45 protein-coding genes and 1 pseudogene are annotated in these 43,104 nt (G+C 37.3%); 17 read left to right on the top strand and 29 right to left on the bottom strand.

Going from position 1 to position 43,104, the window contains the following annotated elements:
* Nucleotides 1-436 precede the first annotated feature (436 nt).
* On the bottom strand, nucleotides 437-1,249 hold the full coding sequence (gene surE / locus ATH1_RS0111110) for a 5'/3'-nucleotidase SurE (RefSeq protein ID WP_010421576.1): 813 nt from the start codon (nucleotides 1,247-1,249) through the stop codon (nucleotides 437-439).
* 764 nt (nucleotides 1,250-2,013) lie between these two features.
* Here surE and pheT point away from each other — a divergent pair.
* The 5 genes from pheT to ATH1_RS0111080 all read left to right on the top strand — a co-directional run bounded on the left by pheT (nucleotide 2,014) and on the right by ATH1_RS0111080 (nucleotide 8,482).
* The gene (gene pheT, locus ATH1_RS0111105; protein ID WP_010421573.1) at nucleotides 2,014-4,473 is read left to right on the top strand and encodes a phenylalanine--tRNA ligase subunit beta; all 2,460 of its coding nucleotides are present in this window, start codon (nucleotides 2,014-2,016) and stop codon (nucleotides 4,471-4,473) included.
* Between the two features lie 364 nt (nucleotides 4,474-4,837).
* Nucleotides 4,838-5,560, top strand: coding sequence for an SIMPL domain-containing protein (locus ATH1_RS0111095; RefSeq protein ID WP_245531772.1), 723 nt, complete (start codon nucleotides 4,838-4,840; stop codon nucleotides 5,558-5,560).
* 262 nt (nucleotides 5,561-5,822) lie between these two features.
* On the top strand, nucleotides 5,823-6,269 hold the full coding sequence (locus ATH1_RS0111090) for a very short patch repair endonuclease (protein ID WP_010421568.1): 447 nt from the start codon (nucleotides 5,823-5,825) through the stop codon (nucleotides 6,267-6,269).
* Nucleotides 6,269-6,508, top strand: coding sequence for a hypothetical protein (locus tag ATH1_RS0111085; RefSeq protein WP_010421565.1), 240 nt, complete (start codon nucleotides 6,269-6,271; stop codon nucleotides 6,506-6,508). The genes ATH1_RS0111090 and ATH1_RS0111085 overlap by 1 nt, the downstream gene beginning before the upstream one ends.
* Before the next feature lie 69 nt (nucleotides 6,509-6,577).
* The gene (locus ATH1_RS0111080; protein ID WP_211208080.1) at nucleotides 6,578-8,482 is read left to right on the top strand and encodes a DUF2075 domain-containing protein; all 1,905 of its coding nucleotides are present in this window, start codon (nucleotides 6,578-6,580) and stop codon (nucleotides 8,480-8,482) included.
* A gap of 590 nt (nucleotides 8,483-9,072) precedes the next feature.
* On the opposite strand, the gene ATH1_RS0111065 is transcribed toward ATH1_RS0111080, so the two are convergent.
* Both ATH1_RS0111065 and ATH1_RS0111060 read right to left on the bottom strand, forming a co-directional pair.
* Nucleotides 9,073-9,492 (bottom strand): 2TM domain-containing protein, encoded by a 420-nt coding sequence (locus tag ATH1_RS0111065; RefSeq protein ID WP_010421555.1) that lies wholly within the window; start codon nucleotides 9,490-9,492, stop codon nucleotides 9,073-9,075.
* A complete protein-coding gene (locus tag ATH1_RS0111060) occupies nucleotides 9,489-9,866 on the bottom strand; it encodes a PadR family transcriptional regulator (protein WP_010421554.1) in 378 nt (125 codons plus the stop codon). Before ATH1_RS0111060 ends, ATH1_RS0111065 begins: the two co-directional genes overlap by 4 nt.
* A 931-nt stretch (nucleotides 9,867-10,797) precedes the next feature.
* On the opposite strand from ATH1_RS0111060, the gene ATH1_RS22465 reads away from it, so the two are divergent.
* From ATH1_RS22465 to ATH1_RS0111030, 4 genes are all read left to right on the top strand, one after another.
* A complete protein-coding gene (locus ATH1_RS22465) occupies nucleotides 10,798-10,932 on the top strand; it encodes a hypothetical protein (protein ID WP_280959765.1) in 135 nt (44 codons plus the stop codon).
* 9 nt (nucleotides 10,933-10,941) lie between these two features.
* A complete protein-coding gene (locus tag ATH1_RS21460; RefSeq protein ID WP_029164090.1) occupies nucleotides 10,942-11,307 on the top strand; it encodes a hypothetical protein in 366 nt (121 codons plus the stop codon).
* A gap of 496 nt (nucleotides 11,308-11,803) precedes the next feature.
* Nucleotides 11,804-12,502 (top strand): hypothetical protein, encoded by a 699-nt coding sequence (locus ATH1_RS0111035; protein ID WP_245531771.1) that lies wholly within the window; start codon nucleotides 11,804-11,806, stop codon nucleotides 12,500-12,502.
* A 146-nt stretch (nucleotides 12,503-12,648) separates the two neighbouring features.
* A complete protein-coding gene (locus ATH1_RS0111030; RefSeq protein ID WP_010421529.1) occupies nucleotides 12,649-13,866 on the top strand; it encodes a M24 family metallopeptidase in 1,218 nt (405 codons plus the stop codon).
* A gap of 132 nt (nucleotides 13,867-13,998) precedes the next feature.
* On the opposite strand, the gene ATH1_RS21630 is transcribed toward ATH1_RS0111030, so the two are convergent.
* Nucleotides 13,999-14,274: a hypothetical protein gene (locus ATH1_RS21630; protein ID WP_162096786.1), complete on the bottom strand. Its 276-nt coding sequence runs from the start codon at nucleotides 14,272-14,274 to the stop codon at nucleotides 13,999-14,001.
* A gap of 76 nt (nucleotides 14,275-14,350) precedes the next feature.
* Here ATH1_RS21630 and ATH1_RS0111020 point away from each other — a divergent pair, with 76 nt between their 5' ends.
* From ATH1_RS0111020 to ATH1_RS0111010, 3 genes are read left to right on the top strand one after another with little or no spacing between them, the layout of a single operon-like run.
* Nucleotides 14,351-16,162, top strand: coding sequence for a DAK2 domain-containing protein (locus tag ATH1_RS0111020; protein WP_010421526.1), 1,812 nt, complete (start codon nucleotides 14,351-14,353; stop codon nucleotides 16,160-16,162).
* Between the two features lie 11 nt (nucleotides 16,163-16,173).
* Nucleotides 16,174-17,046, top strand: a complete 873-nt coding sequence (locus ATH1_RS0111015; RefSeq protein ID WP_010421524.1) for a DegV family protein — start codon at nucleotides 16,174-16,176, stop codon at nucleotides 17,044-17,046.
* Between the two features lie 3 nt (nucleotides 17,047-17,049).
* Complete coding sequence (locus tag ATH1_RS0111010; protein WP_010421521.1) at nucleotides 17,050-17,664, top strand: glycerol-3-phosphate acyltransferase; 615 nt, start codon at nucleotides 17,050-17,052, stop codon at nucleotides 17,662-17,664.
* A gap of 44 nt (nucleotides 17,665-17,708) precedes the next feature.
* On the opposite strand, the gene ATH1_RS0111005 is transcribed toward ATH1_RS0111010, so the two are convergent.
* The 9 genes from ATH1_RS0111005 to ATH1_RS0110955 form a co-directional block, all read right to left on the bottom strand.
* Nucleotides 17,709-18,428, bottom strand: coding sequence for a hypothetical protein (locus tag ATH1_RS0111005; RefSeq protein ID WP_010421519.1), 720 nt, complete (start codon nucleotides 18,426-18,428; stop codon nucleotides 17,709-17,711).
* 464 nt (nucleotides 18,429-18,892) lie between these two features.
* Complete coding sequence (locus tag ATH1_RS0110995) at nucleotides 18,893-20,017, bottom strand: hypothetical protein (RefSeq protein ID WP_010421515.1); 1,125 nt, start codon at nucleotides 20,015-20,017, stop codon at nucleotides 18,893-18,895.
* A 17-nt stretch (nucleotides 20,018-20,034) separates the two neighbouring features.
* Complete coding sequence (locus tag ATH1_RS0110990) at nucleotides 20,035-20,829, bottom strand: SDR family oxidoreductase (RefSeq protein WP_010421513.1); 795 nt, start codon at nucleotides 20,827-20,829, stop codon at nucleotides 20,035-20,037.
* A gap of 181 nt (nucleotides 20,830-21,010) precedes the next feature.
* On the bottom strand, nucleotides 21,011-22,216 hold the full coding sequence (gene spt, locus ATH1_RS0110985; RefSeq protein ID WP_010421511.1) for a serine palmitoyltransferase: 1,206 nt from the start codon (nucleotides 22,214-22,216) through the stop codon (nucleotides 21,011-21,013).
* 11 nt (nucleotides 22,217-22,227) lie between these two features.
* On the bottom strand, nucleotides 22,228-22,686 hold the full coding sequence (locus tag ATH1_RS0110980; RefSeq protein ID WP_010421509.1) for a GtrA family protein: 459 nt from the start codon (nucleotides 22,684-22,686) through the stop codon (nucleotides 22,228-22,230).
* A 10-nt stretch (nucleotides 22,687-22,696) separates the two neighbouring features.
* Nucleotides 22,697-23,383, bottom strand: coding sequence for a CDP-alcohol phosphatidyltransferase family protein (locus ATH1_RS0110975; protein WP_010421507.1), 687 nt, complete (start codon nucleotides 23,381-23,383; stop codon nucleotides 22,697-22,699).
* A gap of 44 nt (nucleotides 23,384-23,427) precedes the next feature.
* Nucleotides 23,428-24,270 carry a patatin-like phospholipase family protein gene (locus ATH1_RS21170; RefSeq protein WP_010421504.1) on the bottom strand — a complete coding sequence of 281 codons (843 nt, stop codon included), beginning with the start codon at nucleotides 24,268-24,270 and terminating at the stop codon, nucleotides 23,428-23,430.
* A gap of 3 nt (nucleotides 24,271-24,273) precedes the next feature.
* Nucleotides 24,274-24,975, bottom strand: a complete 702-nt coding sequence (locus ATH1_RS22235) for a 1-acyl-sn-glycerol-3-phosphate acyltransferase (protein ID WP_245531770.1) — start codon at nucleotides 24,973-24,975, stop codon at nucleotides 24,274-24,276.
* Nucleotides 24,976-25,571: 596 nt separating this feature from the next.
* Nucleotides 25,572-25,901: a TetR/AcrR family transcriptional regulator gene (locus ATH1_RS0110955; protein WP_010421495.1), complete on the bottom strand. Its 330-nt coding sequence runs from the start codon at nucleotides 25,899-25,901 to the stop codon at nucleotides 25,572-25,574.
* A gap of 378 nt (nucleotides 25,902-26,279) precedes the next feature.
* Here ATH1_RS0110955 and ATH1_RS22230 point away from each other — a divergent pair, with 378 nt between their 5' ends.
* Complete coding sequence (locus tag ATH1_RS22230) at nucleotides 26,280-26,804, top strand: SDR family NAD(P)-dependent oxidoreductase (protein WP_010421493.1); 525 nt, start codon at nucleotides 26,280-26,282, stop codon at nucleotides 26,802-26,804.
* Nucleotides 26,805-27,131: 327 nt separating this feature from the next.
* Here ATH1_RS22230 and ATH1_RS0110940 read toward each other — a convergent pair whose 3' ends face one another.
* From ATH1_RS0110940 to ATH1_RS0110905, 9 genes are all read right to left on the bottom strand, one after another.
* A complete protein-coding gene (locus ATH1_RS0110940; RefSeq protein ID WP_010421486.1) occupies nucleotides 27,132-27,590 on the bottom strand; it encodes a MarR family winged helix-turn-helix transcriptional regulator in 459 nt (152 codons plus the stop codon).
* 2 nt (nucleotides 27,591-27,592) lie between these two features.
* A complete protein-coding gene (locus ATH1_RS0110935) occupies nucleotides 27,593-27,949 on the bottom strand; it encodes a DoxX family protein (RefSeq protein ID WP_010421483.1) in 357 nt (118 codons plus the stop codon).
* Nucleotides 27,950-27,980: 31 nt separating this feature from the next.
* Complete coding sequence (locus ATH1_RS21455) at nucleotides 27,981-28,124, bottom strand: hypothetical protein (protein WP_156062761.1); 144 nt, start codon at nucleotides 28,122-28,124, stop codon at nucleotides 27,981-27,983.
* A gap of 18 nt (nucleotides 28,125-28,142) precedes the next feature.
* Nucleotides 28,143-28,700 carry an NADPH-dependent FMN reductase gene (locus tag ATH1_RS0110930; RefSeq protein ID WP_010421479.1) on the bottom strand — a complete coding sequence of 186 codons (558 nt, stop codon included), beginning with the start codon at nucleotides 28,698-28,700 and terminating at the stop codon, nucleotides 28,143-28,145.
* A 13-nt stretch (nucleotides 28,701-28,713) separates the two neighbouring features.
* Entirely contained in the window at nucleotides 28,714-28,947 is a 234-nt protein-coding gene (locus tag ATH1_RS0110925) for a hypothetical protein (RefSeq protein ID WP_010421476.1), read from the bottom strand.
* Nucleotides 28,948-28,958: 11 nt separating this feature from the next.
* On the bottom strand, nucleotides 28,959-29,237 hold the full coding sequence (locus tag ATH1_RS0110920; RefSeq protein ID WP_010421473.1) for a thioredoxin family protein: 279 nt from the start codon (nucleotides 29,235-29,237) through the stop codon (nucleotides 28,959-28,961).
* Nucleotides 29,238-30,350: 1,113 nt separating this feature from the next.
* Complete coding sequence (locus tag ATH1_RS0110915) at nucleotides 30,351-31,562, bottom strand: C1 family peptidase (RefSeq protein ID WP_010421471.1); 1,212 nt, start codon at nucleotides 31,560-31,562, stop codon at nucleotides 30,351-30,353.
* Nucleotides 31,563-31,903: 341 nt separating this feature from the next.
* Complete coding sequence (locus ATH1_RS0110910) at nucleotides 31,904-32,497, bottom strand: acyltransferase (protein WP_010421468.1); 594 nt, start codon at nucleotides 32,495-32,497, stop codon at nucleotides 31,904-31,906.
* A 247-nt stretch (nucleotides 32,498-32,744) separates the two neighbouring features.
* Entirely contained in the window at nucleotides 32,745-33,926 is a 1,182-nt protein-coding gene (locus ATH1_RS0110905) for a lipopolysaccharide biosynthesis protein (RefSeq protein WP_010421465.1), read from the bottom strand.
* Nucleotides 33,927-34,117: 191 nt separating this feature from the next.
* On the opposite strand from ATH1_RS0110905, the gene ATH1_RS22615 reads away from it, so the two are divergent.
* Entirely contained in the window at nucleotides 34,118-34,309 is a 192-nt protein-coding gene (locus tag ATH1_RS22615) for a hypothetical protein (RefSeq protein WP_081467443.1), read from the top strand.
* Nucleotides 34,310-34,880: 571 nt separating this feature from the next.
* Entirely contained in the window at nucleotides 34,881-35,750 is an 870-nt protein-coding gene (locus ATH1_RS0110895) for an O-methyltransferase (protein WP_010421462.1), read from the top strand.
* Nucleotides 35,751-36,115: 365 nt separating this feature from the next.
* Here the strand turns inward: ATH1_RS0110895 and ATH1_RS0110885 are convergent, their stop codons facing one another.
* From ATH1_RS0110885 to ATH1_RS0110875, 3 genes are all read right to left on the bottom strand, one after another.
* Nucleotides 36,116-37,351 carry an ammonium transporter gene (locus tag ATH1_RS0110885; RefSeq protein WP_010421456.1) on the bottom strand — a complete coding sequence of 412 codons (1,236 nt, stop codon included), beginning with the start codon at nucleotides 37,349-37,351 and terminating at the stop codon, nucleotides 36,116-36,118.
* Between the two features lie 33 nt (nucleotides 37,352-37,384).
* Nucleotides 37,385-37,741 carry a P-II family nitrogen regulator gene (locus ATH1_RS0110880; protein ID WP_010421452.1) on the bottom strand — a complete coding sequence of 119 codons (357 nt, stop codon included), beginning with the start codon at nucleotides 37,739-37,741 and terminating at the stop codon, nucleotides 37,385-37,387.
* 67 nt (nucleotides 37,742-37,808) lie between these two features.
* Nucleotides 37,809-38,471 carry a TorF family putative porin gene (locus tag ATH1_RS0110875; RefSeq protein WP_010421449.1) on the bottom strand — a complete coding sequence of 221 codons (663 nt, stop codon included), beginning with the start codon at nucleotides 38,469-38,471 and terminating at the stop codon, nucleotides 37,809-37,811.
* 511 nt (nucleotides 38,472-38,982) lie between these two features.
* Here ATH1_RS0110875 and ATH1_RS0110870 point away from each other — a divergent pair.
* Together ATH1_RS0110870 and ATH1_RS0110865 are read left to right on the top strand one after the other, a co-directional pair.
* Nucleotides 38,983-39,459, top strand: a complete 477-nt coding sequence (locus tag ATH1_RS0110870) for a hypothetical protein (protein WP_010421446.1) — start codon at nucleotides 38,983-38,985, stop codon at nucleotides 39,457-39,459.
* Between the two features lie 98 nt (nucleotides 39,460-39,557).
* Nucleotides 39,558-39,812 (top strand): hypothetical protein, encoded by a 255-nt coding sequence (locus ATH1_RS0110865; RefSeq protein WP_010421443.1) that lies wholly within the window; start codon nucleotides 39,558-39,560, stop codon nucleotides 39,810-39,812.
* Between the two features lie 178 nt (nucleotides 39,813-39,990).
* Here the strand turns inward: ATH1_RS0110865 and ATH1_RS0110855 are convergent, their stop codons facing one another.
* From ATH1_RS0110855 to ATH1_RS0110845, 4 genes and pseudogenes are all read right to left on the bottom strand, one after another.
* Complete coding sequence (locus tag ATH1_RS0110855) at nucleotides 39,991-41,298, bottom strand: carboxypeptidase-like regulatory domain-containing protein (protein ID WP_010421441.1); 1,308 nt, start codon at nucleotides 41,296-41,298, stop codon at nucleotides 39,991-39,993.
* Nucleotides 41,299-41,632: 334 nt separating this feature from the next.
* A pseudogene (locus ATH1_RS22610) lies at nucleotides 41,633-41,826 on the bottom strand (hypothetical protein).
* The gene (locus ATH1_RS0110850) at nucleotides 41,802-42,026 is read right to left on the bottom strand and encodes a DUF3820 family protein (RefSeq protein WP_010421439.1); all 225 of its coding nucleotides are present in this window, start codon (nucleotides 42,024-42,026) and stop codon (nucleotides 41,802-41,804) included. Before ATH1_RS0110850 ends, ATH1_RS22610 begins: the two are co-directional and overlap by 25 nt.
* Before the next feature lie 18 nt (nucleotides 42,027-42,044).
* Nucleotides 42,045-42,869: an aldo/keto reductase gene (locus ATH1_RS0110845; protein WP_010421436.1), complete on the bottom strand. Its 825-nt coding sequence runs from the start codon at nucleotides 42,867-42,869 to the stop codon at nucleotides 42,045-42,047.
* Between the last annotated feature and the right edge of the window lie 235 nt (nucleotides 42,870-43,104).

Here is a 43,104-nt window from a genome sequence, read left to right as displayed (position 1 = left end):
TCGACAACACCTTAAAAAATCAATTATGATGTTGTCAATGACACGAATGACACGAATGATTGTCGCATCAAAGATGCGACTAAATTCGCGTTAATTCGCGCAAATTCGGTGATCCAAACAACAAATGGCGCAGCCATTTTTATAAATATTTTGCCAAAAAATACAATACAACAAAATTAGAGATAAGATACTAATTCTCATTCATTTTTTTGGCAAACCTTTCCATCCTCGTTTCATCTTACATCTTATGACCCCGGTCTGAAACGCCTTGATTTTGACAAAAATATACTTTTTATACCGCACTCATCTTATATCTAAATATCTAAAAATCTGTCATCTCAACCTCAACCTCTATCTCAACCTCAGCCTCAATCTCAACCTCAGCCTCAATCTCAACCTCAACCTCTGCCTCTGCCTCAACCTCTGCCTTCTCCCGTCAATCCTTCTCAAACACCCCGTTAACGCTCATCTCATACGATTGATCGCGCAGTTGTCCGATGGCCGAATAATCGGTGATGTCGAGGTTGCATGGGACCACCGACACGTATCCGTTTTTAAGGGCATATTCGTCGGTATCGGTGGCATTGGGCTCCAGGTTCTGGAAAAAGCCGGTCAGCCAGTAATATTTTTGTTTCCTCGGGTCTTCCCTTTCCACAAACTCTTCCACCCATCTTCCTTTGGCCTGACGGCAAATTTTAATGCCTTTTATGTTATTTCCTGCGGGAATGTTAACATTCAGAAAGGTTTCGACCGGCAATCCAAATTGCAAAACCTGCCGGATTATTTGTCTGACGAAAGGACGTGCAGCGGAAAAATCCGCATCATGGCTGTGATCGAGTAATGAAAAACCTGCCGATGTTAACTGGTTCATCACGCCTTCGCGCGCTCCGCCTAAAGTACCGCTGTAATGGACATTGGATGAGCTGTTGCTGCCATGGTTAATTCCGGAAAGTACCAGGTCGGGTCTCCGGGGCAAAATGGAATTCAATGCCAGCTTTACACAGTCAACCGGTGTTCCGTTGCTTTTAAACACAAAGAGTCCTTTTTCCTCTTTTACCTGGCTGACAAAAAGGGGAACCTTTACTGTAATGGCACTGGACATCCCCGAGCGGGCTTCATCGGGAGCTACAACAACAACATTGCCAAACTCCCCGGCAATCTCGCTTAAAACACTAATTCCTCCTGCATCAAAACCATCGTCATTGGTAACCAATATAAGCGGACGGTGATTTCCTTCAAATTCTACCATATTTGTGTTACTTATCAAATTTTTACGTTTTTCCTGTCAAAGATATTGAAATAAGGTGAAATGGCAATAATAGTGGAAGATTCTGTTTTCCCATCAGAAGAAGCATGTGGCAAAATCTTAGTGTCGTGTCATGTATAATCAATCATGCGAGTTTCATTCGACCTTTATAAATAAATTTTATACGAATCAATCCTCATTAACAATGAGTTAACTCCGGTACAAAATTTCAAAGCGCCTTGATATAGACAAAAATATGCTTTTTATGCCGCACTCATTAGTTGTTTGGAACATATTTATTTATTTTTGCTGGTCATTTGATTTTGCGTGTTTAATACAGGGCTTGATAAAACGAGCATGGCAAAGATTCTTATAATAGATCATTAGATCATTAGATTGTTAGATTGTTAGATCATTAGATTGTTAGGATTGTTAGCTAATGTAATAAAACTTATAACATTCTAACAACTTTAACAATTCTGACAGCCGTAACAATTGATTAAATGTAAGATGAAACGAGCATGGCAAAGATAGCCTTAATAGATTATCAGATTTTTAGATATAAGATTTAAGATGAAATGAACATAGATAGGTTTTCCACAATAAGAATATGTATAAATCTTGCATGCGAGTTCCATCAGACCAATAACTTAGACTTAATTTTATACGGATGAAACGAGCATGACAAAGATTGTCTCAAAAGAACATGTATAAAACTCAATCATGCGAGTTCCATCAGACCAATGACTTAGATAAATTTTATACGAATGAATATCTCATACAACTGGCTGAAAAATTACATTAAGACCGATTTACCGGCAAACGAAATTGCTAAAATTCTTACCGACCTGGGGCTGGAAGTTGGCTCGGTAGAGACTGTAGATACTGTAAAAGGCGGACTTCGCGGACTTGTGGTAGGAGAGGTGTTAACTTGCAAAAAACATCCTAATGCCGATAAATTAAGTGTTACTACCGTCGATGTTGGTGAGGAAAAACCGCTTTCAATTGTTTGCGGTGCTCCTAATGTTGCTGAAGGACAGAAAGTTGTGGTGGCTACCGTGGGAGCCGTCCTTTATCCGGTAGACAGTGATAAAGGGTTTGAAATAAAGAAAGCTAAAATACGTGGTGAGGTTTCTGAAGGAATGATTTGTGCTGAAGACGAAATCGGCCTGGGTAACAATCACGAGGGCATCATGGTTTTGGACCCCGCTGCCAAAACAGGAACTCCGGCATCAGAATATTTTAATATCGAATCGGATGTTCTTATTGAGATTGACCTTACTCCCAACCGGATTGATGGTGCATCGCATATAGGTGTGGCACGCGATCTGGCTGCTTATCTGAAACAATCCGATCCTTCGATCAAGGTCGAATGGCCACGGGTTGACGAGTATAAAACAGATAACCACGACTGGCCGGTGAGTGTTAAAGTAGAAAATCCCGAGGCATGTATACGCTATTCAGGTGTTACCATTACCGGCCTGGAGATAAAAGAATCTCCCGCCTGGCTCAAAAACCGTTTGCTTGCCATCGGTCAGGCACCAATCAATAATGTAGTGGACGTGACCAATTTTATCCTGCACGAACTCGGACAACCGCTGCATGCTTTCGATGGAGACAAAATAACGGGCAATAAAGTGATCGTTAAAACTTTGCCCGACGGAACAAAGTTTACGACACTTGACGGAAAGGAAAGGGTGCTCGGCAATCAGGACCTGATGATTTGTAATGAGCGGGAAGGCATGTGTATTGCCGGCGTTTTTGGTGGAATTGACAGCGGCGTAACAAAAAAAACCAATAAAATATTTCTTGAAAGTGCCTGCTTTAATCCGGTTTTTGTACGGAAAACTGCCCGTCGGCATACGCTCAATACCGATGCATCGTTCAGATTTGAACGCGGAACCGACCCGAATATTACCATTTATGCACTGAAAAGAGCTGCCTTACTGATTAAGGAAGTTGCCGGCGGAACGATTTCTTCAGATATCGTGGATATCTATCCCGAACCCGTAAAACCGCACGATGTGGCCCTGTCGTTGAAACATGTGGAACGACTGGTTGGTAAGAAAATCGAAAGCCGGCAGATCAGAACCATTCTGCAGGCCCTTGATATTGAGATATTGGCTGAGGCCGATGGTGTATGGGAACTTGCTGTGCCGCCTTATCGTGTTGATGTTCAGCGCGAAGCCGATGTCATTGAAGAAATACTGCGTGTTTACGGATATAACAACGTGGAAGCCCCCGGTAAATTGAACGCTACAATCGTTTACCGTGAAAAACCGGATGTGGGAGAGCTAAGAAATACCATCTCCGCACAGCTTGTGGGGGCCGGTTTTGTCGAGATAATAAACAACTCACTGACCAGGGCTGCCTATTATGAACAATCGGAAACTTATCCCCGCAACCAGGTGGTGGAGCTGGCCAACCCACTCAGTTCCGACCTGAATGGTATGCGTCAGACCTTGCTGCTCGGCGGACTCGAAACCATCCGGCATAACAGGAACCGGCAGAATGCAAATCTCCGGCTGTTTGAATTTGGAAATTGTTACAGCCTGAAAGCCGGAAAACCAAAAACCGAATTGAACAGCTATCGCGAGGAAGAAAAACTGGCCCTCTTTGTTACCGGTAACAAGACAGAAGGCGACTGGAATACTCCCGATACAAAAGTCTCTTTTTTCGACCTTAAAACCTGGTCGCTGAATATTTTGGAACGCTTGGGAATTGATACCGCCAACTGTAAAGAGTATGACTGCAATAACGATCTGATGTCCGAAGGATTGCAATATGCCACCGCCGATGGTATGGAATTGTTTCAGATGGGAATGGTGAAACCCAAATTGCTTAAGGAATTTGATATTGACGAGCCGGTTTATTTTTCGGAGATGAACTGGCCTGCTTTGATTAAACTCTCCGCTAAAAAGGAAGTAACTTTCAGCGAATTGCCCAAATTTCCCGAAGTGAAGCGCGATCTTGCTCTTCTGCTGGATAAGAAAGTTATGTTTAAAGACATCAGAGAACTGGCCTTCAAAACCGAAAAAAAATTGCTCAGGGAAGTTTCACTCTTCGATGTGTTTGAAGGAGAAAAACTTGGTGCCGGCAAAAAATCTTATGCCATTACTTTTACCTTGCAGGACAATACAAAAACACTTAAGGATAAACAAATCGATAAAACCATGAATAACCTTACCAGAGTTTTTGAAAAGGAATTGGGTGCGAAACTCCGGTAAATGGTATTGCCTGACTCTACACCGGCCGCCATAAAACATATTTTTATTAATAATTATCTGGCTTTTCCAAATGTAAATTATTAATTTTGATACCAATGATGAATTAATAATTTAAAAAATGAAACGAGCATGATAAGGTTTAGCTCAAAAGAATTATGTATATAATCAATCATGCGAGTTCCACCCGTCCTTAATAAATAAATTTTATACGGATGAAAATAGTTTACATAGAGGTGCACAATATATCCCGATAGGGGTTTATTGTGCACCTTTTTTTATGACGTAATATAACAGTGATTGTTGGTAGGGGATGTTGGGCGTCATTAAAACGGACATAAGCGACAGAACGATAAAATTTACCATTATGAAAAGTAGAATACTAACCATCATTTTTTTATTGACTGCTGTCAGTTCATTTTCTCAATTGCAAGATAATCATTTACGAGTTCAAGGTAACGCAATTATCAGTGAGATTCCAGAATTGATGTTAGTTGATATAACTATTAACTCGAAAGATACCGTTTATTCAAAATGTTCAGATTTACTAGTTACCTATTACAACCAACTTGAAAAGGCATTTGCCAGAAATGGAATTTCAAAAGAAAATTTAAAATCTAGTGGACTGAATATTACGGAGAGTTATTCATGGTCTCAAAAAACAAGAACACGAGAACAAGATGGATATTCAGGAAGCCTCACAGTGATTCTTGAACTTCCATATAATTCAAATTCTTTGAATACAGTAATGAAAACCTTGAAAAATACAGGATTTCCAACAGCATATTATTTATCTTTCAAACTAAGTAACCAGCAAAAAAACGAGTTACTGAAACAATCAATTGAATTGGCAATTGATGATGCAAAAAAGAAAGCGAGTTACATAGCTGAGTCGCTGAATATCAGACTATCTAAAATTAAAGATATAAATTTTGGATTTTCAAACTATCAAGATGATATACTCACAAACGAACCAACGATATTTTACATAGTCGAAGAAGAAGAGGAAAGTCAGCAAGACTTAAATCTAAATCCAAATAAAATAGAAATAAAAAAGACCATTGGAGTTATTTGGAATATTGAAGAATAACGACGCCACAACAATCTGTATACACCAGCCATGGCTTCACAGCATATTGCAAGCTTCGTTTTTCCTTGTTACCCGGTCACGGCTTGAAACAATCGTTGCCGGGTTGAAACCCCCGGCCTGACACATGCAGCCGAGCGTTATTGCTGAATGATAAAAAGATGATATACATACTAACTGATAAACTGAAAGATAAGTGATATGAGAATCCATCCCACAAAAACTCAAAAGAGCTATTTTTTGCCAACGCTCGAAAATGCATATTATGGCTGATGTACATGATAAAAAGACAAGAAGTTATAATATGTCAAGGATTAAAGGGAAGAATACGAAACCGGAAATCCTTGTCAGACAATTTTTACATAAGCATGGATTCCGTTATAGATTGAATTATAAAAAGCTACCAGGAAAACCTGATATAGTTTTACCAAAATATAAAACAGTAATTTTTGTTAATGGTTGTTTCTGGCATGGACATCAGAATTGTAAGTATTTTGTTGTTCCAAAAACAAAAACAGAATGGTGGCTTGACAAAATTAATGAAACAAAACATCGTGATGAATTGAAAATAAAAGAGCTTGAAGCACTTGACTGGTGTGTAAAAGTGATCTGGGAATGTGAATTAAAAAAAGGCAAGAGAGACTTGGTTTTAAATGATTTAATTGTATTTATGAATAAAATATTTATAACGCGTAACAAAAACATAGCATGATGATATATATAATTACTAAATCAATCTTTCCTGAAGATAAAGAACGACTAAAAAATGACTTAACCTTCAAATCTGGAAAATACAAATATCCTTTCCGGTTGTTTGATGCAGATAATAAATTGTATTATGAAGGATTAAGTGCTAAAAATTATTCATTTGACCCATTAGATGATGAAATGGATAATTCTGGCTGTACAGACATTAAATATTATAACAATGGGGTTTGGGAGACGTTGTAAATGAATTATTACTATCGGAATTCAATTCAAAGATTTCTTAAATCATCAGTAAATGAGATAATTGGCTCAATGACAAGGTCAAATGAGTTTGATGCTACATTTTTGCAAAATAAGTCATGGGAATTACAAATTCCTATATTGAAAGCGGCTTTAAACGAGTTTAATGGTGAAGTTTTTTTTGAATTCTCTATTCCTCGAATGGGGAAAAGGGTTGATACACTTTTAATTATAGAAAATGTTGTTTTCGTTATTGAATTTAAAGTTGGTGAAAGGCATTTTCTAAGGCATAATGTTGAACAGGTGTGGGATTATGCTTTAGATTTAAAGAATTTTCATAAAACAAGTCATAATGTTGTTTTAGTACCTGTTTTAATTGCAACAGAAGCAAAAAAGAACTATGCAGAAATACAGCTTACTTCCCATAATGACAAATTAACTCTACCTGTAAAAATTGGCAGTGAAGGATTACTTGAAGTAATACAAAATGCTTTATATTTCTTTTCAAATGAACGACAAATAAATATATCTGAATACATAAACGGTGGTTATATGCCAACTCCAACAATTATTGAAGCCGCCGTTGCTCTTTATACAACACACAGTGTTGAAAATATTACTCGTAGCGATGCAGATGCAAAAAACCTAACAGTTACGACAAGTAAAATATCTGAAATAATTGAAAGTGCCAAGAGAAACAATAATAAAATTATCTGTTTTGTAACTGGTGTGCCTGGTGCTGGGAAAACACTTGTTGGACTCAATGTTGCTACATCTCACCTTGATAATGAAAATGGTAATGCAAGTGTTTATTTATCAGGGAACAAGCCATTAGTTGATATTCTGCAAGAAGCCTTAGCAAGAGATAAAGTTCAAAGAGAACGAGAAAAAGGGAACAAAATAACTAAAATAGCTGCAAAACAGGCTGTAAAAGCATTTATACAAATTGTTCATCATTATAGAGATGAATATCTCAAAAATTCAGACGCACCATACGACCATGTAGCAATATTCGACGAAGCCCAAAGAGCTTGGAATAAACAACAAACGATTAAGTTCATGAAACAGAAAAAAGGAATTCATGACTTTGATTATTCTGAGCCTGAGTTTCTTATTTCGTGTTTGGATAGACACAAAAACTGGGCTGTAATTGTTTGCTTAGTTGGTAGTGGTCAAGAAATAAACACTGGTGAAGCAGGTATTTCTGAGTGGTTAGATGCAATAGACAAGACTTTCCCGGATTGGAAAGTTTATATATCACCAAATCTTGCAGATTCAGAATATTCGGCAATCGATGTCATTGATAAATTGAATTTACTAGGTCGGGCTTATTTTGACAAAGATTTGCATTTAGCTGTATCATTGCGTTCATTCAGAGCGGAAATGTTATCATCTTTTGTTAAAAACCTTTTAGACCTAAATATAGAAAAAGCAAAAGATGATTTTTTGCAGTTTTCAAATAGATACCCAATTGTTTTAACACGGGATATAATAAAAGCTAAAAAATGGCTGAAAGAAAAGGCTAGAGGTAGTGAACGATATGGAATTGTTGTATCTTCACAAGCACTGAGATTAAAGCCATTTGCTATTGATGTAAAGTCTCCAATGAATTATGTGAATTGGTTTTTGGATGATAAAGACGATGTTCGTTCATCATTTTATATGGAAGATGTTGTTACTGAATTTCATATTCAAGGATTAGAGTTAGATTGGAGCTGTGTTGTCTGGGATGGTGATTTGCGGTATTCAAAAAATGAGTGGCAAACATATTCATTTAGAGGGAAAAAATGGCAAAATATTAATAAAATTGAGCGAAAAAAATATCTTATAAATGCATATCGTGTGTTACTTACAAGAGCTAGGCAGGGTATGGTTATTGTAGTTCCAGAAGGAAGCGATAATGACCACACGCGAAGAAAGGAATATTATGACCCAACATTTAATTATTTAAAAGACATAGGAATACCTTTAATCTAATGTTTGATAATAAATATCTACAATCCACAAATCCACACCTTTTTTTAAGCAAAAAAGCATGTCATTCCGGCGGATGCTGACCCCCATCAAGTCTAAAATACGGAAAATCCGGAGCATGTTGACCCCTTTCCGTAGCTAATATAGCTTAGGTGTTGGTTATTTAGAGGTTTTATTCAAAAACCTTTAAAGAAATTGGAGAAGAGACGATTGCAGATGCTATTTTAGATAGATTAGTCCATACCTTCTCATAGAATCGAATTAAGAGGTGAAAGTTTAAGAAAAAAACGGTAATATTGTCAGTCCATCTTGTTCTTTGAATCATTACTGAGCAAGGGTCAATATCACAGGAATGCGGGCAGCATCACCGGAATACCCACCCAAAACAGCAAAATCAACAAAGTTAACCCTGATATTGAAAATGTTGGCTCCCCCGGTATTTTTAGTGAAAGTCTTACATTTTCTAAATTCCCGATCAAAATTCGGTAGTGGCTGTTGAGCGGAATTGATTCGCCCGACCCTGCCGCTTGCTTGCGAGAATTCGGGTATTATAGGGGTTTGCAGTCTAAAGTGGAATCGAAGATTCGGATGTTTTATTCAAATATTTCAGACTTTTTGATTCCTTTAATTGCGTTTTTTCGGGTAATCAGGTAAATAATAAAATGGAATAATAGACCTAATCCCCAAAAAACAGCAGTTAAATGTACAGTTCTGACATTCTCATATTCTGATTGTAAGCCAATTAAAAACCAAAGTTCACCAATTAGATTACAAAATATGTATGTGACTAAGTGGAAACGGAATCCAACATCATATAATGGTAAATTCATTTTGTCCTTTTTGCCAAATATCCAACCTATTGTAAACACCAATATCCCATAGATTACAGCAACAATCCAGACAGTGCTGAATAGACGATTTTGAAGCATAGAACTTAATGAGAACCTAAAAGCAATTGTCAAGACAACCAGCCCAAAGGTAAATGCGATTAAATTTTTTGTTATTGTTTTCATTTTTTATCCTCCGATAAGATTAATTTTTTAATTTGTTCGCTAAAAAAAAGATTTATATTTCTCTCAATAAAACGATTGAGCAATTCAAATCCTAATTCTGTCAAGAAATAGTATTTACGGTCGGGACCTTTATTTCCTACACCTGTTTCAAAATCAACAACTCCGACATGCTGATACTTTCTTAGATTACGGTAGAGACTTTGACTTTCACAGGTCATAGTGTGATTAGATTGTTCTTCAACAAAGGACTTAATTTCATCGACATATTTTTTCCCATCTTTTAATGAGAGAAAAATCCAGAGGGTCAATTGACCTTTTTTATAAGTTTCTTCCCATGCAGATAATAATTCAGATAAATGATTATTTTTACTCATGATATAGTCTTTTTTGTATTAATCATCTTGTATAATACAAATGTAATAATAAAATATTGAGAAAAACAAATAAATTGAAAAAAAAGTGATTAGAATAGATCGCCAGCCGCTAACACTTAGCCTCCGATCAAGCGTTGTTTGTGCTCGCTTGATACTGGAGGCTCCGTTGGACCAAACATTCTTGTGGAGGCCTCATCATTAAAATTTATAAATCAATAATTTATATAGGGCCTGCTGAATAACGCTTAAATTATTAATAATAATTATTTATATTGCATAGTTCCATTTAAGGTGGAAGGTTTTTCATCAGTATAAAATTAGTCTAAGTTATTGGTCTGATGGAACTCGCATGATTGATTTTATACATCAACTTTTGTAACAATCTTTGTCATGCTCGTTTCATGCAAATCTTTAAAAATGTTTGCATCTGTAAATGTTAATTGTCAACATATCACAATTCAAAAGAATGTCACAATAATGAACGATTTTAACTATTTAAAAGTTGCAGTGGCCTGTCCGCTTTCCGGTCCTGCAGATGGCGGGAAGCCAAAATGGGCGACGTTCATGGTCTTGCGTAATGCCCGGAAATGAATACTACGACCTATTTGTTCAGACAGGGCACGCCCTGCCTGAAGGGCATGTCCTGTATCAATATGAATAGATATGGATAAATTTCAAAATAAATACCGCATTCCGTCTGCCCGTTTGCAATCCTGGGATTATCGGTGGGCAGGTGCCTATTTTATTACCATTTGTACGAAGAATAGGTTCCATTATTTTGGTGAAATACATGATGGTAAAATGCAATTGTCGCATATTGGCATCATTGCAGATATATTGTGGTATCAAATTCCACATCATACGCAAAATGTTGAATTAGGCGAATTCGTGGTCATGCCTAATCATATTCATGGTATTTTGATTATTACAAATGACAGGAATGATGACGGGAATGATGACGGGAACAGGAATGGTGATGGTAACGGTAACGGGGATAATTGTGACGGGGGCGGGGATGGGAATGGGAATAATGGTGACGGTGACGGGAATGGGGATGGGATCGTAGAGACAGGGCATGCCCTGTCTCTACGATCGCCCAACCAATCGCCCAACCAATCGCCCAACCAATCCAATAACCAACCGAATAACCAACCGAATAACCAACCGGATAACCAATCCCGACAACCAATCGGAATCCATCCCGAAAACCATCGGTCAACAACGATTTCAAAATATCGGGAAAAATTCCATTTCGTCCATTGTAGGTTCCTACAAATCTGCCGTATCAAAACATGCCCATCGTTTAGGTTTTGAATTTCAATGGCAAACCCGTTTTTATGACAATATCATCCGGGATGATAAATCGTTTCAAAAAATTACATCTTATATCACAAACAATCCTAAAAATTGGGAGGAAGATAAATTTTTAGATGCAAAATAACATAACAGCAAATGAACCGTACAGACACGACAATCCCTGTCGCAACTATATTGGAAACACCCTTTGGAAAATCGCAGACGAATTGCACGGAGCAATGAATGGCAGATTTTCCGGTGATGCTTTCGAATATTTGATTGGTCAATTTGCAGCAGGACTGCCCTCAAATTGTTTTTACCGACAGGTCTTTATGTTTGCACATTGATATTAAAATTACAGGAGCGTAAAAGGTTGACGATATTTTTATAACGGGCTCATAATATAATTCTTGAATTTATGTTTTAAGTTTTAAAAGACGAGTGCAGTCTAAAAAGCCTTTTGACCCCTAAATCCCCTAAAGGGGACTTTTTCGAACTGCTGATTTTTAGCAGTTCCCCTTTAGGGGTCAGGGGGTAAAAATGGTAAAAATCAGCAGTTTGAAGGCTTTTTATACTGCACTCAAAGATAATCATTCAAATAATATTGCGTTAAATTAATCTTTAATTCAAATAAAATGAGCATGATGAAAAAATTATTATTATTAACTGTGACGATTCTCTCAACATTGCATTTATTTTCCCAGACTGAAAAAGGAGAAATTATCATCTCACTTGACGGAAATTATAGGCAATCAACCACAGAAAATGGTGTCACACATAACCAAAATATGACAGAAGGAAAATATTTAGACATCGGAACTTCCATAGGATATTTTATTAATAGCAGATTAATTGCAGGAATCGGATTAGACTATAATTGGGATAAAGAAGTCAGAGAAAATAGTTTGATGATTAATAGCTATTATCAGACTGAAGTGACCAATGTTAAATCCAATGTTTTTTTACCAAATATGTATTTAGGATATTATTACCCGATTACTACCAATTTGTATATTAATGCAAGCCTGAAATTCAGCTATGGAAAAATTAAATCTGAGTATGATACTTTTTGGGCTGGGAGTGCCTATAATCCGTCAAATACCTCAATTGAATTAACAGATGATTATTCTGCAAGCGGACAAGAAGGGACGTCAAAAGTTGATTTTTTTAGTGTTGATATCATTCCGGAATTAACATATTTTTTCTCTTCAAGATTTAGTATTTATGTTGGTTTGGGAGGAGTGAGCTATTCTCTGTTAGAATGGGATACGGATAATTCAAGTTGGAACGTTAATTTTAATCCAAGTTACTGGAAGACTGGTATTAAAATAAGAATATAGAAAACGCCATCTGACAGCGCCATTATATGCCGGCCGTGGCATCCACAGTATATTGAGGGTTTGGCGGCAAGCGTAACACAGCAAATGGCACTTTAAGGACAAACACTAATCAGGATTGATGCTCTTCCAACCAAAACAATTCCGGAATGACATTATCACAAGTTTTTATTATGGAATCTATTATCCCCGCTTCAGAAATCAACCGGCGACTTGTTCGTTTTCGTGAAATAATGAATGCTCAGAATCCGGAATGGGAGATGGGTATTATCTTCAGTAAAATCAACCTTTTGTATTTTACGGGTTCTATGCCTGACGGGATGTTGATTATTCCCCGGGATGGGGGAGCCATCTTGTGGGTAAGGAAAAGCTTTGAGCGTACTTCCAGAGAATCGGAATTTGATGATATCCGACCTATGAGCAGTTACAGGGATGCCGCTGCTGTTTACAGTCAAATTCCCAAAGAGGTATATCTGGAGGCAGAGTTTGTGCCTTTGGCCATGTTTGAAAGAATCCGTAAACATTTTGCTTTTGAACGTTTTCATCCTCTCGATTTGCAAGTGTCAATGGCCAGAGCGGTGAAAAGTCCTTTGGAACTGAGTTTTATGGAAAAGGCCGGAGCTATCCATCGACGGGTTCTCGAAGACCTGGTGCCACATATACTGAGAGAAGGAATGACTGAGGCTGATCTCTCCGGTGAACTATACCGGTTGATGGTGCAGGAAGGACATCAGGGGATTGCCCGTTTTGCCATGTTGGATACAGAAATTGTTGTGGCCCAACTGGGATTTGGCGAGAGTTCGTTGTACCCCACCAATTTCGACGGGCCCGGAGGCAATCGTGGATTGAATGCTGCGGTACCTGGCCTGGGCAGCAGAGAAAGAAAACTGCAGAAAGGGGATCTGGTATTTGTGGATATGGGACTGGGGGTAAATGGCTATCATTCCGATAAAACCATGACTTATATGTTTGGGAAGCCGCTATCTGAAGAGGTGCAGAGCATTCACAAACAATGTGTGAAGATTCAGAATCAAGTGGCTGCGATGTTGAAACCTGGTAATACTCCGGAAAATATCTATGAAACCATTATGGATGCACTCAGTCCTGAGTTTAAAGAAAATTTTATGGGTTTTGGCGATCGTACCGTGAAGTTTCTGGGGCATGGCATTGGCCTCACTGTGGACGAGTTGCCTGTGCTGGCCAAAGGTTTTAAAACGCCATTGGAAGAAAATATGGTATTTGCTGTGGAACCTAAAAAAGGAATCGATGGTGTTGGAATGGTGGGGATAGAAAATACTTTTGTGGTGACACCTGCCGGTGGGCGTTGCATCACAGGAGATAATCCGGGGTTGATAATGGTTGAGTAAGAAAATATCAGAGATTGACCCCAATTTGTTGAGGCAGGCTTTTGGAAAATGGGAAGAGCCTTTGTTTTTCAGATTTTTGCTTGTTTTGAAAGTAAATAGAAATTTCCCTTTTGATACTGCAGAGATGAAAACCTACCGCTTGAATTTTTTCAACAAATCGGTGGCCATATTATTACAGGAAACACAAGGACGAATGTAATGGATATGGTAGTAGTCCTGATAGAATAAAAAGAAGGGAAAAATAGCCAGAGAGTGCCGACAAATTACTACTTTTATTGTCAGCGACAACAAGAGTAATAATAACAGTCGGGTTTTCCCCTCACCGGGACGTTTTTTAAAGTGCCTGAGTTGAGTCCCGAAATGTGTCGGGGCAGGCAGCGTGCCGGGAATTGAAAACCCTGATTTCATTAAAACAACCATAATTTTGTCAACAAATATGCTTTTTAGACCGGACTAATATTATCAATTATAGAACTAAGCTGCTATGATACAAACAGAAAACAGAACAGCAGTAATAAGAGAAAAAATAGAGAATATTTACAAGTATCTGCATCGGCACAAAGAATATATAAACAGGTTAAATGTGTTTCCTGTTCCGGATGGCGATACCGGTCTTAATATGACGCTGACCATACAGGGTGCTTTGGCAAATATGCACAATTATGAAAAAGAATCAATCTCAACAGGAGAATATTTGAAAAATTTTTCTGAACAGATGCTTCTGAACAGTCGGGGGTGTTCAGGAGTAATTTTATCACTGTATTGTCAGGGAATCTCACAAGTAATTGAAAATAACGACTTTTCTAAAGATAATATATTTAAAGCTATAGAAAACGGATATAAAAATGCTTACGAGGGTACTGAAAATCCAAAGGAAGGAACGATGCTTACTTTAATGCGTGAATTTAAAGAAAAGTATGGTGAAATGATGGAAGAAGATGATGACCCTTCAAGTATTATGAAAAAATGTATCCCTTATTTAAAAGAAGTTCTTAATAAAACTCCGGATATGTTGCCCGTATTGAAACAAGCCGGTGTTGTAGACTCGGGTGGTGCAGGATTTCTTATTATTCTTCAGGGAATTAACAGGGAATTAAATTTTAACGAATTGGTTCCCCGAAGCTTACCTGTTTCGATTATACTTAATATAAATAAAGCTACAAAAAAGTATCTCAATGGTAAATTTGCAAATTTCAATAAAAATTCCATTGCAGCTTTGCTTGCGAATATTGATATAGATAAATTGCATAATTTAAGATTGCATAATATCATTGAAGATGTTAAGCGTTTTATTAACAATCTGCAAAGTAACGGGAATAAACTTTTGAATAAAAAAGCAATTATTAATGACCTGGAAGGCATGAAAAATTCATGGAATCCGGAAATTAAATTAAAATATTGTACTGAATTTATTTTAGAAACAGACAAAATATCATCGAAAGAACAAATAAAGGAAATAATCGGCGAGTACGGAGACAGCCTGATAATACTTAACAGCGGCGATAAATATAAAGTTCATATACATACGGATAAACCGGAATCCGTTTTTAAAGATGCTTCAAAATATGGTGAACTTATATTTACCAAAGTAGATGATATGAAAAAACAACACAGGAACCTCATAAGTAATGATACTATTGATTATGAAAGAGAAAAAGGTGTTTTTTGTATCGTTTCCGGTAAAGGATTTGCTGAAATTCTTAAAAAACTCGGTGCCGATGATGTATTCTGCTATGGAAAAAATAAGCCGTCAGTAGAACGTATCGTTAAAGAGTTAAACAGATTGAGAACAAAAAATATAATCGTTGCTGCCGACGATAAAGATATTCTGATGGCACTCAAATATGCTGCTTCACTCAGTAAATCCAATGTCCATATTGTTGAAGCGGATAATGTAATCGCCCTGATTGGTATGATGATGAATATTTCAAAAGAATTAGACATTACCACTACGCTTGAATCAATAATGAATCGTCTTGATGACATTCGTTTTTGTACAATTGCCAGGGCTGTCAGAGATACTACAACGGAAGATGGTAAAAAAGTAAACAAAAATGATTTTTTCACTATTTACAACGGGAAAATAATTCATTCTGACAAAAATATAGACATGCTTATCACTAATACAATTAAAAAACTGATAAAAGAAGAAAGTCTGGTATCAATATACAAAGGTGTTCCAGCAAAAAATGAAAAAAATCTTATTCCGAAACTGAAAAAATCATTTCCCGATTTAGAGTTTGAAGAATATTACGGTGGTCAATATCAATATCATTATTACATAACTTTTGAATAAATTTTCAAAAAATGGATAAGAAAATTTTAATTATCACAGGCGATATGACTGGCCTTTATAGAGAGCAAATAGATTATCCCGACATCGAAATTTTAAAATTTCCTGTTGTAGTTGAGGGTAAAGAATATCGCGAAAGTGATGAATACACTGCACAATGGCTAAATGAAAAATATCTGAAAGAAAAAGTTGTTGCAAAATCATCTTCAATTGTAAAAGGAGAACTTATTGAAATAGTAGAAAAAAATAAGGATAAATATGACCTGATAATTCATGTCATGATGAGCAGTGTAATGTCAGCAGCAACCTTAGCTATTGGTAAAAACGTCAAGGAAATGTATGAAAATACAATTCCGATTATCAATATTGACAGCCGACAAGTTATGGCAGGAATAGGAAATGTTCTTCTTGGAGTAATTGATATAATTAAAAAAACCAACAACACGGATGATATTGTCAAATTATCACAGGAAGTTGTTCAAAATACATTTAGCTATTTTGCTATTTCAGACCTGAACTATCTGTACAGAGGTGGCAGAATTGGAAAAGCAAAAGCATTGATGGGTTCTGTTTTGCGTATTACTCCAATTATCGGCCTGATGGGCGATGATAAAGAAGGTCAATTCGTTCCGCTTGGAAAAGGAAGAACTTTCAAACACGTAAACTCACTAATTATTGAGTTAATAAAAGCTAAAATGGCTGAAAAATCCGCAACCGTCATTAAAAGATTAAATATCGTCGGGTTTGGAGATAATAAAGAAGCTTTTTCTGATTTCGAAGAAAAATTAAAAACTTTACCCTGTGATAATTTTATTATAGGGAAAGCGGATTTTGTCAGTGCTGTTCACAGCGGGCCAAAAACATATACTGTTGCTATAACTATTTAAATTATGAATACTTATTTGACTTATATAACATGCTTATTATCAGGATATTTTACGGGTTCGGTATTGTTTGCCTGTGTGATTACAAAACTGGTTAAAGGAGTAGATATCAGAGACTTGGGTAATAATAACCCCGGAACCTATAATACTTTTAGAAATGTAGGCCGGTTTTGGGGAATTTTAACCGGACTTTTAGACAGTTCGAAGGCATTAATACCAATGCTTCTTGCAAACCATTTTTTTAATTTATCCACAATTTCGCTGGGGCTAATCGGTATCGGAGCAATAATAGGGCACGGTTATCCTCTGTTCTTTAATTTTAAAGGAGGACGTGCTGCCGGAACATTGATGGGAGTATATTTATTTTTTATTCCTGATGAACTGCTTATTGCTTTTGTTATTATTCCATTGATCGTTTTTTCTCTGATTAAAAAGGACTATGGTTTTTGGACACCACTGGGGATAATCACTTTTAGTGCTGTTTCTTGTTTATTTTTTCATCACACAATGGATGTAAAAATTATGGTTTGGGCTGCCGGCTTAGTTGGATTATATTTTAACAGAGATTTTCTTTCAACAAGAGTAAAATTCTACTTTGACAGATTAAAAAAAGTGACTTAGTTCTATTCTTTTTATCTCTTTGTGATTTAAAGCAATACGTATTTTTATTGTAAGCGATCTTTAATTAATAAAATATTTCTTTTTGTAAAAAGCCCTATCCCAATGAGAATAAAAACAAATCCAACAATAAAAATTGGCCAGTAAAAATTTTCGGGATAGTATTGAACAGATAATTTTAAAATGTCTTTAGCCTGCAGTGACCAAATATCGGCAGCCGAATAATGACTGATTATAAACCTTATATAGTCCTGGGTAAAAGATATAATTATTATTACAGAGCCTGTTATTAACATTACAAGTTCATGAGCCTTTAAGTGAACGTGTTCATTGCGTGCGGAAAAATAAAGTATTAGCAAAGCTAATAAAATCATCAGAAAAGATAGAATTATCGGGGCTATTACAGGGCCAACCCAGGTTACGGGCAGTAAGAACAGAATATCCATTGTTATTAAAGATTCCGGCCAGTTTATTAATATTTTCAGAAAGATATAGTAGAAAATATCCCAAACGGCAAAAGAATATAAAAAGTAAGCAAATCTTGTAGTCGTTGATTTGCCTGTAAGAATACCAACAGAAAGAAGCATAAGCAAAGAAAAGGCTTCTCTTAGAATTTCTGTTGTTGCAAGCCTCCTTTCGACAGGCTGTAAAGGGAAAGCAAATCCATTGGGATATATAATTTCCCTTAGGTAAATTACAATTGCACTTTCGAAAAAGCCCATCGAAACAGCAAAAACTGTTAACCAGAATATAGTCTTTGGTTTCATCCGTATAAAATTAGTCTAAGTTATTGGTCTGATGCAACTTATTATGTTTTAATTGATTTTAGATTCTTCGCTCCGCTCAGAATGACAGACTGTCTAATGTCATTCTGAGGAGGTAACGACGAAGAATCTGTTTCTTGTTTTTGGTTTCTTAGATGATTAGAGGTTAAATGATGTTTATACATGTTCTTTTGTGACAATCTTTGTCATGCTCGTTTCATCTTTTGTTAGTGAATTAAAGTTTCCACATCGAATATTGAAGTTCGCATAATATGCTGTCGGCAATATCTGTTTTTTATGGAGATTACCGCGTCAATTCCGTTTTCAAATTCAAGTAACGCACCCTCTTGTTTCTTGCGGCTGGAACTACAGTTGCGCCTCTGTTCGCGAATTCAATGCACATGCTTTTCCAATTTCAGACGAGGCTCCGGTAATAACCGTAACCATTTCGGAGATATCATTCATAGTTATATTGTTTTAAAATAACATCTACTTCTTTTATGCTGTCTGTTTTCTAGTTTATCCCAAAGGTTCTGCGCTGATAAATTATGTTCCAGCTCACGTGTGGTTTCTATATATTTTATCCCTTCTGACACAATCGCGCTACCTATATGATTAAAGATTAAGGCATTTACACCTTTGTTCCTATAATCGCTATGGATTGCGATAAGTAAGGTGTCGATTGTGTCATTGACACGAAGCGCTTTTTGAATATGCAGAAATCCAAAAGGGAATAAACGGCCCCGGCACTTTTGTAATGCCTTGGAAAGTGAGGGCAGGCATATACCAAAACCAATCACATTATTTTCAGCATTCAGTATTATTGAAACAAATTTTAATCTCAGCAATGGGATGAACTGTTTTTTCAGAGCATCTATTTGGTTGGGAGTAAGTCCTGAAAAACCATGTATGCTTTCGTATTCCTTATTTAGAAGTTGGAAGATTTGGTCTGCATAATTTAGAACCTCTTTTTTTGATTTTAATTTCACGCTTTGCAATTTATACCGATCGGCAATCGACCTGGCTATCTGGCTGTATCTTACCGGTATTTTATCAGGAACAGTTACCCTGAATTCAACCCAGTCAACTTCCTTCTCAAAGCCCAATTGTTCAATCATCTGAGAGTAATAAGGATAGTTATATTTGCCGTAGGCTGTCGGGATTTCGTCAAAACCTTCGATAAGAATGCCTGAAGCATCAAATTCGGAAAATCCGAGAGGGCCATGAATGCCAACGGCTTCTTTTTCATTGGCAAATTTTACAACTTCCTGAATCAGGGCTTTTAAAACATCAATATCCTCTATAAAATCAAGCCAACCAAAGCGAACCAGTTGCTTACCAACCTTTTTGTTGTACTTATGGTTTATGATTCCTGCTATTCGCCCAACGATGGTATTGCTCTCATTGTAGGCCAACCAGTATTTGGCTTCACAAAAGTCAAAAGCAGGGTTTTTATCTTTTGATAAGGTTTCCAGCTCTGCTGAAATTAGTGGCGGTACATAAAAATTATTCTTCTTATAAAGTTTATTTGGGAATTTGATAAATTTTTTTAAGTCGTTTTTGCTTGTAATCTCTTTGATTGTTATTTTCATACAGTAATGTCTTAATATTAAAGGTAGTATTTACTAATTATCCGATAAAACAGTTTTTCAGGTAGTATTCTTTTCAGGAACACTGAAAATTTTTGCAAAGGTGAAGCTATAACTTGTCTTACAGGTGTGTTCTTCTTATTAATAAGTTTCTCTATTCTTTTGGCTAATTTATCCGGGTGTAAACCGTTTTTTTCATCTTGTTCAATTTTGGAAAGCGTTTTACCAAAAGTTGGATAAACAGCTGTGAAATCGTCCTTTTCAGCACATAGCCTGTTGGCTGTAAATCGCGTGGCAAAGTCACCCGGGTTAATTACTGTAACTTTAATGTTGAATGGTTTGACCTCGTGATATAAAGCCTGGCAAAAGCCTTCGAGGGCGAACTTGCCGGCTGAATAAATTCCCTGATAGGGTAAACCTATCAAACCGCCTATGGAGCTGATAGATATAATTAGACCGCCTGACTGCTTGCGCATAATTGGCAATACCGCTTGAGTCACTCTCACGGCTCCAAGAAAATTAACATCCATCAGGTGTTGGACATCAGTAATTTTGGTAAATTCAAGAGGAGCTGCAATCCCTGCACCGGCATTATTTATCAGCATATCAATGCGACCTTCCTTCTGATGCACCTCATCGATTGCCTGTTTTACGGATTCATCTGAAACCACATCCATGTAAAGGTAGTTAACATTAGGTAGTGAATCAACTTCTCTACGCACTGTCCCGTAAACCCGGTAATCGCCTTTTGCAAGCCGTTGAGCAATGGCAAAACCAAAACCGGATGAAACACCCGTTATTAAAACCACTTTCATCAGTATATAATTAGTCTAAGTTATTGGTCTGATGGAACTCGCATGCAAGATTTATACATATTCTTATTGTGGAAAACCTATCTATGTTCATTTCATCTTAAATCTTATATCTAAAAATCTGATAATCTATTAAGGCTATCTTCGTCATGCTCGTTTCATAGTTGTAGTTTTGTTGGCATTATTATTCTATGCGTTGAAAACAGGGTGCTACATCGAGTTCTTTAAAAGCTTTGATTATCTTTTCTATCGCTACATCGAGTTGTTCGTAAGTGTGTGTAGCCATAAGGGAGAAACGTATCAGGGCATCCTCCTTTGGAACCGCAGGAGAAACAACAGGATTTACGAAAATACCCTCATCAAGCAGTATGCGGGCCAATTTCAAAACTTTCTTATCATCCCTCACATATAACGGGATAATCGGAGTTTCACTTTTACCTGTATCAATACCGGCACTAATGAAAGCCTGGTGTGCGTATTTGGTTAAATCCCAAAGATGCTTGATTCGTTCAGGTTCATCAAGCATAATATCAATGGCAGCACTTACGCTTGCAACCGACGCAGGGGGCATACTTGCGCTAAAAATCAATGCACGGGCATTATGCTTTAAAAAGTTAATTACTTCTTTGTCGCCGGCAATAAACCCACCTATTGAGGCCAACGATTTGGAAAAAGTACCCATAATTAAATCTACATCCTGAGTCAGATTAAAATGGGAGGATGTACCTCTGCCATTTTGCCCGATTACCCCGATTGCATGGGCATCATCAACCATTAAGCTCGCATTGTATTTTTCTTTCAATCGCACAATTTCCGGTAAATTAACAATATCCCCTTCCATAGAAAATATGCCATCAACAACAATCAGTTTATTTTTGTCGGGTTCACAAAGCATTAGCTTCGATTCAAGCGAGGACATATCGTTGTGGGCAAACTTAAGTATTCTGCCAAAGGACAACCTGCTTCCCTCAATGATGGAAGCATGGTCCTGAGAATCGAGTAAAAGGTATTCGTTGCGGCCACAGAGAGCTGAAATTGTTCCAAGATTCGCTTGAAAACCTGTAGTAAAGCAAACGGCTTCGTCCTTGCCAACCAGTTTGGCCAACTTCTCTTCCAGCTCAAGGTGAATATCGAGTGTCCCGTTAAGGAACCGGGAACCAGAGCAGCTGGTACCATATTTTTCGATAGCTTTTATGGCGGCCTCTTTAATCTTAGGATGATTTGACAGGCCCAGATAGCTGTTAGAACCAAACATTAAAACCCTCTTCCCGTTAATGGTTACTTCAGAATCCTGCCCGGATTTGATTGCCCTAAAGTAGGGATAAATACCTGCAGCCATTAGCTGCTGAGGGATATCATACTGTTTGTATCTTTCTGAAAGTATTTTCATAGGATTAATAATTAATAGTTTATGTTTTTCAATGATTCCATTTCGTTTAAAGGTTCAATTATAGGTGGGCGTTTTTTGAACACCACAAACTCGGCAAGAACAAAATTCACAATGCCGGATATTAACAATGCCGCCAGATTGCAGAATACCACATCCCAACCAAATAGTTTCTCGAACAGCAGCAGAAATGCCATTTTAACAATAAATCCCAAAACACAGGAAATGTTGAAAATGGCAAAGCGGGCTATAAAAGTCTTTATGTTTTTTGTTGATATTCGCTTGCGCCATATCCAGTAGTAGGACAATAAGAAATTTGAAAATACCGCAAACTCAAACGAAATAGTTGGTGCCACTATGTAATGTCCAATATATGAGGAAAAAATGTAGGATGAGAGCCCCCATAAAACCAGGGTATCGACTAACGTGCCAATAAGGCGGCTGGCTACGAATTTTATATATTTAATTGCCATAAATTTTGTTTTAATATTTGAGAGGGTCGATTTTAGCGTATTTATTCTTATCTATCAAAAAGTTAACCAGGTAAATAATGAAAAGAATAAAAGCAATAACAATTCCTATGACATCAAACAGACTTAAAACGACACCACTAAGTACAAAATACTGGTTTCCTGTCGGGTAATATATAAAAAGTGTGTTTATAAGGATAACAATTAAACGAAATTCAGTGGGGCCTAGTTTACTGTAAGTGATCCTGAATTCCCCTTTAAGGTAGGTATTGATGTATGTTAAAACTGATAAGAGCAAATACCCTGCGAGAATAAGCATGGCTACTGCAAAGTTTATGTATGGAGAAAGCCCTGCACCCACACAAATGACGAAAATCGTTAAGCCATCAATAGTGTGATCAATAAAAAATCCATATATCGGACGTTGAGCATTCCTTATACGAGCCAGTGTTCCATCAAGGCTGTCGCCATACCAGTTCACTAACAAGCCAAAAGAGGCTAACCAAAGAAAATGGCTCTCCAGGTTGGAAAGTATATAACCTGCACTTGAAATTAAGGCACCAATAAATCCTATTACCGTTAAATGGTCTGAATTAATTTTTTGAGGTATTCTTAGTGCCATCCAAACTAACGCTTTCTTCTCCAGGCTGTTTAAAATGGATGTTTGTATTCTTACTTCGGGTTTTTTACCGCTCGTCATATTAGTTATTAATTTAAAAATTGTTATATCTGAAATGCGAAACTCTAATGATTTATTGCCTCTTTTGCTGCATTTTCCCCTAACTGTATCAATTCCTTTGCCCTGTAAAAATCAAAGGTATTTGCTGAATCGCAGGGAATATTTATAATCATATCAGGTTTGTGTTTTTCAATACTCATTTTTGCAATCCTATGCATCATTGCCGATGTAGTACCGCTTAAAAGTGAGTAATACCCTGCACTGCGCTTGTCTCCGGTTAAAATTAAGGTCGATATGGTGTTCATCAACCTGTTTAAGTATCCATTGTTATTATTTGTATCTTTAGGAATATCAGTTTTTTTGTCGCCATAAAGATTCACTACGACCAGCATATCACCATTTTTTCGGGGCACCTGTTCAACCGGAATTGGATTAAGAACGCCACCGTCAACAAGAATAGTATTGTTGTACTTCACAGGTGTAAAAACTGCAGGAATTGCAATGGATGCCCGGGCAGCTTCATAAAAACTTCCTTTCGTAAAAACCACTTCTTTTTCATGGAGTATATCAGTAGCAACGGCAGCAAAGGGGATGGGCATATCTTCAATATTCATATCGGGGATAAAAGTCTTCATTTTATCAAAAACCCGCTCACCCTTTAATAAGCCATTAGAGGCAAGCGTAAAATCCATAAAGCCCCAGACATCCCTTTTGTTAAAGGAGCTTACCCACTCGGTATATTCATGTATTTTTCCCATTGCGTAGAGCCCTCCTATAACCGCTCCTATGGAAGAGCCTGAAACAGAAGTAATGGTAAACCCGTGTTTTTCCAGTTCTGAAATAACCCCGATATGGGCAAGCCCCCTTGAGCCACCACTTGATAGCACTAATGCCACATTCTGTTTCATATTTTATATTTTTAGTTCGGTTGAAAAATTATCAGGATATTTTGCGGTAACATCAGAATACAATTGAGCAATTTCTTTCCTTACTGTACTAATATCCGTTGGGATATAAATCACCTTCTTAATCCCGATTTCTTTTCTCTTGTAATCAATAAAGCCAACTACAATGGGAACATTTGCTCGTACAGCCATATAGTAATACCCTTTTTTCCATCGTATTGCTTTTGCCAATTGCCCTTCCGGGGACAACACGATATGAAGTTCGTGGCTATTATTAATTAATTCAACAACATAATCAATGTACTCCTTGGTTTTACTTACGGGTATTGAACCATAAATCTTAAAGAAATAGTTTAATGGAAATTTGAAAAATTCTTTTTTTGATAGAAATTTGTAATGTACACCTAACTGCATCAAATAAAGTTTTCCATATAATCCATCCCGGTAGCTGGTGTGAGGGGCAAAAATTATTATTGATTTTTTTATGTTGGTCAACTCACCTATTATTTTCCATCCCAAAATATTTACAAGAACAAAACCTGAAATTGTTTTCATATTTTGAATTATATTTTTTTTCAATAAAACTGCACCACTTGAATACCCACCGCCAAAAACTGATATAATATTATCGTTTTGTCTAAACTTGCTCCAATTATCAGATAATACAATCGCTGTATTGGCCGAACCTGTATTTCCAAAAGCATTCAATATTTGTAAGTAGTGATTGCAAGAAAACTCCGATAACTGCGTTACGCCACTTGTGAAAATAGTCACTTACAAAAGTAAACTCCTTGATTTTCAAAAGCGGAAAGCCTTGTTCTCGAAGATTTCCTGCAACCACGTCTAAAAATATTGTAGTTTTCTTGCTGGCACTAAGTATCTGCGAGTTTTTTAGTTGATACCCAAAAAAAATGGTTAATGTCAAAACAACTACGGCTACGACTATCAGCACCATTTTAGTCTGATTATTGATTTTACAAATCTGTTCATGTTTTTATTTATTATTATTTGTACCAATATCGTTTTATAGTCAGTTTAGGTTAAAAAAAAATCAGGTGGCTAAACCCTTATTCAATATGTTTATTAACCCATCAAAGTAAGGTGAGTATTTCTCGTACTTATTTTGTAAAAAAAATGGTATTTCAAGACCTTTCAGCATCATTAAAAACATATCCAGCAAAACATCTATTTCTATAACTAAGGTAAACTTACCTGTATGAACACCTTGAAGAATAATTTTCCTCAGATTTTCTTTTTCCCACGTATCTAAATCAGTTCTAAGGTCATCAATAAAGTGAAAGTGCTCAAAAAAAATCGGCTCTTAACGTCTCATGGTAACTTGCTGCTGAATTAAGGATTTCCATTCTTTTGACAAGATAGCTACGCAGCTTTTGAGAAGCATCCAAATCAGAACTGTTAGTAATAATTCCCAGTTGGCTTTTAAGATGAGTAATTTCCTTTAAAATTACCTCCCTGAATAAATCTTCTTTACTAACGAAATGGTAGTATAACGAGCCTTTAGCTTTGCGTGCAACTTTTGCGATTTCGTCCATAGAGGTTTTGTGAAACCCGAACCGGCTAAACAGTTGGTTTGCAACTCTCAATATCGAATCTTTAGTAGAATCTATGCTCATGCTCTGTTTGTACTAAAATTGTTTTATAGTACAAAAATAGAAATATTTTATCAATCCAAAAATATTTTATTTTTTTTATACTGTTGAGTACGGTATAAGAAGCATCTTTTTGTCAAAATCAAGGCGTTTAAATTTTTGCACCAAAGTTAACCCGCTGTGAATGACGATTCAAAAAATTTAAAACAACAATGAATTTGGCACCAAAAATACTTTTTAGACCGGGCTTATAAATATTTATGCACAATGTTTTGGCTGCTATTGTTAATAACATTTTTGCGTATCTAATGTAATTAAGTCTTTGCAAGAAAACACCAACTACTGCCCCGAAGAAAAATCGGGGTAAACTGTTATTCTCGTTTTTGAAACAGTTATCCCGAAGTGGCTTTTGTAAGGTTTTTTACCCTAAAAACCAACAAAAAGCACAATCGGGACTCCTTGGTTTCAAAAACTTCCCCCCCCCCGAAAAAAATCGGGGCAGGCTTTGTATTTGGCGCTTTCTTATCAAAGACTTTAAATTCCTTTGTTTTCTTGCTGACACTACTATTTAAGTGGAATTTGTTTGTATTTGAAATGAAACGTAAATTAAAATATATAAAAATGAATGGTACGGCTTATACGGCATCAAAAGGTGGTTCAAAAATCTACACAAAAGGTGCAGCAGTTGAATTAGCTAAGGATAACATTCGTGTCAATTCCGTTCATCCAGGCTATGTTGAAACTCCCATGACGATGCAGATGAAAGGTTCCGATGATTTTAAAAAGGGTTCACTTTCTTCAACACCTATGGGTAGAGGGGCCAAATTAGAAGAAATTGCGTATGGTGTTTTATTTCTTGCCTCTGATGAATCTTCTTATATAACAGGCTCTGAATTGGTTATTGATGGTGGACTGACCGCACAATAATCATATTATCTTGATGGTTTATTGATGGGTGAGGATGCTTTTTGGTTATTTTTGACTCTGGCCTGTCCAGGAAAGGAATTTATCGTTGATGTAAACTTGCATAAAAGCCCAAAGGGCAATTTCATTGAAATTAACGAAGCATATAGCTTATCCTTATCTTATAAATTACAAAGGACAATATCATGATCGAAGTGGCAGTACCAAACAGGAATTAAAAGAAGCTGCACTCGATAAATTTATGCTTCAAAAAAAAGGCAACAGGTAAATCCTACTGCCTTTTTTCAGGGCCCAACTGTGCTTTAATTTAAAATATTACCACCATGTGTATTATTCTTTATTCTCTCTTATTTTATCTACCAAATAATTCAATTGTTTAACTTCGTCCATAGATAAATTTTTCAATAAAGTATCTACTTTCTGTTCGCAAATGAACATCTTATCCAGTAATTCCAAGCCCTTTGTGTTAATTTCGACAGATTTTTGCCGCCTGTCGTCCGGATTTTCCTTCCGGCTCAGTAATCCTTTTTCAAAAAGTCTGTCAACAATTCGGCTTACATCCGAATCTTTGTCAAGCATTCGCTGTTTTATAAAACCAATAGAAAGAGGTGCCTGGGAACGAAAACCACGAAGTATTCTTAAAACATTGTACTGCGGTTCGGTAAGTCCGTGCGCTTTAAGTGATTTATGAAACTTATGACTTAACAATTTGACCGTATAGGTCAAATTGATAAATCCCTTGTGGTATTCATTCCGAAACTTTCCATTAATTTCTTCTTCGATAGACATTTTTATTTTAATTTAAAAAAATCGGGATTTCTTAAATAGAAACCTACCCAGACAAGAAGAAGAACAACCACGGGCAATGCAATGCTCATGCCACCTGTCATGTGAATGATAATAGCGCCTCCCATGTAAGAACTCAATAGCAAAGTTCCAAAATTATTTGTTTTTGGAAACAAGTACAATAAGGCAGAAGCAATTTCACCAAGGGCAATAATAATCCGCCAATCGGCTAAGTGCATTTGTTCCATTTGTTCGGGATGAAGGAATAATTTTCCACTTGCACTATATAAATATTGTGCTGTTAATAAGCCTGCAATTACCCATGCAGCTATTTTTCTTGTTTTTGAAATTTCTGTTGTCATCACGTCAAGATTTAAGATTATTATTTGACATTTAATTACGTATTATTTTCGGCCGATACTTCTGCCCCAATTCCGTAAGATACGTTCTTAAACCTCCATATCCCACGGGGTCACCCATAGCATCGTCCATCACATGCCAAGGGCCACCACCGTGAGGGATAAAATATACAGCCAATTTTCCACAAATTTGTAATTATTCTCTTAGTGTTTTTAAAGCATTTCCCCAGCTGTTCAGTTGGTCTAACATTGTTTTTAAGTTGTCAGCATGTAATGGCGCTGGTTTAAAAACACTAAAGTTTTCGAAATCGGTATACAACGACAGCAATACCTGAGCCCGAACATGAGCGACTTGTAATTCACTCAAAACCAGCCGAAGTTGCTCTACAGCTCGTGCACCCCCTGCAGAACCATAGGTTACAAAACCGGCCGCTTTATTGTTCCATTCGGCATACAAATAGTCCAATGCATTTTTCAGGGCACCGGGTATCGAGTGGTTATATTCTCCGTTTACAAAGATAAAAGCATCGAGCGATTTAATTTTTTCTGCCCAGACTTTTGTATGTTCATTCGAATATTGGCCAAAGGATGCCGGATAAGCTTCATCAAGCAAAGGTAAATTGTAGTCTTTAAGGTCAACTAATTCATATTCTGCATCATTTCTTTTTGATGCAAAATCATATACCCATTTAGCAACTTGTTCAGCGTTGCGTCCCGGGCGGGTGCTACCTATGATAATTCCGGTTTTTAGCATTGTTATATCTTCTTTATTGCTTTGTTTTTAATTTATTTTCTAATTCATCCAACCTGTCGTTTGCCATGTGAACCATCATTGTTACCCGAACAAATGGCAGTGCTAACAATAAGAGCGCAAATGAGGTTATTAACTCAAACCAATTGAAGTTTATGATATTAACAACAACTCCAATTAAGCCAATTAAGGCAGCAATGATTCCACCCGGAATGCCAAGCGGACATCTTAGTTTTTTCTTTTCTTCCATAATTCTAAAATTTAATGATTTATAAAACTATTCAAGGTATTAATTAATTCTTCCTTTTTGGGGACACTTCGAAAAATTATTTTATTATTAATGAGAAGGGTCGGAACTGAATGAATTCCTAATCTCATTGTTCTAACCATTCCCATGGGCGAATTGGCAAGGCTTCTTCTTAATTGAAACTTGTCACCATATTGGGGCAGTACTTCATCCAACATTCTTTTCAATATTTTGCAATTTGGACAAGTAAGCGTATAAAACATTTCTATGGTAACAGTGCTTTTGTTATTCATATACACTTAATTTATAATTCTGCCACAAATATATGTAAAAACATTATATGTTGCAACAAATATATGATAAAGTTTTTAACAATATCAAATCAACGAATTGTCAGAACCTAACCCGGACAGGCCAGTACCAACAAGTTATAAAAAATCAAATCACAATTAGTCTGATTAGTTGATTGTTACGCCATTATTTTTGGATGTCCATGAAACGACCGGAAAGCGTTCGATAGCTGTTTAAAAAATCAATTATGATGTTGTCAATTTCGCAAATTTACGCGAATGATTGGGGGTGTCTAAAAACTCTGTGTAATTCATTATTTCACAGATTTCCACGCAGTTGGCACACAGAGTCTCAAAGAGCAAAAATTAGTCTTTTTAGTCACCCACTTTTGAAGCGGCTGCGCCGCTTAAGAAAAAGGTGATCAAAAAAGTCCATTATTCTCTGTGAATCTCTGTGATGTGCTCAGTGCACTCTGTGTAACTAATTGAAAAATAATACTCTTGACAGCAAGTATTGAATTCAGTTTTTCCAAAGAATTACATCATAGACACCCTCTTTTTAATACGGGTGCTTTATATAAGAAAAGCTGTAAAAACAGCTTTTAAATTCGCCTAATTCCTGCAATTAGCTGACACCAAACAAGAAATGGCGTAGCCATTTTCAGATAACATTAGAAAATATTTTGCAAAAAAACACACTTGTATGAGGTAAGGATCGTTATAAAAACAGAAACGGAAGTTATCTCGTTTGATAACTTCCGTCTCTAACCTTAACCCTAACCCAAAATTATGAAAATCTATAATCTTAAACAGTTTGTTTGTCCAAAGGTTTAAAGAAAGAGATAAAAATTTTTTATTTTTTTCTTCATCGATGAGAAAACTCTGACTTAGAGAAACTTTTATCTCTTTCTTTTTGTCAATTTACCTAACCTAAACCCTTACTTATGAAGAAAACTCTACCCTTTCTAACGTGTGGTTTGTGTAAAAGTTTCAGTTGTTGGTAAAAAATATTTCAAGTTTAACATGTTTTGGCACAATTTTAGCTTTTTAAATTGAGTTATTGGCTTTCCTTGTGTATAAGTTATTGTTTTTCAATTTTTTGTTGGAATTAAACGATTAGAGTCCCAGTTTTTTGCTTATGCTTTTGGGTAGTGCTTCTTTATTCACCATGAGTGAAATGGTTTTTAGTTTCACAAAGCTTTCGGAGGCATACAAATAACCATTGTATTTATTATCTGTATTCCATGAATTTTTTACTTTGTAATAGGTGGTCCCGTTCTGGTCTTTCACCAAACCCACTATGTGCATGCCATGATCATCGGTGGTGGTATATTCGTCAAATCCTTCCTGGCGGATTTCCTGAGTAATCTTTTTCTCGGTGACAGGCCCTTCGAAAGAATACATCTGTTTCTGGCGTTCTTCTTCTGTTAATTCTTCCCAGCGTGAGCGTTCGGTGTCACTCAATTCTTCTATATTGTCGGCCGGAACAACGGCAACTCCGTTTTTGTGCGAAAATCCTTTTTCACTGACATCTGTAGCCCAGCCTACTGTGTAACCCGCTTCGAGCGAGTGGTTGATGATGTCCGTCATCTCCTTCAGGGTTACATTGTAAACTTCGCCCCAAAGCCAGTTGTCGGGCAATTCAATGATGAAAGGCTCATAAAATGGATGATGAGTAAAAGAGGTAACCTGGATATAGTTGTCCGGATTGAGTCCGGTCACTTCTTTCGCAAAAGACTCTGGGGTATATTCTTTCCCTTTGTATTCAAATGTTGAAGGCAATTCACCCAGATAGGCATCCAGTATTCCTTCGAAGCCCTGGTGCCAGGCAGTAGTTAGTTCACGGTTTTTGTTTTCAATGACACCATCTACATAATTTTTCAATACTTCATCCATTTCCATGTGCACGTGCTTCTCTGTGCCATAGTCGAGTCCGGGGTAAACATTTTCGGGTACCGCGCCATAGTTTTTCAATACATACAAAACATCATGAAATGCTCCGCCGGGGCCGAAATTTAAATGGCCGTGAAGTCTGACATACTTTTCGGCTTTGTCTGCGTAACAATGACGGACAATAAACATTTCTGAAAAATCTACCGGTTCTTTGCCCATTCGTATCATCTCAGATTCCAGGAACGATACTCCTGAAAAACTCCAGCAGGTACCTGAACGGTGCTGATCCTTGACACTTGTGGCAGGCAGATCAATGATCGTTTCAAATTTATATCCTTCAGGTTTTTGTTCTTCTTTTTTTTCATCCTGGGCAAATGTGCTTATGGTTCCGCTCAACAATAAGAAAAAAATGAAAATTTGCGATACTTTATTCATGATATTTTAATATTTTGGTTTATAGACATTTACGATGTATTTATTGAATGAACTTCAAAATAGTGAAAAATTGTGACAAAAAACTATGACAATTTTCAGTGTGTTCGTAAAAACCAAATGACCGTTAAAAGAAAGACTAAACGCAGAGGCGCGAAGACGCAATGTTTTTATTATGAGAGAGCTATGATTGTTTTTCATTTTTGTAAATGATTAACTACCATTTTTATCAAAGGACTCGAAAACATTGTTCCCTTTTGGGTGAGAAAACTGTAAAATACGAAAGCTTGTTAAATAATGGGCTGTATTATAGTGTGGTGTGGTTTTGAGGTAGTGAAAAATTTTCAGGTTAATTTTTCATCATATATATTCCATTCATAGTCTTTTGATTTTGGTATTATTTTAATGGTATCATTGCTACGCACGACCGTGCTTTTTGCAGGTATTTCGCTTGAGATTATGCAACCTGCCCCAATAGTAACTTCATCACCAATCTTTGTACCCGGGAGAATTACGCAATTGGAACCAATCCAGACATTATTGCCAATTTCAACACCTTGCTTGGGAGAAGTTTTCCTTTGGTCATACTTGTAATGATTTGTGGTAACAATTGTAGTATTGGGCCCTATTTCAACATTGTTTCCAAATTTGAGGCCGCCAAATGCATTGATGTAGACGCCGGGGCTATCGCCGGGATCACATATAATACCTTTTTTTATGTGTTGCCATCCTCTTATTTTACTTCTAAAATCTACCGGCCACGGTACCATTCTGTTGAAACCCATTATCTTTTGCATGAAAAAGTAGTCGTACAAAACTCTGTAATGCTTCATATATCCATGACGCGGACGTTTATATTGTGGATAGACCAGCTTCACCATCCATCTGCAAGGGTTTTGATCTATCCATTCAAGGATAAAAAAAATTGCTTTTTTCATTTAACATCTGTTTGGAATTAACCCCGATATAGAAAATATTAACTTTCACCAAATTTTTTTAATGAAACGAGTTCCGCGTACTCGGGACTCGTTCCATCAGACCAATAACTTAGTCTAATTATATACTGATGAAACGAGCATGACAAGGTTTATCACAAAAGAACATGTATAAATCCTTTCATGCGAGTTCCATCCGCCCTTAATAAATAAATTTTATACGGATGAAACGAGATAACGCTTTAATTTTCTATTTATGTTCAATTTGAGTTTCATAATTTTCAATCTGACTGCGTAACTCTCTATAATAAAGAATGTAGTGAAGAACACCTGTAAAAGAAAACATCATAAGTAAATAAATATAATTTATATCAAAAAGCAAATAGGGCAAAATAAAAAGCAATATAATTCGTACAAAAAAACTTACAAGATAGAAGATCAGAATTCTTTTTTGATGATTTAATATTGTGTATAGAATAGTTGTTGGCATTACAATATTTTGAGCAATTATTAAAGGAATTATAATTCGGCTTATTCCACCAGAAGCTTCCCATTCTTTTCCCAAAAAAGTGTCAAATATCCAAGGTGCTAATAAAAAAGCAATTACTCCGAAAGGAATAATTATCATTATCACTTTTTTTACGGTGGAGACAAAATAGCCGGATATATTCCGGGATTTAATATATCGTTCAACACTTTCTTTTCCAAATACAGAAGCGATACTATTTGACCAGACACTTACAGGTGTTGAAAAAAACCGCTGAGCCATTCCATAAAAAGCAACTACATTTTCTCCATAAAAAATAGAGAGAAGAATGGTGGGCAAGTGGCTGTTTAGTTCAGAAATTATTGCAAGAGAAGAATTAAAGGTTAGAATATCACGGTACTTAAAGAAGAATATTTTAAACTTTCTTTTGGATATTTGAAATATATGCCAGGTTATACCGGAAATCCAAATTTGAAAAACAATGACAGCCAACAGACCCGTAATTAAAGCAAAGATGAGAGATTCAGCCGAGGGCGTCAGAATTCCAAGGAGCAAAGTAATTAATAAAGTTGCAGAAGCCTTTATCAATTTTCCATAACCAATCTGGATGTATCTCTTTTTGTAATTCAAAAAGTTCTCAAAAGAAATAAACACACTAGTGAATAATGCATAAACGGGTAAAAAATATATCCATTCCACATTCGATTGCCAATTCCCCCAAAAAGGGGAAAATGCTAATATTAAAATCTCAAGGATGAGAGATGTTACGCCTCCTAATAAAAATGAAATTCCCAGGTTAGAATTTGCCACCTCATCCGTATCGCTTATAAGTATTGCATTAAAACTTCGCCATGAAACAAGAGAACCCAGTAAAAGTCCTAAAGCTGAAAAAACAAAAAAAACGCCAATATCCTCCGTTAAATAAAAAAGAGGTAACAAGAGCAATGTTAAAAAGTTAACCCCTTGCGCTATAAAAGATGCAGAAAATAGCGGGAAGGATGTTATTAGAATATTTTTATCCTTTTTTTTTCACCAAACAGATACTGAAATGAGCACTTTTAAAGGCGCGTATATTACAACCAATTGAAACGGGTATGGCAAGATTTCCCACAATAAGGACATGTATAAACCCTTGCATGCGAGTCCTATCCGACCTTAAAAATAAATTTTATATGGATGAGTGCAGTCTAAAAAGTCTTTTGACCCCTAAATCCCCTAACGGGGACTTTTTCAAACTGCTGATTTTTAGCAGTTCCCCTTTAGGGGTCAGGGATAAAAATGTTAAAAATCAGCAGTTTGAAGGCTTTTTATACTGCACTCATGGATAAAATTTTTTATTTTTCCTTTTTCGTTCGGATAGGTCATTAGGCTGGTTGATAAGGTATAAATAGTGTTTGTTCAGAAAGTTCCATCTGAACAGACACTATTTATGTCATCAAAAATAGGAAAATTAAGCGAATTAGAACCTACGTTTTTTCTGGACAAGCCTGAAAAAAAACCCCTGTGCAGGATTTAGTCAACTTAAACAACATGTTGGTTAGTTTTATGCGCTAAGCGGCTAAATTCTTGCATACGAATTCTATCAGACCAATAACTTAAACTATTGTTATACTGATAAAAATTTTTTGAGAATAAAATTTTTTTGTTAGATATTAATTTGAAGATATTAAATACAACCTTCCTCTCTACTATTTTTATTTTTTTATATGTTTGAGCCCAGTCTAAAAAGCATCTTTGTTGCCAAACTCATTGTTGTTTTAAATTTTTGCATCCTCATTAACAATGAGTTAACTCCGGTGCAAAAATTTAAAACGCCTTGATTTTGACAAAAATATGCTTTTTATACCGCACTCATGTTTGCAAAACGCATCGAAATGTTAATTTTTCAATGATATCAGAATGATAAAGCAGATCATAAAAACAGGTTTGAATGTGCCGATTCAATATTTGAAAAGGAAAAAAGCAAGGGAAATATTAACTCAGCTTTCATTGCATGAAGATATAACTCTGAAATCTGTGGCTATCGCTTTACAAGAATCCTTATCTACTGTATTGTCAAGCCAGGAAGCAGAATTCATTTCCATGATTGAAAATCGACGCTCTTTTCTCCTGAGATCAGATAAAAAAATTCATGTTATTGATTATGGCGCGGGTTCTCCTCATTTTAAAAGAGGAAAAAGGGAAATGGAACAGGGGTTACAATCAACTGAATCCGTCTCGGAAATTGTTGCATCGAGTAAACCCAAATTCTGGGGACTTTTACTTTTCAAGCTGATTCGTGAATTAAAACCCTTGTCATGCGTAGAACTTGGTACATGTGTAGGTATCTCGGCATCCTATCAGGCAGCAGCATTAAAAATTAATGGAATAGGGCAAATCGTATCACTTGAAGGGGCACCCGAAATTGCTGAAATTGCCCGGGATACTTTTAATAGCTTAGAATTTAAAAATGCATCTGTTGTTATTGGACCATTTCATCAAACTTTTAAGAGAGTATTGGAGGCCTCTGAACCGGTTGACTTTCTCTTTAATGATGGTCATCATGATTACTATGCTGTTCGAAAATATTTTGACGAGGCAATCCCCTATCTCTCTGATGGTGGTGTGATTGTTTTTGACGATATTTCCTGGTCGCCTGGAATGAGAAAAGCTTGGAAGGAAATAGAAGAGCTTGGGGAAGTATCTGCCTCAATAGACCTTCAATCGATGGGGATAGTGGTTGTAAAGAAGAACTTTTCAACTAAACAAAAGTTTGAAATTCCTCTATAATCGATATGTCGTTAAACATTTTCAAATGCCTTATAATGATACATCGTTTTTTTATCGTGGAAAAACAAACGAAGGAAAAATTATTCTGCTGAATCATGATGTATCAGTAATCAACTTTTTTATTTAAGTGATGTTCGGCGACAATATGAAAAAGGTGATTATTCATCTGAAGATGAAGATGTTGTTGAAGCTGTTTTGGCAACACACTTTTCAGCCAGGCGTTATTTTGTAAAAAAAGACCTGTCCAAACGGACAGGTCTCTAAAAACAGGACAATTAAAAGAACTGGATAATTGAACCAGATACGCCATCGTTATGGCTTTGCGATAGTGTGTTCTCCATAAGAGGGTTGTCGTGTTTTTACGGTTATGAAAAATTATTATAGGCAGTCTCTCCGTGTTCATAAACATCCAGGCCTTCTTCCTCGACCCTTCGGGGAACCCGGAGCCCTACTGTGGATTTGATGGCTCTGAACAGGATGAATCCCATAGAAAGCGCCCATGCTGCGATGGCTACCACGCCCAGTGTTTGTACACCAAGCATTGAAGCACCACCGCCATAGAACAATCCTCCTTCTGTTGCCAGCAAGCCAACCAGTATGGTTCCGACAGCTCCGCTGAAACCGTGTACTGTAACAGCACCAACGGGATCATCTATTTTGAGTGTATCCAGCATTTCAACGCCAAAAATTAATGTTATCCCTGCAACGATACCAATAATTACGGCACCTCCCGGGCTAACAACATCACATCCGGCGGTAATGGCTACCAGACCGGCTAAAGCGCCGTTCAAAGAAAGCCCTAATGATGGTCTTTTGTACCGAATCCACGATATTATCATGGCAGTAACCGTTCCGGCTGAAGCCGAAAGGTTTGTGGTAACAAATATTGATGCCACCGCAGAAATGTTGTCAAGTCCGCTGGCTGCCAACTGTGAACCGGGATTAAAACCAAACCATCCGAACCAGAGGATGAATACACCCAGGGCACCAATTGTCAAACTATGACCGGGAATGGCTTTACGTTTCCCATTGTATTTCCCCAGACGGGGGCCAATAATGGCTGTTCCGACCAGTCCCAGCCAGCCGCCGACCGAGTGCACCACCGTTGATCCTGCAAAGTCATGAAAACCCAGTTCACTGAGCCAGCCGCCGCCCCAGACCCAGTGCCCGGAAACGGGATAAATCACCGCTGTGATGAAAAAACTGGCAAGAATATAGGCTTTGAACTCTGTTCGCTCTGCTACTGCACCGGAAACAATCGTTGCAGCAGTGGCGGCAAATACAGTCTGGAAAATTAAAATGGCATAGTCAACATCGTTGCCATAAGAACCCGAGAAAAAGAGGTCGGGCATGCCTATAAATCCGCCCAGGTCGGTACCAAACATTATGCTAAAACCTACCACCCAGAACATAAGCGAACCTACCGAAAAATCAAGAAAGTTTTTCATGAGTATGTTGGCTGTGTTTTTGGCTCGGGTAAAGCCGGCTTCTACCATTGCAAATCCCGGCTGCATAAACATAACCATGGCAGCGGCAATCAGTACCCACAACATGTCTATAGAGACGGATATATCTGTTATTTTTGTTGTAATATCTTCCATAATTCTATTCTTTTAGTTGTTCAACGACCTGATTTACTCTTCTTCTCCTTTGATGTATAGCGACTCATTACCGGTTTCTCCTGTCCGTATCCGGTAAGATTCTTCAATGTCGACCACGAAAATTTTTCCGTCTCCGATGGCTCCTGTTCTTGCAGATTCCATGATGGCATTGATGGTATTCTTCAGGTTTTTGTCGCGTACTACTATCGAGAGCTTGATGCGTTCTATGGAGCTGGTATCGTACACTATGCCACGAAAGGCACGTTCTTCACGTGATCTTCCGACACCCCTGACTTCCCAGTAGGAAAAGAAGTCGATGCCTACGTTGCCCAGTGCTTCTTTTACATCATCGAATTTTGTCTTGCGTATGATGGCTTCAATTTTTTTCATGAGTCTGTTTTTAGGTTATTTAATCATCTCTTTTATTAATTCCTGATTGAATGAATGGCGTACTTCATCAGAAGGAAACCCCGACTACCATAAACAGGCTTTCACTTTCCGGATTCAGAATGAGGGATCCCGAAAGCGGGAGAGAGAAATAATCGGTGAATTTTATCTCTTTCGATGCACCTATACCGATGTTTACCACAGCAAAATCGCCGTCAGTTGTATAAACTTCGTTACCAGCCCCCAGAAAAATATTGGCGACACCCAGATCATAACCGGCTTCCAGGTATAAGGATTGGTCATCGGCGCCTGCAAAGAATTTACCGGCAAGCAAACTAAACTTGTCTATGGTGAGAGTACCGCTTATTTCCAGTGAATGAAAATTGTCAAAATCAAAATAATCATCCGACATATCATCCAACGGGAAATAGTAATCGGTAAGGGTGAGGCCAAATACATCACCAAAGGAATAACCGGCATACAGATCGGCCTCCTGCGCTCCCGGAGCATTGGTGGTGTAAGCGCCCCAGGCTCCCAAAACAAAACTGCCGGCCGACATTTCAAGCGTGGGCTGAATGCTGGGTGAACCACCGAAATCGGTTCCCCTCCATACATATCGGCTCATCAGGTCGGCTCCGACATTAACCTCAACCTGAGCGAAGGTTTTTGTACTGAAAATGTACAATCCCGTCAGGATTAGGATTCCCGGTAAAAGTTTTCCATTGTTTCTCATAGCAGTTGGTTTAAATTGTTAGAAATTGGTTTTGCCCCTCCTTTTTCAGGGGGGTGATCTAATTAAAAGTACTTTTTATTTGAATTACCCCATGTGGGGATGGGGGTATGCTGCAAATTTATATACTTTTTATATTAGAAACCTAATTTTTTGAGGGGTAATTTCTGAAATTTTATATTTTTTAAGACTATGACCCCTTTTTGAGGGGGGGGGGGTGAAGTATAATTTTTCATTTTTTCGGTTCTTAATCTCAACAGATTGATGAAAAAGCCTGAACGCAAAGTAATCCTGCGCAAAAGCCAAGGATTGCTGCCAATCCGTTACTTCTGTTTACTTTTCATGTCATATCTGCAGATTGGATGCTATTAAAATGGAAAAATCATGCACATGAAGTTCAAATTTTCATTACACGGCAAAAGCGGTCAAAAAAATATGTAGAAAAGAGGTGATGATTTTTCTTTAATTCGTTACATTTGGTTGAAACAAAATTTGTAAAAGAAAAACTGTAAAAATGAAGAAAATAGAACTGGGAAAAGGGCTTGACAACTTGTATTTTGGTATGAGTCGCGATGATTTCAAAGAGATCATGGGCGAGCCCGATGAGGTAGAGACCATTGAAAATGAAGATTTACCGGAAGATTTGTCTGAAGCCTGGCATTACGACGACATGGAGTTATCTGCTTCATTTGATAAAATGGAGGATTGGCGGTTAACATCTTTGGCTGTCAGTTCTGATAACTTCTCCTTCGAGGGCATTGACCTGATCGGGCTCAGCCAGCAGGAAGTTATGGAACAGATTGAGATGATGGGACTTGGCGATATTTCCATTGAAGAGTTGTCTGACGATGAAGAAAACAGTCAGCAAATCGCCACCATTCTTGATGTGAGTCTTAATCTTTGGTTTGATAACGGGATATTGACCGAAATTCAATGGGGCCCGTTCTGGGATGAGGAAGAAGAAGAATTAATATGGCCCGAAGTGAAATAAAAAAATGTAGTTAATTCTACATTTTTTTTTTGCCGGAATGTTTGTGATATAAAACCTTTATATATTTTTACCCTGTAATTTTATTATTTATTAAAATCATGAAAAAGAGTATTTTGAAAGTTGATCCTGTAGCATTTCGGTATGAAGATCCCGACATTGATGGAGACGATCTCAGTGAAGAAGATGACTATGAATGGGATGAAAATGACCTTGACGAAGATTTCGATGAGGAGTATGATGACGATGACCTCGATGAGGACTTTGATGAAGATTTCGATGACGAAGATTTGGATGATGATTTGGATGGAGAAGATTTGGAACAGTACGATGATGATGATGATGATGAATTTTAGCCCATCCGGAACAGAAAAGTAACTTTTGTTGTTGCCATCTTCATTCAGCAGTTTCCATCTGGTATGGCGGATTTAAAATAAAGCGGAGAAACCGAAGCCGCTCCGCCATATTTTCTATTTGTTTTTTCAGTGAGGGTTTCACTTTTTTGTGAAGCACCCTCACGTGACTAAAAGCTTTTTACTCCAAACGCTCCAGTTTTCTTTGTATTTTTCTGATGGCAGCTTCAATAGGCTGTTCAGGTTCAATGACATTGTAATCACCCCAGAAATCAGGATTGGAAAAACCTGATACTTCATCTTCAAGAATGGCATTCATTTTCAGTCGATCAGACCCCCGGAAAGGTTTTTCTTCAGTATATTCCCAGTCGGTTACAGCCATTTCAAGTGTTGTATGATAGTTGGTGTTAAATAATTTACGTCTCCATTTTACTTTGAATGAAACCTCTCCGCGGCTATATCCGAAGTACCACTTTCCGTTGTCATCTTCACGGTAGTTGACGGTATATGATGCTTCTGTAGGATAAACACGTGCTCCCAGAGGTTTTTTTCTGATGAACATCCGTGCTACTTCATCTCTGTCTTCTGTGTTCATGTTGAATATGGCACGTGTAACAGCCAGATTCTCTGTGTCAATATAAAGTTTCCCGTAAAAAAGAGGTATATTGATGTGCGGTTTCTGCTCAAAACTGAGAACATAGATGGTACGATCTTCTATCCGTGTAATATTACTTATCTTAAAGTTGTAATAATCAATCATTTCATTGTCGAACAGTAGATAAGGGTCTTTCATTATGTCCAGCATGGTTGCTGTGTAAGGCCCGCCCTGAAGTTTAAATGCCAGCGTATCGAGCTTGTCATAATCCGTACTTTTCCGGCCAATTTGAAGTCGAACCCGGTCTTCCCTCGGATCGTCGTAAGAATGTTTATATACTTCTACAACGGCTTCTGACAAAGAAACGTAAGACCAGCCCTTTTTTATTGTTTCGCGATAAAAAGCAGTCATTGTTACCGGCTGATTCAGATAGTTTTCGTCCCGGCGATTCAACACGGCCTTGATCAAAAGATTCGGGTCGGACGGAAAAACGGAGACTTCAACAAGCGGGACAGTAATCATCTTAAGTCTTACAGTATTGCGTCCTCTGCGAAATTCCGATAAGGGGACATATTTTTTTTCATAACCAATGAAGGAGAAACGTATGTTTTTGTCGGTCATGTTTTTGGGTACCTTTAGTGAAAAGTTACCACTTGAGTTACTGACCGTGGCAATATTGCTTCCTTCTATGGCCACTGTTGCAAATGGCAGTGGATCACCGTTGTCTTCATCTTCAACTGTTCCGCGAATCAATACGTAATTGAGAGTATCAAACTGCTGCTCATCTTCCCCGGAGGTGAAAGCCCGGGCATCAGGTGTAATGGTTATTATGGAGGCGATAAAGGCCAGCAGCGCAATAACATTTTTTCTGTGGTTAATCATCAGAGTTTTCATGGCATCTTTCTTTTTATCCGTATAAATTTTGTTTTAAAGGTTCCCGAATAGTATCCGAATAATCGGGGGCGGGCAGAGACAGGTTGTCGCAAACCTTGCTGTACTCTTTTCGTTGAACCTGTTTGTTTTGGATGCTATTTTTTCGTTGTTAACAACGATTTTGCTTTTTCCATCCTTTTCAATATAAAGACACCATGAGTGCGAAAAACCCTTATTATGGTTGTAGTATTTTCAACACGTTGTTGAACTTTTTCAACAGGCTGCCAAACAATTGTTTATAGTTGAAGTTATTGTTTTTAGACTGCACTCTTTTCTAAAATGCAGTATATCAAAACTATCTAATCTCTAATAATTGAGTGCAGTATAAAAAGCCTTCAAACTGCTGATTTTTACCATTTTTACCCCTGACCCCTAAAGGGGAACTGCTAAAAATCAGCAGTTCGAAAAAGTCCCCTTTAGGGATTTAGGGGTCAAAAGGCTTTTTAGACTGCACTCATAATTTATTATTTCAATGGTTTCAACAGATATTCGAGTCCGTTGAGTCTTATCTCATACATTGTTCCCAAAAGCATACCCAGTTTTCCTGAGGGGAATCCTTTTTGCGACATCCAAACCAGGTAATGTTCGGGTATATCACAAATTCTGGAACCCTTATACCTGCCGTAGGGCATCCGTGATGAAATAAGCTCCGTCAGGATTTTCGGATTAAAAAGGGGCGGTTCTTCCATCTTTTTTGGTTTACAAAATCATATATTGTCGGGATGGGGGCCTATTCGTTCATCTCTATCAAGCGAATCAATCAGGGCCATATCATCATCCGAAATTTCAAAATCAAAAATATCGGCATTGGATGCTATGCGATCTTCATGCACACTTTTTGGGATGGTAACTACTCCTTTTTGCAGGTCCCATCGCAGTACAAGCTGAGCTATACTCTTATTATATTTCCCTGCAAGTTCTTTCAGCAAATCAATCCCGAAAATTTTTCCCTGCATCAAAGGGCTCCATGCTTCGTATTGAATGTTGTTGGTCTTGCAGAAATCGAGAAGCGGTTGTTGAACGAGTTTCGGATGAAATTCTACCTGATTCACCATGGGTTTTATCTTCGCCGATTGCATCAGGTCTTCCAGGTGGTGCTGCATGAAATTACTAACGCCTATGGCTTTTACCCTGCCTTCATCATACAATGTTTCAAGAGCACGCCACGTTTCCTTGTATTTTCCTTTAACAGGCCAGTGAATGAGATAAAGGTCAAGATAATCGGTTTGTAATTTTCTGAGCGACTGATTAAAGGCATTGATGGTAGAATCATACCCCTGATCCGTGTTCCATACCTTACTGGTGATAAAAATGTCCTGCCGTGGCAACGGGTGGGTTTTTATTGCTTCTCCCAGTCCGTCTTCATTTTCATAAAGCGTAGCTGTATCTACATGACGGTAGCCTACATCCAAGGCCCGGTGCACCGCCCTTTTAATTTTACTGTTTGGGGTCTGAAATACGCCTAGTCCCAGGTATGGCATTTTTATACCATTGGCAAGCTCTACTGTTCCTTTAATGTTTGTTATTTTCATCCGTATAAAATTTATTTATCAAGGTCGGATGGAACTCGCATGCAAGAACTTATACATGTTGTTTTGTGGAAAACTTTGTCATGCTCGTTTCATCCGTATAAAATTAATTTAAGTAATTGGAATGATGCAACTTATTATGCTTTGATTTATATAAGATTCTTCGGTTCGCTCAGAATGACAGGCAGCTAAGGTTAAGGTTGAGGTTGAGGCTGAGGTTGAGGTTGAGATTGAGGCT

Source organism: Anaerophaga thermohalophila DSM 12881 (genome assembly GCF_000191885.1).
Classification (GTDB): Bacteria; Bacteroidota; Bacteroidia; order Bacteroidales; family Marinilabiliaceae; genus Anaerophaga; species Anaerophaga thermohalophila.
The sequence above is the reverse complement of the archived record's forward strand: the minus strand, read 5'-3'. Positions and strand labels throughout refer to the sequence as shown.

Bases quoted from the DNA above. Each gene is read 5' to 3' on its own strand.
- spt (WP_010421511.1), bottom strand. From the start codon at position 22,216: ATGAAAATACTTTCAGAAAGATACAAACAGTATGATATCCCTCAGCAG.
- ATH1_RS0111080 (WP_211208080.1), top strand. From the start codon at position 6,578: ATGACAAGGTCAAATGAGTTTGATGCTACATTTTTGCAAAATAAGTCA.
- ATH1_RS0110995 (WP_010421515.1), bottom strand. From the start codon at position 20,017: ATGAAAATAACAATCAAAGAGATTACAAGCAAAAACGACTTAAAAAAA.
- ATH1_RS0110930 (WP_010421479.1), bottom strand. From the start codon at position 28,700: ATGCTAAAAACCGGAATTATCATAGGTAGCACCCGCCCGGGACGCAAC.
- ATH1_RS0110940 (WP_010421486.1), bottom strand. From the start codon at position 27,590: ATGTCTATCGAAGAAGAAATTAATGGAAAGTTTCGGAATGAATACCAC.
- ATH1_RS21170 (WP_010421504.1), bottom strand. From the start codon at position 24,270: ATGAAACAGAATGTGGCATTAGTGCTATCAAGTGGTGGCTCAAGGGGG.
- ATH1_RS0111060 (WP_010421554.1), bottom strand. From the start codon at position 9,866: ATGAGTAAAAATAATCATTTATCTGAATTATTATCTGCATGGGAAGAA.
- ATH1_RS21460 (WP_029164090.1), top strand. From the start codon at position 10,942: ATGCCCTGTCTCTACGATCGCCCAACCAATCGCCCAACCAATCGCCCA.
- ATH1_RS0111010 (WP_010421521.1), top strand. From the start codon at position 17,050: ATGAATACTTATTTGACTTATATAACATGCTTATTATCAGGATATTTT.
- surE (WP_010421576.1), bottom strand. From the start codon at position 1,249: ATGGTAGAATTTGAAGGAAATCACCGTCCGCTTATATTGGTTACCAAT.
- ATH1_RS0110975 (WP_010421507.1), bottom strand. From the start codon at position 23,383: ATGACGAGCGGTAAAAAACCCGAAGTAAGAATACAAACATCCATTTTA.
- pheT (WP_010421573.1), top strand. From the start codon at position 2,014: ATGAATATCTCATACAACTGGCTGAAAAATTACATTAAGACCGATTTA.
- ATH1_RS0110870 (WP_010421446.1), top strand. From the start codon at position 38,983: ATGAAGAAAATAGAACTGGGAAAAGGGCTTGACAACTTGTATTTTGGT.
- ATH1_RS0111030 (WP_010421529.1), top strand. From the start codon at position 12,649: ATGACATTATCACAAGTTTTTATTATGGAATCTATTATCCCCGCTTCA.
- ATH1_RS22615 (WP_081467443.1), top strand. From the start codon at position 34,118: ATGCGAGTCCTATCCGACCTTAAAAATAAATTTTATATGGATGAGTGC.
- ATH1_RS0111020 (WP_010421526.1), top strand. From the start codon at position 14,351: ATGATACAAACAGAAAACAGAACAGCAGTAATAAGAGAAAAAATAGAG.
- ATH1_RS0110910 (WP_010421468.1), bottom strand. From the start codon at position 32,497: ATGAAAAAAGCAATTTTTTTTATCCTTGAATGGATAGATCAAAACCCT.
- ATH1_RS0110980 (WP_010421509.1), bottom strand. From the start codon at position 22,686: ATGGCAATTAAATATATAAAATTCGTAGCCAGCCGCCTTATTGGCACG.
- ATH1_RS0111085 (WP_010421565.1), top strand. From the start codon at position 6,269: ATGATATATATAATTACTAAATCAATCTTTCCTGAAGATAAAGAACGA.
- ATH1_RS0111090 (WP_010421568.1), top strand. From the start codon at position 5,823: ATGGCTGATGTACATGATAAAAAGACAAGAAGTTATAATATGTCAAGG.
- ATH1_RS0110895 (WP_010421462.1), top strand. From the start codon at position 34,881: ATGATAAAGCAGATCATAAAAACAGGTTTGAATGTGCCGATTCAATAT.
- ATH1_RS0110925 (WP_010421476.1), bottom strand. From the start codon at position 28,947: ATGGAAGAAAAGAAAAAACTAAGATGTCCGCTTGGCATTCCGGGTGGA.
- ATH1_RS0111005 (WP_010421519.1), bottom strand. From the start codon at position 18,428: ATGAAACCAAAGACTATATTCTGGTTAACAGTTTTTGCTGTTTCGATG.
- ATH1_RS0110875 (WP_010421449.1), bottom strand. From the start codon at position 38,471: ATGAGAAACAATGGAAAACTTTTACCGGGAATCCTAATCCTGACGGGA.
- ATH1_RS0110885 (WP_010421456.1), bottom strand. From the start codon at position 37,351: ATGGAAGATATTACAACAAAAATAACAGATATATCCGTCTCTATAGAC.
- ATH1_RS0111095 (WP_245531772.1), top strand. From the start codon at position 4,838: ATGAAAAGTAGAATACTAACCATCATTTTTTTATTGACTGCTGTCAGT.
- ATH1_RS0111065 (WP_010421555.1), bottom strand. From the start codon at position 9,492: ATGAAAACAATAACAAAAAATTTAATCGCATTTACCTTTGGGCTGGTT.
- ATH1_RS0110880 (WP_010421452.1), bottom strand. From the start codon at position 37,741: ATGAAAAAAATTGAAGCCATCATACGCAAGACAAAATTCGATGATGTA.
- ATH1_RS0110955 (WP_010421495.1), bottom strand. From the start codon at position 25,901: ATGAGCATAGATTCTACTAAAGATTCGATATTGAGAGTTGCAAACCAA.
- ATH1_RS0110915 (WP_010421471.1), bottom strand. From the start codon at position 31,562: ATGAATAAAGTATCGCAAATTTTCATTTTTTTCTTATTGTTGAGCGGA.
- ATH1_RS0110865 (WP_010421443.1), top strand. From the start codon at position 39,558: ATGAAAAAGAGTATTTTGAAAGTTGATCCTGTAGCATTTCGGTATGAA.
- ATH1_RS0111035 (WP_245531771.1), top strand. From the start codon at position 11,804: ATGATGAAAAAATTATTATTATTAACTGTGACGATTCTCTCAACATTG.
- ATH1_RS21630 (WP_162096786.1), bottom strand. From the start codon at position 14,274: ATGAAATCAGGGTTTTCAATTCCCGGCACGCTGCCTGCCCCGACACAT.
- ATH1_RS0111015 (WP_010421524.1), top strand. From the start codon at position 16,174: ATGGATAAGAAAATTTTAATTATCACAGGCGATATGACTGGCCTTTAT.
- ATH1_RS22465 (WP_280959765.1), top strand. From the start codon at position 10,798: ATGACAGGAATGATGACGGGAATGATGACGGGAACAGGAATGGTGATG.
- ATH1_RS0110935 (WP_010421483.1), bottom strand. From the start codon at position 27,949: ATGACAACAGAAATTTCAAAAACAAGAAAAATAGCTGCATGGGTAATT.
- ATH1_RS0110920 (WP_010421473.1), bottom strand. From the start codon at position 29,237: ATGAATAACAAAAGCACTGTTACCATAGAAATGTTTTATACGCTTACT.
- ATH1_RS0110990 (WP_010421513.1), bottom strand. From the start codon at position 20,829: ATGAAAGTGGTTTTAATAACGGGTGTTTCATCCGGTTTTGGTTTTGCC.
- ATH1_RS0110845 (WP_010421436.1), bottom strand. From the start codon at position 42,869: ATGAAAATAACAAACATTAAAGGAACAGTAGAGCTTGCCAATGGTATA.
- ATH1_RS0110850 (WP_010421439.1), bottom strand. From the start codon at position 42,026: ATGGAAGAACCGCCCCTTTTTAATCCGAAAATCCTGACGGAGCTTATT.
- ATH1_RS0110855 (WP_010421441.1), bottom strand. From the start codon at position 41,298: ATGAAAACTCTGATGATTAACCACAGAAAAAATGTTATTGCGCTGCTG.